Source organism: Novosphingobium tardum (assembly GCF_042652045.1).
GTDB classification, from domain to species: Bacteria; Pseudomonadota; Alphaproteobacteria; order Sphingomonadales; family Sphingomonadaceae; genus Novosphingobium; species Novosphingobium tardum.
Genome location: NZ_JBHSDR010000006.1, coordinates 1,121,619 through 1,179,289, shown reverse-complemented (window position 1 = coordinate 1,179,289; position 57,671 = coordinate 1,121,619). Strand labels below are relative to the sequence as shown.

The following is a 57,671-nucleotide window of genomic DNA, read 5'->3' as shown; positions in this document are numbered from 1 at the left end:
TCGTCGAACAGGGCCACCGAACAGGCCTCGGTCGCGGTGTCGATCACCAGCGTGCGCATGGCAGGCCGCTACCGGTCAGACGATCCGGTTGAATTTTTCGAAATCGGGCCGGGGGCTGCGGCCGAAGATCGTCGCCGGATCGCCATAGCCCAGTGTGGAAATGAAGTTGGAGCGCACGCGCGGCTGGTCGGCAAAGAAGGTCGCGTCGACGGCATCGTTGGAAAAGCCCGACATCGGCCCGGTATCGAGGCCAAGAGCGCGCGCCGCCATGATGAAATAGGCGCCCTGGAGCGAGGAATTGCGCATGGCGTGGACCTCGCGCGCGGCAGGGTCGGGAAACCAGCTCTTCGCATCGGCATGCGGGAACAGCCACGGCAGCTGTTCATGAAAATCGAGGTCCATGCCGATGATGACCGAGACCGGCGCCTGGCGGATCTTGTCGGGGTTGGTGCCGCCGGCCAGACCGGCCAGCTTTTCCTTCGCCTCGGGCGTCGTGCACCACACGAGCCGCGCGGGCAGCATATTGGCGCTGGTCGGGCCCATCTTCATCAGGTCCCAGATCGCGCGGAGCTGATCCTCGCTCACCGGCTTGTCGAGATAGCCGTTATATGTGCGGGCGGTGCGGAAAAGCTGGTCGAGCGCGGAATCGGGAAGCGGCTGGGACAACGGCAATATCCTTGAAACGGGCGAAATCAGGCAGCGCGCACTTCGCTCACTTCAGGGACATAGTGCTTGAGCAGCCCCTCGATCCCTTGCTTGAGCGTGGCGGTGGACGAGGGACAGCCCGAACAGGCGCCCTGCATCTTGAGATAGACTACGCCGTCGCGGAAGCCGCGATAGGTGATGTCCCCGCCGTCATTGGCGACCGCAGGGCGAACCCGCGTCTCGATCAACTCCTTGATCTGGTCCACCACGTCCTCGTCGGCCGGATCATGGCCGATGCCTTCGTCGTCGTCCTCGGCCGGGACCGAGATGCCCGAGGCGTCGGGGCCCGAGAACAGCGGCACCTGCGCTACGAAGTGGTCGAGCAGCGTCGCCACGACCTGCGGCTTGAGCGTTCCCCAGTCGACCCCCGGCGCGGCGGTGACCGCCACGAAATCGCGGCCATAGAGAACGCCGGTAACGTCCCCGAGATGGAACAGCGCTTCGGCCAGAGGCGACACCGCGGCCGCTTCGGGCGAGGTGAACTCGCGCGTGCCGGCTGCCATCACTTCCTCACCCGGAAGGAACTTGAGCGTTGCGGGATTGGGCGTGGTTTCGGTTTCGATGAACATGATGATTCCGCATGTAGGAGGGCGCGCGGGGCGGTCAAGGCCGCGTGCGATCTATCGCACTGCGGCCAGCCCATTCGCACCGGTTCGCCAGGGTTACACAAGTGACAGGTGTCACCTTCGGCGTCATGCGGCCCGGACCCGCGGAATTCCGGGCTAGAAAGCGGCCTTGGATGCCGCAACTCGCTGCGGAGGAAAAAGAAATTCCCTTTCACGCTTGCGTAATATTGTTACGCGAGGTGCGCCGGGCATGGGTTCGCTGACGGTCGTTGGCATGAGCCCGACCTGCCAGATCGATGCGCTTGTAGGAAAATCGAAAGTCGCGGGCGACGTTTCCGCGTCTTCGCCGACCACCTGCTGGCGCGCGGTATCCGCTTTGGCTATTCGCGGGCCATGTCCACGATCCACATCGCGCAGCGCGCGCTACTCGCCGGCCTTGCCCTGGCCCTCGCCATTCCCGCCACGGCGGCCGCCCCGGCCAAGCCGGTCAAGCCCGCGGCAACCATCATCCCGCTGCCGCTCAAGCAGATCATTCCCGCGGGCCAGCGTCTCTGCACCGGCAAGACCGCCAGCGGCCTCGGCACGATGGCGCTGCGGCCGGGCGCGGCCGGGCATCCGGGCGCGGACGACGCGGTGCAGGTCAACTACATCGGCTACCTTGCCGCGACGGGCGAGGTTTTCGACCAGGGCGCGGCCGCCGCTTTTCCGGTCGGCGGGGTGATCCCAGGCTTCGGCGAAGGGCTGCAGACGATGGGCAAGGGCGGGGTTACGCGCCTCTGCATTCCCGCGGCGCTGGCCTATGGCGCCAAGCAGACCGGGCCGATTCCGGCCAATTCGGACCTGGTCTTCCAGGTCGAGCTGCTGGACTACGTGGCCGACGAGGAAGCCGCCGCACCGGCGCCCGCCCCCGCTCCCGCGACAGGGGGCTGACCGGCGCCGGGTCACGGGCCGGCGCAGGCCTGTGCGGCTATTCACTGGCCCTTCAGCCGCACTGACCTTATACCCCGCGCCATGCATTCCTACGCGCGCGCCGCACGGCGCTTCGGCCTTCTCCTTCCCCTCCTGCTGCTCGGCACCGCGCCCGCCGCGGTCATCGGGCCGACCGCGGCACTTGCCAAGGACGCCCCCGCTGCCGCCCGCAGCTCCGTGCCGTGGCTCTACAAGGGCAGCGACGTGCCGGTGGATCCCGAATGGACCTTCGGCACCCTGCCGAGCGGTCTGCGCTATGCCGTGCGCCACAACGGCGTGCCGCCCGGACAGGTCTCGATCCGCATCCGCATCGATGCCGGTTCGCTGAACGAGACCGACAGCGAGCAGGGCTTCGCTCACCTGCTCGAGCATCTGAGTTTCCGCGAATCCAAGTATCTCAAGGAAGGCGAGGCGATCCCGACCTGGCAGCGCCTTGGCGCGACCTTCGGCAGCGACACCAACGCCGAAACGACGCCGACCGGCACGACCTACAAGCTCGACCTGCCCAACGCGACGCCGGCCACGCTGGACGAGACGTTCAAGCTGCTATCCGGGATGATCACCGCGCCGATCTTCACCGCCCACGGCGTGAAGACCGAAGTGCCGATCGTGCTCGCCGAAATGCGCGAGCGCGGGGGCCCCGCCCAGCGCGTCGCCGAGGCGACCCGCGCGCTCTACTTCCAGGGCCAGCCGCTCGCCAACCGCACCCCGATCGGCAAGGTCGAGACGCTCGAGGCGGCGACCGACGCTTCGGTCCGCGCATTCCACGATCGCTGGTATCGGCCCGAAAACACCGTGATCGTCGTCGCCGGCGACGTCGATGCGGCGGTCCTCGAAGCGCAGGTGAAGAAGTGGTTCGGCGACTGGCGCGGGGTGGGCAAGTTCGTGCCGACGCCGTCGTTCGGCGCGCCGGCCGCACCCAAGGGCAGCGATCCCGCCAACCCGGTGGGCGACGCCGCGGTGCTGGTCGAGCCCGATCTGCCGCGCATCGTCAACTACGCGATCCTGCGGCCCTGGCACCAGGTCAACGACACCATCGCCTACAACCGCGGGCTGATGCTGGACCAGATGGCGCAGGCGCTGATCAACCGCCGCCTCGAAGCGCGCGCCCGCGCCGGCGGCAGCTTCCTGTCGGCGCAGGTCAACCAGGAAGACGTCAGCCGCTCGGCCGACGCCACCTTCGTCTCGGTCACCCCGCTGGGCGAGGACTGGCAAGCCGCGCTGCGCGATACCCGCGCGGTGATCGCCGATGCGCTTGCCCGTCCGGCGACTCAGGAGGAGATCGACCGCGAGCTCGCCGAATTCGACGTCGCCTTCGCGGTGCCGGTGGAAACGCGCGACACGCTGGCGGGATCGAAGCTGGCAGACGACATCATCCGCGCGGTCGATATCCGCGAGACGGTCGCCTCGCCCGAGACGGTGCTCAAGGTGTTCCGCGACATGCGCGCCGAATTCACGCCCGCTGCGGTCCTCGCCCACACCCGGGCACTCTTTTCGGGCACGGTGACCCGCCCCGTCCTCGTCACGCCCAAGGCCAGCGACGCCACGCCGGCTTCGCTGCGCCAGGCGCTGCTGGCCCCGGTCAAGGCCGACGGGTCGAGCCGGCTTGCCGCCAAGGCGATCAGCTTCAAGGATCTACCGCCGATCGGACCCGCCGGGACGGTTACTGCCGCCGCCCCCACCGGGCTGCTCCAGATCGAGAGCGTGACCCTGTCGAACGGGGTCAAGGCGCTGCTGTGGAACAACGATGCCGAGCCGGGCCGGATCATGGTCAAGGTCCGCTTCGGCAACGGCTACGGCGCGATCCGGCCCGAGGATGCGACCTATGTTTCGCTCGGCAATGCGGCGCTGGTCAGCAGCGGGCTGGGGACCCTGGGCCAGGAGGAGCTCGACCGCATCTCGACCGGGCGCAAGCTCGGCTTCAACTTCGCGGTCGACGACGACGCCTTCGAGTTCACCGCCGATACCCGACCCGCCGACCTCGAGGACCAGCTCTACCTGTTCGCCGCCAAGCTGGCGATGCCGCGCTGGGACGCCAATCCGGTGGTCCGCGCCAAGGCAGCGGCGCGGCTCCAGTACGAAAGCTACGTGTCCTCGCCCCAGTCGGTGCTCCAGCGCGATCTGGACTACCTGATCCACGGGCAGGACCCGCGCTACAAGACGCCGACCCCCGCGGAACTGGAAAAGACCACGCCCGAGGGCTTCCGCCGCGTATGGGAGCCGATCCTGGCGAGCGGCCCGATCGAGGTGGACCTGTTCGGCGATTTCAAGCGCGAGGATGCAATCGCCGCGCTCGAAAAGACCTTCGGCGCACTGAAGCCGCGCCCGGCCGCCACGTCTGCCCGGTTCGCCCCGCCGTTCCCGGCGCCCGTGACGCGGCCGGTCGTGCTGGCGCACCACGGCGATTCCAACCAGGCCGCGGCGATGGTGGCCTGGCCCACCGGCGGCGGGCGCGCGGGCATTCGCGAATCGCGCCAACTCGAGATTCTCGCCCAGCTGTTCAACAACCGCCTGTTCGACCGGATGCGCGAGAAGCTGGGCGCAAGCTATGCGCCCCAGGTGCAGAGCGACTGGCCGCTCGATCGCGAGACCGGCGGCTATATCGCCGCCGCCGGCCAGCTTACCCCGCAGGCGGTGCCCGCGTTCTTCTCCGCCGCCGACGAGATCGCGGCCGACCTCGTTGCCAACCCGCCGACTGCGGACGAACTGTCGCGCATCACCGAGCCGCTCAAGCAGCTCATCAGCCGGGCGGCGACGGGCAACGGCTTCTGGCTCTATCAGCTTGAAGGCGCGGCGGTTCAGCCGAGCCGGCTGGGCGAGGTGCGCTCGATCCTCGACGATTACAGCCGGACCACGCCGGAGGCCATGCAGGCCCTGGCCGCGCGCTACCTCGTCGGCCAGCGCAGCTGGCGGCTGGAAGTCCTGCCCGAAAAGCTGGTGACCGCCCGCGCGGGCATTCCTGGGCAGCCGGCGGCGTCGAACTAGGCCGCCCGCCGCCCGGATAGCCCAGCTTGGCCGCGGCAAACCGCGCGCGGCTTTGCAATCGGGGCGCGGCAGGGGTATGGGCCGGCCCCTTCGCCCCCCACGCAGCGGGGCGCAACAAGGACGCGAAACGTGGCGAGTACCTGGACTTCCGATAGCTGGCGCGGATTCGAGGGCCGGCACCTGCCGTCCTATCCCGATCCGGCGGACCTCGCCCGGGTCGAGGCGACTCTCGCCCACTATCCGCCGCTCGTCTTTGCCGGAGAGGCGCGCGCGCTTCAGGCCGAGCTTGCCGAAGTGGCGGCGGGCCGTGGTTTCCTGCTTCAGGGCGGGGACTGCGCCGAAAGTTTTGCCGAGTTCCATCCGAACAACATCCGCGACACCTTCCGGGTGCTCCTGCAGATGGCCGTCGTGCTGACGTTCGCGGGCAAGTTGCCGGTGGTGAAGGTCGGGCGCATGGCCGGCCAGTTCGCCAAGCCGCGCTCTTCGCCGACCGAGACGATCGGCGGGGTCGAGCTGCCCAGCTACCTCGGCGACAACATCAACGGGATCGAGTTCGACGCCGATGCCCGCCGCCCGGATCCCGAGCGGATGGTCCGCGCCTACAGCCAGGCGGCGGCCACGCTCAACCTGCTGCGCGCCTTCGCCGGCGGCGGCTATGCCAACTTGCGCCAGGTCCATCAGTGGACGCTCGATCACATCGGCCGCAGCCCGTGGGCATCGAAGTTCGCCGAGACCGCCGACCGGATCAGCGAGGCGCTCGACTTCATGCAGGCCTGCGGGGTCAATCCCGAGACCGTGCCGCAGCTCCAGGCGACGCAGTTCTTCACCAGCCACGAGGCCCTGCTGCTGCCCTACGAGCAGGCGATGACGCGGCAGGATTCGCTGACCGGCGGCTGGTACGACACCAGCGCGCACATGCTGTGGATCGGCGACCGCACCCGGTTCGAGGGATCGGCGCACGTCGAGTTCATGCGCGGCATCGGCAACCCGCTGGGAATGAAGTGCGGCCCCAGCCTGACGCCCGATGCGCTGCTGCGGATGCTGGACACGCTCAACCCGGGGCGCATTCCCGGCCGGATCACGCTGATCGCGCGCTTCGGGCACGACAAGGTGGGCGAGGGGCTGCCACCGCTGCTCCGCGCGGTCACTCGCGAAGGGCACCCCGTGGTGTGGTCGTGCGATCCGATGCACGGCAACATCGTGAAGACGAATTCGGGCTTCAAGACCCGCCCCTTCGACCGCATCCTGGCCGAAGTGCGCAGCTTCTTCGCGGTCCACCGCGCGGAAGGCACGCATGCCGGCGGCATCCATATCGAGATGACCGGGCAGGACGTAACCGAATGCGTCGGCGGCGCGGTGGCGATCACCCACGAGACGCTGGGCGATCGCTATCACACCCATTGCGATCCCCGGCTCAACGCGGCGCAGTCGATCGAGCTGGCGTTCCTGCTGGCCGACATGCTCAACCTCGAGCGGCAGGAAAAGGGCAAAGCGCAAGCCGCCTGAACCCTCGCCCCCGGGCCTTTTTATGGCTCGGGGTGGAACTTGTCGGCCACATCTGCATCATGGAGTGATGCACAAGGGGGTGACAGCGGGCTTGGCGCAACCAGCCGACACGGCGCAAGGCGCTGGCGAGGTGGCGCACAGCTACCGGTCGGTTCGCGCGCTGAGCGAAGCGCTGGCCGCGCCGCTGTCCGATGCCGACGCCACGCTCCAGTCGATGGAAGACGCCTCGCCCGCCAAGTGGCACCTGGCGCACACGACGTGGTTCTTCGAAACCTTCCTGCTGCGCGAACGCGTGCCCGGATACGCGCGCTTCAGCGACGACTGGCCGTTCCTGTTCAACAGCTATTACGAAAGCGAAGGCGCGCGGATCGACCGTTTCGCGCGCGGGTTGCTGTCGCGCCCGACCCTGGCGGAGGTCATAGCCTATCGCGCCCACGTCGATGCCGCGATGGGGCCGCTGCTGGACGATCCCGAATGCGCCGGGCTGATCGCGCTGGGGCTGGCGCACGAACAACAGCACGAGGAACTGCTGCAGACCGACATCAAGCACGCCCTGTTCCAGAACCCGCTCGGCCCCGCGTTGTGGCCGCCGCAGCCCCGTGCCCGGCTTGCCATGGAAGGCGCGCCGGCGAAGTGGATCGAACATTCCGGCGGGACCGTTTCGATCGGCCATGACGGCAACGGATTCGCCTTCGATTGCGAAGGGCCGCGCCACGAGGTGCTGCTTCAGCCTTTCGCGATTTCGGCCGCGCTCGTCACGAACCGCGAATGGGACGCCTTCATCGCCGACGGCGGCTATGCCCAGCCGCTGCTGTGGCTGTCCGACGGCTGGGCCTGGGTCCGGCGCGAAGGGATCGGCGCGCCGCTCTATTGGGACGGCACGCGGCACTTCACCCTGGCGGGCTGGGAAGAGCGCGATCCCGATGTGCCGGTGACCCACATTTCGTATTTCGAGGCCGACGCATTCGCCCAGTGGGCGGGCGCGCGTCTGCCGATCGAGGCCGAATGGGAAGCGGTTGCCGCCGCCTCAGATCCGGCATCGGGGAACCAGCTCGACCGTGCCGGTCCGGTCCAGCCGGTCGCTGAGGCTGCGCCCTCCCTGTTCGGCAATTGCTGGCAATGGACCCGCTCGGCCTACCTGCCGCACCCGCGTTTTCGCGCCGCCGAAGGCGCGGTGGGCGAATACAACGGCAAGTTCATGTCGGGCCAGTTCGTGCTGAAGGGCGCGAGCTGCGCGACACCACGCGGCCATTCGCGCGCGTGCTACCGCAATTTCTTCTACCCGCACCAGCGCTGGCAGTTCACCGGACTGCGGCTTGCCAAGGACATGTGATGGCTTCCGACCACGGCTTGCGCGCAGGATTGCGGATCGTTGACGAGGATGCCGACGGCGTCGACCGGGCATTCCGGGAAGACGTGCTGCGCGGCCTTGCCCAGCGCCAGAAGGCGGTGCCTTCGCGCTGGTTCTACGACGAGGCGGGTTCGCGCCTGTTCGAGGACATCACCGCGCTCGCCGCCTATTACCCCACGCGCGCCGAGACCGAGATCCTGGCCCGGCGCGGCAGCGAGATCGCGGGGCTCACGGGCGAGGGGCGCGCGGTCGTGGAATTCGGTTCGGGCAGCAGCGCCAAGACCCCGCACCTGCTGCGCGCGATCGCACCGGCGGCCTATGTGCCCATCGACATATCGGGCGATTTCCTGCGCAAATCCTCGGCCGCGCTGGCCGCCGATTTTCCCGGCCTCGCGGTCTTTCCGGTCGAGGCGGACTTCACCAAGCCGGTCGAACTGCCGGGACTGGTCGCCGGCCTTCCCAAGCTCGGCTTCTTTCCCGGTTCGACCATCGGCAACCTGGTGCCGCCGACCGCAGTGGACCTCTTGCGCTCGATGCGGGCCACCCTCGGGGACGGATCGCAGCTTCTCATCGGGCTCGACCTGATCAAGGACCCGGCGATGCTGGTCGCAGCCTATGATGATGCCGAGGGCGTGACTGCCGCGTTCAATCTCAACCTGCTCGACCGGATCAATCGCGAGCTCGACGGCGATATCCCCGTCGCGGCCTTTCGGCACGAAGCGCGCTGGAACGATTCGCTCTCCCGGATCGAGATGCACTTGGTTGCCGGCAGCGACGTCGACTTCGAAGTGGCGGGCCAGCCGTTTGCGATTCGCGCCGGCGAATCGATCCACACCGAGAACAGTCACAAGTACGAACCGAGAGGCAGCACGATGCTTCTTTTGGCCGGAGGGTGGACCCCTTTGGCACGCTGGACCGATTCGCAAGAGCGCTTCAGCGTCGTCCTTGCCGAGGCGAGCGAGCCGCGTTCCGCACCCTGAGGGCTGTGGATAAATTTGCCTTTTCCCAACGTTAGTTGAGGGCTGATCTCCTCAGTCCGTCTCCGCTGAGTCTCGTTCTGGCGCGCGAGTCGCGCGCCCTCCGAAAGCGGCGGAAATCCGTGGCAATGACGAATGTCACATGTTTCGAAGTAATTGCTCTTGATGGTTAATCCCCTTGCAACCATTCCGCACCGGTGGTTTGGATAGGGCACGTGGCAGCCAGGTCATGCGACTCGCTCAGGCACTTTCGAGGCCAGCGGAAAAAGCATCCGGCACACGAAGGGCGCAGCGCAGGTTTGGAATCACTCCTCCCCATCCGGGGCAGCTGTTCGTCCTGCGTAAATGACTTCGCCCCGGGGCCACGCGGCCGCCGGCACCAGTTCGAGGCATATGACGCATGGACTACGAAAACGCCCCCCACGGGAAGCTCGACCAGGCCACTGACGGCCATGACGCTGCAGCAATGCGCGACATGCGCGATATGGCGGCGGCAGCGGCACCGGTGATCGCGGCGACGGCCGCAGCGGTCGCGCGCAGCGGCGGCGTACCCCTGCTTCCCGGCGCGGACGGCGTGGTCGTCCTGCCCACGGGTGCCAGCCTCGACGACATCACCGTCAGCGGGCGCGACCTCATCGTCACGATGCCCGACGGCACTGTCTACGTCATTCCCGAAGGCGCGGTGTTCGTGCCCGAGATCGTGGTCGACGGCGTGGCCGTGCCTCCGCTCAACCTCGCCGCGCTGCTGATCGGCGAGGAGCCGATCGAACCCGCAGCCGGCCTGGTCCGCAGCTCGGGCGGCAACTTCTTCGATCCCGCCGGTCCGATCCAGGATGCCTATAAGATCGGCGACCTGCTTCCGCCGACCGCGCTGCAGTTCCCCGCGCAGCAATCGCGGGAAGTCCTGCCGGCGCTGCCCGATCGCCCGTCGACCGCGATCATCGTCACGCCCGACCAGCCGGCCGGCACGACCGCCGCGACCGCCACCGTCAACGAGGCCGGGCTTCCGGCGCGTGGTGCCGAGCCCGCGGGCAGCAATCCCTCCGCGCCGAGCGAGGGCACGACCGGCACGATCGTGTTTGCGGCTCCCGATGGCCTTGCATCGCTGACCATCAACGGCATCGCGCTGACCGGCGTGGGCCAGACCTTCGTCAGTCCGCGCGGCACGCTGACGATCACCAGCTTCGACCTCACCGCCGGCACCGCCGGCTACAGCTACACGCTGACCGACAACCTCGTCGGCGCGACGCTGGCCGACGTGTTCACGGTCGTCGTCGTCGACACGGACGGCGATACCGCCACCGCCACCCTGACGGTCAACGCCATCGACGACGTGCCGACCGCGCGCGCCGATACCGATGCGGTCGCCGCGGGCAGCTATGCCGTGCAGACCGGCAACGTCATTACCGGAACGGGCACCACCAGCGGCGTGGCCGGCGCGGACACCCCCGGCGCCGACGGCATCACCGGCGCCGGCGCGGGCATCACCCGCATCGCGAGCGCGGCGATTGCCGCGAACGCCGACACCAGCTTCGACGCGTCCGGCAACCTCCAGGTCTCCGGCCAGTACGGCGTGCTGACCATCAAGGCCGACGGCAGCTACAGCTATGCCCGCAATCCCGGCACCGCCGGCGGCGTGAACGACGTCTTCAACTACACCCTGACCGATGGCGACGGCAGCACTTCCACCTCGACCCTGACGATTGCGATCGGCGACGCGATGCCTTCGCTCGACTCGCTTCCGGTCGTCGGTCCCTCGACCACCGTGTTCGAGGCGGGCCTGCCCGCGCGCGGGACCGAGGCTCCCGGCTCGCAGGCTGCCGCGCCGATCGAGAGCACCAGCGGCACCATCGGCTTCACCAGCGGCGACACGCCCGCCGGCGTCACCATCAACGGCACGACGGTCGCCGTCGGCGCGGTGATCACGGTTCCCTCGGGCATGCTCACGATCACGTCGTTCGACCTGATGGGCGGCACGATCGGCTACACCTTCACGCTCAACGACAACACCTCGGGCGACAACACGACGATTCCGTTCACGGTCGTCGTCACCGACGTCGATGGCGACACGGCCTCGGGCAACTTCGTCATCACCGTGGTCGATGACGTGCCCCTGGCGGTCAACGACACCGCGACGCAGTCGAGCGAGAACGCGCCGGTCACGATCAACGCCTTCGCCAACGACGTTCCGGGCGCCGACAGCGTCGCGCCGGGCGCGATCGCGGCGGTTCCGGGCACGCTCAGTGGCGCGGGCACGCTTGCCTACAACGGCGACGGCACCTTCACCTACACCCCCGCCCCGGGCGAAACAGGCGCGGTCACCTTCGACTACACGATCACCGACGGCGACGGCGACAACAGCCGCGCGACAGTCACCATCACGCTGCAGGCCGATTCCTTCCCGACCATCTCGGTCCTTGGCGGCAACAGCGTGGACGAGGCGGGCCTGCCCGCGCGCGCCGGTGAATCGGCCGGCTCGCAGGCCGCGGGCAACGGCGAGACGACGACGGGGAGCATCTCGTTCAACACCGGCGGCGACACGCTTGCCAGCCTGGTGATCAACGGGGTCGACGTGACCGCGGGCGGCTCGGTCACCTCCGCGAAGGGCGTCCTTACCGTCACTCTCGCCAACGGCGTCTATGGCTACAGCTACACGCTGAGCGACAACACCCTGGCCGATCCGGACAGCGACAGCTTCACCGTGACGCTGACCGACAGCGACGGCGACAAGGCCAGCACCACGCTGGTCATCGCGATCGCCGACGATGTCCCGGCCGCAGCGGACGACAGCAATTCGATCGCCGCGGGCAGCTATGGCCCGGCGACCGGCAACGTCCTCGCCAACGACACCCCCGGCGCCGACAGCGCGGTCGTGACCGGCTACGCCGGCAGCGGCTCGTCCGGTGTGGCGGGCGCGACCGTCGCGGGTACTTACGGCACCCTGACCATCGCCGCCGACGGCAGCTACAGCTATGCCCGCAATCCCGGCACGCCGGGCGGGGTGAGCGACAGCTTCACTTACACCATCACCGACGGCGACGGCGACAAGGCCACCGCCAACCTCACCATCGCGCTGGGCGACAGCACCACCACGCTGACCCTGCCCACCGCCGGGCAGGCGGGCGCGGTCGTTGCCGAGGCGGGCCTGTCGACCGGATCGGCCGCGGCCACCAACACCGAGTTCGCGAACGGCTCGTTCACCTACACCGCGCCTGACGGCCCGGCGACGATCGTCATCGGCGGCACCACGATCACCACGGTCGGCCAGGTCATCACCGGCACCTACGGCACCCTGACGATCACCAGCCTCGCGCCGGGAGCGGTAGGCTACACTTACGAGCTCACCACCAACACCTCGGGCGACAACACGTCCGACAACTTCGCCGTGTCGGTCACCGATCTCGACGGCGACAGCTCGGCGGGGACGCTCTCGATCGCGATCATCGACGACGTGCCGACTGCGCGTGCGGATGCAGACAGCGTGACCGAGGACGGTCCGCTGGTCGCCGACGGCAACGTCATCACCGGCAGCGGCGGCACCGACGCCAACGTCACCGACGGCGTCACCGACACGCAGGGCGCCGATGGCGCAGCCATCACCGGGTTCAGCTTCGGCGCGACCACCGGCACGGTCGGCAGCGCGCTTGCCGGCACTTACGGCAGCCTGACGCTCAATGCCGACGGCAGCTACAACTACGTCCTCGATAACAGCAACCCGCTGGTCCAGGGCCTCAACGGCACCCGCAGCCTGACCGAAACGTTCGGCTACACCCTGACCGATGGCGACGGCGACAGCCGGACGACCACGCTGACGATCACGATCAACGGCTCGAACGACCCGGTCACCATCACCGGCCTCGACCTCGCCGGGGGCGAGGAGACCGTCTACGAAGCCAACCTGCCCGACGGCACCGCACCCAACGCTGCCGCGCTGACCCAGACCGGCACGTTCAGCGTCGCGGGGATCGACGGAATCACCGCGATCACCGTCGGCGGGATGACCGTCTACACCGGCGGGGCCTTCGTGGCCGGCCGCACCGTGGTCAACGATCACGGCACGCTCACGATCACTTCGGTCACCCCGGTCAAGGACGCGACGGGCGCGACCGTTTCGGCCGTGGTCGGCTACAGCTACACGCTCAACGACAGCACGGTGGCGCACACCGGCGCGGCCAATGCGCAGCTTATCGACACCTTCGTGGTCACCGCGACCGACAGCGACGGCTCGGTCGCGACCGACCGCCTCGAAGTGGTCGTGGTCGACGATGCCCCGATCGCGCGCGACGACGGCCCGATCGCGGTGCCCGAGCAGGGCTCTGTCCTGATCAACGCCTTCGCCAACGACAGCGCCGGCGCCGACGGCGTCGTGCTGGCGATCGGCGTCGCGGTTTCGGCCAGCCCGACCAAGGGCACGGTCGTCTACAACGGCGACGGCACCTTCTCCTACACCGCCCTCCCTGGCGCTGAAGGCACCGACAGCTTCACCTACCGGATCACCGATGCCGACGGCGACGTCTCGCTCGCGACCGTCACGCTGAACCTCCTGGCCGACTCGGTCCCGATGGTGAAGTCGACCACCAACCTGACGGTCGACGAGGACGGGCTGCCCGGTGCGAACACCGACGCCAATCCGCTTCAGGCCAATCCCGCGGAAACCGCCGGCTCGGGCAGCACCTCGGCAACGGGCACTGCCACGGTCAACTTCGGCAAGGACGTTCCCGCCGATCTGCTGGCCGCGATCGTCCTGGTCGACAATCCGGCCTACGACACCCAGCTCAAGACGCTGTCGGGCCAGCAAGTCGTCTTCGCGCTCGAAGGCGGCGTCCTGATCGGCCGCGCCGGTTCCTCCGCCGGCGCCGAAGTCATCCGCGTGACCATCACCGGCGCGGCGCTCGGGCCCAACCCTGGCGACGTGGTCTACACGTACACCACGCTCCTTTCGCAGCCGGTCCAGCACGTCGTCGCGGGCAGCGAGGACACCGTCACGCTGAGCGGCGTGACCTTCCAGGTCACCGACAGCGACACCGATACCACGACCGGCGCGTTCAACGTCTCGGTGCTCGACGACGTGCCGACCGCGCTCGCCGATACCGATGCGCTGGCCGCGGGGACCTTCGGGCCTGAGGGCGGCAACGTCTTCACCGGCGTGGGCACCACCAGCGGCGCGGCCGGGGCCGATGTCGCGGGCGCCGACGGCGCGCGCGTCACCCTTGTCGGGCTGATCGTCAACGGCGCGTTCGTTACCGGCAGCCAGCATTTCATCACGCCGGGCGGATCGACGACGATTCAGGGCCAGTACGGCGTCCTGACGCTGAGCGACGACGGCACCTACAGCTACACCCGCGACGCGGGCAGCCCGGGCGGCGTCAACGAGACCTTCTTCTATCGCCTGACCGATGGTGACGGCGACTCGTCGGGCACCACGCTGACCATCGCGATCGGCGACTCGACCCCGACCCTGACCGTTCCCGACGCGGGCGGCGCGACGACCACGGTCTATGAAGCGGGCCTTCCCGCCCGGCCGGGCGAGTCCGCCGGTTCGAACCAGGCGGCGCCGAGCGAGACCGTCAGCGGCACCGCCACCTTCCATTCGCTGGACGGCGCGAGCGCGCTGATCATCAACGGCGTGACCATCAATGGGTCGACGACCTTCCCGATCACCGTCACCGATCCGGCGAACCCCACCGGCACGCTGGTGATCACGTCGGCGACGTTCGACGAAACGACCGGCGACGGGTCGTTCAACTACACCTACACCCTCACGGACAACACCAGCGGCGACGCCACCAGCGTCAGCTTCCCGGTGACCTTCCTCGATGCCGACGGCGATCCCGCGAACGCGACGCTGACGATCAACATCGTCGACGATACGCCGACCGCGGCCGACGACGTCGCGACGCAGACGACCGAGAACCAGCCGATCACGATCGCCGCGCTGACCAACGACACCTTTGGTGCCGACAGCGTCGCGACGACCGATGCGACCAAGGTCTTCGTCTCGACCCAGGGCCAGTACGGCACCGTCACCTACGATCCGGCCACCGGGCTGTTCACCTATACCCCGGCCTCGGGCGCGGGCAGCGACGGCCACACGACCGACACCTTCCAGTACACCATCATTGACGGCGACGGCGATCCGTCCACCGCGACGGTCACCGTCACGCTCCAGCCGGATTCGGTGCCCGTGGCGCTCGACGTCCTGGCCAAGGTCGATGACGACGGCCTGGCCGGCGGCAACCCGACCGGCGACGCGACCAACGGCGACGACAACCAGAACGCGGGCGAATCCGGCACCGGAACGTCCAGCGAGGCAGTGTGGACCGGCACGCTCGGCGTTTCCGCCGGCACCGCCGACGCGCCGCTGACCTACACCCTGGCCTCGGCCGCCGGCACCACGCTGGTGGGCACCGAGCAGGCCACGCTGACCTATAATGCGGCCACCAACACGCTGACCGCGACGGTTGCGGCGCTGGATGGCGGCGGCGTTGCCCAGGCCCGCGCGGGGACCGTCCTGTTCACGGTGCAGATCACCGACACCCACAGCGGCGCCTACACGGTCACGCTGGTCAACCCGATCCACCAGCCGACGCTTGACGGGCTCGCGGGCGACAACACCGAGAACAACTCGACCGTCGCGCTCACCTATACCGTCAGCGACAGCGACACGAACCCGGTCGGCGGCGACACCGACACCGGGACGATCACCATCAATTTCGACGACGACGTGCCGACCGCGGATTCGTTCTCGGTAATCCAGCCGAACGAGAACCAGGCGTTCTCGATCAGCCTCGCCGGACACTTCGTCGCGGGCGCGGACGGCGTGAACCTGGCCACCGGGGTGAGCTTCACCACCGCCAGCCAGGGCACCGTCACCTACAATGGCAACGGCACCTTCACCTACACCCCGGCCTCGGGCGCGGGCAGCCCGCCTGCGGGGACGAGCGACAGCTTCACCTACACGGTGACCGACGCCGACGGCGACAGCGTGACGAAGACCGTTTCGATCACCCTGCAGCCCGACTCGACGCCCAGCGTCAAGACGACCACCAACCTGTCGGTCGATGAAGACGGCTTCGCCAATCACAACCCGGACGGCGGCGCGCTGATCCATCCGACCGAGACGGCGGGCAGCAACAGCCTGACCGACACCAGCGGCCAGGCCGTGGTCAACTTCGGCAACGACGTCCCGGTCAATCTCGCCAGCTCGATCGTCCTGGTCGACGACGCAGCCTACGACACGCAGTTCGTAACGCTGTCCGGCGCGCCGGTCGTCTTCGCCGTCGAAGGCGGCGCGCTGGTCGGCCGCGAGGGTTCGGCCGCGGGCGCCGAGGTGATCCGCATCACGCTGACCGGCGCGACCGCGGGACCGGGCACGGGCGACGTGACCTACACGTACTCGACCGTTCTTTCGCAGCCGATCCAGCATGCGACCCCGGGAATTGAGGACACCGACACCCTGAGCGGCGTGACCTTCCAGGTCACCGATCGCGACGGCGACACGACCACCGGTTCGTTCAACGTTTCGGTTCTCGACGACGTGCCTTCGATCAATGTGACGCAGGGCACCGAGGCGAACGTGGTCCTCACCACGCAGGACGCCGACACCGCCGGCCCGCTCACCGACAGCGACTCGTCGACGGCGCGGTTCAGCAGCATCTTCGCGCTCTCCTCTAACGCGGGAGCCGATGGCACGACGACCACCCCGTCGCTGTCCTATGATCTCGCCGTGACCGGCGGGGCCTCGGGGCTGTCCAGCCACGGCGTGGCGATCACCCTCTACGAGCTGGCCGACGGATCGATCGTCGGCTCGACCTCGGGCACCGCGCCGACCACGATCGACGGATCTGTCGTGTTCCGCGTCTCGGTGGCGAGCGACGGCACCGTCACGCTCAACCAGTACCAGCAGGTCGATCACGCGCCCGAAACATCGCCGGTTCCCGGAACCGACGCGCCGTTCGCGGACCAGTTCGCGACCCTGGCCAACGGGCACATCACGCTCACCGCCAGCGCCACGATCACCGACCGCGACGGCGACACCGCGACCGACAGCGAGACGATCGACCTGGGCGGCAACATCTGCTTCGCCGATGACGGCCCGTCGCTCACCAACGTGGCGGCCGGAGCTGCCGTCAGCGTTGACGAGACCACTGCCGGCGCGAACTTCGCCGGCGGGCCGATCAGCGCCACCTCGCTGACTTCCGCGATCACCGCCACGACGGCCTTCGGGGCCGACGGCCAGGCGCTGACGGGGGCCACCACTTACGGCCTCACCATCAACGGCGGCGGTACGACCCTGCTCAAGACCGCGATCGGCGATTTCCCGATCACGCTTGTCCAGACCAGCGCCACCACCATCACCGGCCAGTACAACGGCACCACCACCGCGTTCACCGTCTCCATCGGCAGCGACGGCAAGGTCACCCTGACTCAGAACGTCGCGCTCGAGCACAACACCGACGGCAACACGCCTGCGGCGTATGACGACACGCTCGACCTGACCGGCCTCGTCAACGCGACGATCACGATCAAGGACTTTGACGGCGACACCGCGACCGCCAGCCAGGCGATCGGCAACAACATCGTATTCCGCGACGACGGCGTCGATGCGGTGCTCGATACCAACGGCATCTCGGGCGGCGGCACTGGCCCGGCGACGGGCAACGTGCTGACCAACGACTATCGCGGCGCCGACGGTTCCTCGATCACCCTGGTGACCAATACCGCGGCTGGCACGAGCGACAGCACGGTCGATGGCAGCGGCAACTATGTCATCGCCGGGCAGTACGGCACCCTGACACTCAACGCGACGACCGGCGCCTACAGCTACACCCGCACTGCGGGCGCGGGCGGCGGGGCCAGCGACGTGTTCAACTACACGCTGACCGACAACGACGGCGACTTCGACACGACGACGCTGACGATCCAGATCGGCGACCTGATGCCGGTGGCGACCACCGCCAGCGCGGCTGTCGACGACGAGGGCCTCTCGGGCGGGATCCTGGGCGGGACGGGCGACATCGACGCCAACACCTTCACCAACCCCGACGATCTCGACAGCACCAGCGAGGCGATCTTCAAGGGTCTGCTTGGCGGCACTCCGGGCGACGGCACGAACACCTTCGCGCTGACCGCGCTGACCAACGACACCCAGGTGATGGGCCAGGAAACCGTGACCTACACCGTCTCGGCCGATGGCTCGCTGCTCACCGCCAGGATCACGTCCTCGCCCGATACCGGACGGCTCGGACTGACGCTGTTCACGGTCCAGATCACCAATGCCAACACCGGCGCCTATACGGTGACGCTGGTCGACAACGTGCTGCACACCGCGGCGGGCGCGGAAAACGACGTCGACATCACGCTCGGCTACAAGCTGACCGACCAGGATCTCGACGTTTCGACCGCCGGCGTCCTGTCGATCAAGTTCGACGACGATACGCCGACGGCCAGCCCGGTCAGCGCCATGCAGGCGACCGAGAACCTCGCGTTCACCATCCCGCTTGCCGGCAGCTTCGCGGCCGGCGCCGATGGCCTCGCGCTGACGGGTGCGATCACCTTCACCCAGCCGACGCAGGGCGTGGTGACGCTGAACGGCACGACGCTGACCTATACGCCCAACCCGGGCGCGGGCAGCACCAGCGTGCTGGACTCGTTCACCTACACCATCACCGACGGTGACGGCGACACCGCGACCCAGACGGTCTCGGTCACGCTCCAGCCGGACTCGGCCCCGATCGTGGCCAATGTGACCGCGACCGTGGACGATGACGGCCTGGCCAACGGCAATCCGCTCAGCACCGCGGGCGACATCAACGCCAACGTCGGCGATCTCGACGGCGCGCTGTCGAGCGAGGCGAGCTTCCGCGGCCAGCTGACGGCCAACTTCGGCAACGACACCGGCACGGTCAGCTTCGCCAACCTGAACGGCACCACCGGCCAGGTCGGAACCGAGACGGTTACCTACACCTGGAACGGCACCACCAACGTCCTGACCGCCACCGGTCCGCGCGGCATCCTGTTCACGGTCAGCCTGACGCCCTCGGGTTCGTACACTGTCACGCTGGTCGACAACGTGCTTCACGCAGCGGGCGGAAACGACGAGACGAGCGCTCCGGTGGTCGATCTCTTCTACCGCGCGGCGGATAGCGACGGCGATGTCGACACCACCGGCAAGCTGTCGATCACGTTCAACGACGATGCTCCGACCGCGGTCGCGGCCAAGCCGGTCGCGCTCAACAACGCGATCGGAGGCTCGAACTCGGCCTACCTCGATGCCGACAACGACGTCGACAACAACATGGGCGCCGATGGCGGCAAAGTCATCTTCACCGCGGCCACCATCACCGCGCTGCAGGGCCAGAACCTCACCTCGGGCCTGACCTCGCTGACCTACCAGCTCAACAGCGACGGCACGGTGCTCACCGCCTACAAGTCGACCGACGCATCGCTGGTGTTCACCATCGCGCTCCAGCCGAACAACTTCTCCGACCAGTACGTCGTGACGATGGCGCAGCCGCTCGACTCCAAGTCGTCGATCGACTTCAACGCCGGTGGCTACAACTTCGTCGGCGGCAACGGCTCGTGGGCAGGGTTCACCAGCCCGACCGTCGGCAGCCAGGACCTGCTCCTGACGCCGATCCTCAACAACACCGGCAACAGCACGGTCAATACGAACGCCAACGAGGGCGGCATCGGGTCGGGCAACTCGGTCGGCACGGGTGAAGCGATGAGGGTCGATTTCGTGATCGACCTCACCGGCAGCCCGGTGTCGGGCGGCGACTTCTCGACCAACATGACCCAGTCGTTCACCGGCCACTACGTCGCGAACGGCGCCAACGCCCTGATCACCGCGATCACGAGTTCGAGCACCGTGACCATCGTCGCGAAGGACGACGACGACTCGGGTGTCCTCAAGACGGTCGGCGACGGCACGATCGATCCGCTGACCGGCGTCGGGATCAGCTACAACGGCGCCAGCCTGCTGGTCACCACCAACGGCAGCTACAGCGTCGGCGGGCACGTCTTCACCGTCACCTTCAGCGGCGGGGGCGCCAGCGTCTCGGGCGTCGTCGATAACACGCGCCTCGCGGGCTACACGGCCGATGGCTACAACAGCATCGAGTTCGGCTACGGCGGCGGCAACACCTTCAAGATCGGTGATTTCGGCGCCACGACCGTGACCAACGACCCGGTGAACTTCACCGCGCCGATCTCGGTGATCGATGGTGACGGCGACCTGGCCAGCTCGGGCAACCTGGCGATCACGCTGAACCCGACGACGCCGCCAATCGCGCTCGATCTCAACGGCGACGGCGTGACTTTCGCCTCGCTCGCCGCGGGTACGACCTTCGACTACGGCTCGGGCCAGGTGCACACCGCCTGGGTCGGCCACGGCGACGGGCTGCTGGCGTTCGACGCCAACGGCAACGGCAGCGTCGACAGCGGCCGCGAGATCGCCTTCTCGACCGGTGGCTCCGATCTTGCCGGCCTTGCCGCGCGGTTCGACACCAACCACGACGGGCTGCTCGATGCCGGCGACGCCGACTTCGCGAAGTTCGGCGCGTGGCAGGATGCCAACGGCAACGGCGTGTCGGATCCGGGCGAATTCCATACCCTGACCGAACTGGGGATCGCATCGATCACGTTGACTTCGGACGGCAAGGCCTACACTGCCGCCGACGGCGACGTGACCGTGGCCGGAAGCGCGACCTTCACCCGGACCGACGGTTCGACGGGCACCGTGGCCGATGCGGCCTTCGCCATCGCGGCGCTGGCCAAGAACGAGGCGAAGGTGGCCGAACTGGCGGCGGGCAACGCAGCGCTGGCGGGCGTCCTCGCCACTGCCGCCGCCGCGGTCGTCCCGGCGCTGCCGGCAGCTGCCGCGGATACCGCGCACGACACCGCAGTTGTGACCCTGGATACGGTTCACGAAGCGCTGCAGTCGCTGCCGACCACCGCCACCACGCTCAAGCCGGCGGGCGATCTCTTCGCCCCGGCGGCCGAGCAGGCTCCCCACGATCCGCAGTCGCATCTCGGTTCCGCCGACAACGACAACGGCGCGGGCCGGGCCGCCCTCGAAGCGCTGGCTTCGCATGCCGACGGCGGTGCGGCCGATCACGGCGATGCCGGGCTTCAGGTGGCGGCCTCGGCCGGCGCCAGCCCGGTGGTGACCTTCAACGCCGAAGGCACGCAGATGATGGACGCTCTGCTGGTGATGGGCGGCGGCCAGGCCGCCACCGCGGGGCAGCAGCATGTCGCCGACGCGGGCACGAACCAGGAAGCGGTCAAGGCGGCGTTCGCCGACACCGCCGGGGCCCATTTCGTCGATAGTGTCGTCAATCACTTCGCCGGCGATGCCGGGGCGGTAGTCCACACCGGCGGCGCCGATCTTGTCGCCGCGCTGTTCGCCAGCGTGGGAGGAGATGCCGCGAATACACCGGTCTTCTTCCAGAACCAGATCGCGGACGACCTGAACGCCATCGCTGCGGCGCACGGGTAATAATGGCGGGCCCGCGTGGGCTCGCCGGTAGAAAATGGCTGTAACCGACAAGGGGGCTTGGATGATGACGAAGACCGACAATCGCGCAAGGGTGCTGCGGGGCCTAGGCTTCGCCGTCGCCGCCGCGGGTGTGGCGTGGCCGGCCCTGGCCGCCGCGCAGGACACCGCGCCGGTGGCGCCGTCCGATCCGCTGATGGAAATGAGCGTCAGCCAGCTCAAGGGCGAGATTCGCACGCGTTACGACGCGGCGCTCGCGATGACCCGCGATACCGCGGTGATCGCGGCCAACGACACCCGCTACATCTGGGCATCGGAAGCCAAGGCCCAGTGCGGCATCGCCCTCGGGTTCCTCAAGAGCGGAACCAAGGACGCGGTCAGCATCGGCCGCTGCGCTGACGCGGCCCTGCGCATGCAGCGGCAGGCCCCGGCCATGCCGATGGCGCAAACCTCGTCGGTCACGCCGGAGATCTGCCGCCAGCCGATTGCGGGCACGGTCTTCTTCGACTTCGACAGTGCGACGCCGCCGGCCGATGCCAACCAGACGATCGCCTTCGTCGCGCAGAACATGCAGCCGTGCGGCTGGACCGGACTGACCGTGACCGGCCACACCGACCGGTCGGGCAGCGACGCCTACAACGAAGGCCTGTCTGTGCGCCGCGCCAACGCGATCGCCGGGTTGCTGACGGGGGCCGGCGTTCCCGGTTCCGCACTGACCGTCTCGGGGCGTGGAGAGAGCGAGCCGCGGGTGCCGACACCCGATGGTGAGCGCAATCCGACCAATCGCCGCGTCGAAATAACCGTCAAGTAATCGAGCCGGGGGCCGACATGATGACCATTCGCAACACCACGATCGCCGGGATCGCAGCGCTGCTGCTCGCCGGCACGGCACCGATCGCGCTCGCGCAGACGAGCGATATTCAGGGCGAGGCTTACTCGATGCGCGACGCGATCGCGGTCGCCATGCAGTCGAACCCTGAGATCAACCAGGCGCAGATGAACAAGGAAGCCATCCAGTTCGAGCGCAAGCAGGCCCAGGGGCTCTACGCCCCGCGGGTGGACATCGAGGCTTCGGCCGGGGTGCGCCGCCTGGAAAACAATACCCGGCGCACGCTGGGGATCGCAGACCAGCGGCTCTACCCCCTGGAGTTCCAGGGCACCGGCTCGTGGACGCTGATCGACTTCGGCCGCCGGCGGGGTGAACTGACCCGCCAGGCCTCGCGCGTCGACGGCGCGTCGCTGCGCGTGCTTGAACGGTCCGAGTTCATCGCGCTGCAGATCGCGCGCCAGTACCTCGACGTGCTGCTGCAGCAGCGGATCTATGCCGCGAGCGTCGACAACACGGCGTTCCACCAGGGCCTGGTCCGCGACCTCGGCACTGGCGTCCAGCAGGGCTCGATCTCGATCGCCGACCAGCAACAGGCTCAGGAACGGCTTCAGGCCGCGATCGTCCGCCAGACCGAATCCGAGGAATCGCTGGAGAACGCGAAGATCACGCTGCGCCGGCTGACCGGCCTCGACATCAGCCAGGTCCAGCTTCCGCCCGATCTCTCGGCCCAGATGCCGCCTTCGCTCGACGAAGCGGTTGGGCTGGCGCGCACCAACAACCCGCGCGTCAAGGAAGCCGAGGCCGACGTCGACGCCGCCAATGCGCTTGCGAAGAGCGCGAAGGGCGATCTCTTCCCGACCATCGGCGTCGACATGAACGGCCGTATCGGCGACGACATCGACGGCTTCCGCGGCGAGACGAAGGACGTCCAGGCGCGGGTGTTCATGAAGTGGAACATCTTCGACGGCAAGATCAACCAGGCCAAGTACCAGGAGATGATCCGCCGGGCGAGCGAGAGCCGCTTCCGTCTGCACCAGGTGAGCCGCGAGGCTGAAGAGGACGTTCGCACGGCATGGAACGGCCTGCGTTCGCAGAGCCGGATCACCGACGAACTGGCAACCCAGAGCAAGGTCAGCGACGACCTGCTGCTGTCGTACCGCAGCCAGTTCAACGTCGGCCGCCGCTCGCTGCTCGACGTGCTCGATGCGCAGAACTCGCGCTACAGCGTGCAGACCCGCCTCGAGACCGCCCGGTTCTCCAAGCTGTTCGCGCAGTATCAGACGCTCGCCGCGACCAACCGCTTCCTTTCCTCGTTGCAGGTGGCGCCCGGCGCCGGTGCCGACGCGGCGGAACGCGCGCGGTTCGACTACGGCCCGTCGAAGCCTGCCGAGCTTCAGTACCGCTCGACCCCCAAGTAATCGGGTGAGCGGACGGGTCCACGGGGGTAACATCAATGGATAGCGAAAGCTCGGCCCCCGCGCGGTTCGGGGCGGATCCGCTCGTCGCCTGCATCGGCGAACTGGCGAGCCGCCACGGCGTGGCCTTCGTGCCCGGCATGCTGGCCGCGCTGGCGCTGCGCACCGACGGGCGGCTGCCGGCACACCAGGCCGGTCCAGCGCTCGAACTGCTCGGCCTGAACCACGAGCCGGCGCCAGGCATGCGCCTGCCCAAGCGTGCCGAATCCTATCCCGGCATCGCCGCGGTCGAACCGGACGGCTTCGTCGTGGTCCACGACATCAAGGGCGGCGACGCCCTCGTCTGGCGGCCCGAGACCGAGGTCGCCCGATGGGAGCCGATGGCCTCGCTGGGCGAGCAGTTCGGCGGCTGGTTCATGAGCGTGTACGGCGATCCCACCGCGATGCGCGACGCCAGCCAGCCGTGGCACCTGCGCGGACGCGATCACTGGTTCTGGAGCGAGATCCGCAAGGACCGGCGCCGGTTCTCGCCGGTTCTGCTGGCCACCTTGCTCATCAACGTGCTCGCGCTGGCGCTGCCGCTGTTCTCGATGAACGTGTACGATCGCGTCATCCCCAACCGCGCGCAATCGAGCCTGTGGGTGCTGGCGATCGGCGTGCTGCTTGCCTTCACGCTGGAATATGCGCTGCGCCGCGCACGGACCAACGTTCTCGACCAGATCGGCCGCGACCTCGACCTACGGCTGTCGCAGAAGATCTATTCCAAGATTCTTTCGGCGCCGCTGGCCGAACGCAAGGGCCACACCGGCAACATGGTCGCCCGTGTCTCCGAATACGCGATCGTGCGCGATTTCTTTGCCTCGACCACGATCGTGCTGATCGTCGACATGGCATTTCTGGTCCTGTTCGTGGCGATGATCGCGATCATCGCGGGCTGGCTGGCGGTGGTGCCGCTCGCCGCGATCCTCATCATGGCGGCGGCTGGCTGGCACCTCCAGCGCAAGGTCGTCGACGCAGCGCGCGAGGCGCAGGCCGACCACGGGCTTCAGCAAACGCTGCTGGTGGAATCGATCGCCGGGATCGAGACGCTCAAGAGCGTGGCGGGCGAGGGGGCGATGCTGGGCCGCTGGCGCCGGCTGGCCGAACTCGGCGCACAGTCGCAGCAGCGCCTGCGCGACATCAGCTCTTCGGCCGTGAGCCTGGCCTCCACCTTCCAGCAGGTGTCGAACATCGCTCTGATCGTGGGCGGCTATTACCTGTTCGACGCGGGCAAGATCACGATGGGCGCAATCATCGCGATCGTGATGCTGTCCTCGCGCAGCCTCTCGCCGGCCGGACAATTCGCGTTCCTCCTCACGCGCGGCCAGCAGGCGCGCCAGACGCTCGATTCGATCCAGCGGCTGTGGGATGCGGGCGACGAGCGGCGGATGGGCGCGGCCACGATCGTGCCGCAGATCCGCACCGCCGCGATCCGGTTCGAAGGACTGGGCTTCACTTATCCCGAAGCGTCGACGGAATCGCTCGCCGACATCGACCTGGTCATCAATCCGGGCGACCGGATCGCGGTGATCGGGCGGGTCGCCTCGGGCAAGTCCACCCTCGGCCGGGTGCTGTGCGGGCTCTACCAGCCCACCGCCGGGTCGATGCTGATCGACGGAGTCGACAGCCGCCAGTTCCGCCCGCACGAGATCCGCGAGGCGTTCCGTTTTGTCGCGCAGGATTCGAACCTGTTCAGCGGGACGATCAAGGACAACATGATGCTCGGCTCGGCCCGGGCCGGCGACGACGACCTGATCGCCGCGCTGCGTACCGTGGGCGCGGACCAGTTCCTGTCGCGCGACGCGAGCGGTTTCGATCGTCCGGTCGGCGAGCAGGGCAGCCGCCTTTCGGGTGGCCAGCGGGCCTTCCTCACCCTTGCCCGGGCGTTCGTTTCGCCTGCCCGGCTGCTGTTCCTCGATGAGCCCACCGGAGCGATGGACAGCCAGACCGAGAAATATTTCGTCGAGCAGTTGTCCCGATCACTGACACCTGACCAGACACTTGTAATTTCGACCCATAGACCGGCCCTTTTTAGCCTCTGCAACCGCTTGATCGTCCTCGACAAGGGGCGCATTGTCGCCGACGGGCCGCGTGACGAGATCATTGCAACCGCCGGAGTCGGCTTGAAGCCCTGATATGACCCACGCAATTTCCCTCGACCCCGCCGTGCTCGACCTGGCACAGGATTCGCGCTCCTCCCCCGAGGGAGAACGACGTCGGGTACAGGTGGGTCCGCGGCTGGCGTGGGCCCTTGCGATCGCGCTTGTCGCGCTGCTGCTTGCCGCGCAGTTCGCCACCGGGACGAGTCTTGGCAGGCTGGGCGAGATGCTGGGCCTGTCCGGCCCCGCGCAGGCCGAGGCGACGATCCGCGTTTCGCTCGACCAGCGGCGCGATGTTGCCAGCCTGACCAGCGACGAGCCGTCGCAGATCGTGGTCCTGGGTCAGGCGGCCCAGGAACGCAATGCGCTGATCCCCGTCTCCAGCGCGCCGCTTGAACACGCGCGCTCGTTCCTGTTCGCCAAGGCCGCCCCGGCCGCAGAGGGCGCTTATGGCAATGCCCTGACCTGCCTGACCCAGGCGGTCTATTACGAAGCCGGGTTCGAACCCGAAGCGGGCAAGCGCGCGGTCGCGCAGGTCATCCTCAACCGGATGCGCCACCCGGCCTATCCAAAGTCCGTGTGCGGCGTCGTGTACCAGGGATCGGAACGCCGGACCGGCTGCCAGTTCAGCTTCACCTGCGACGGTTCGCTGCTGCGTCCGGCATCGCCGGGCGCATGGCGCGACGCGCAGGGCGTGGCCAAGGCCGCGCTGGCCGGCCATGTCGAGAGCGAGGTCGGCACCGCGACGCACTATCACGCCGATTACGTGCTTCCGAAGTGGGCCTTCCAACTCGCCAAGATCGAACAGATCGGTGCGCACATATTCTACCGCTTCCCTGGTGGCTGGGGCCGCTCGGCCGCCTTCACCGGCGCGTACAGCGGGTCTGAACGGATCCCGATGATCGATTATGCCGCGCTGCGCGCCCGCCAGCAGCAGGGCGACATCATCGACGGTTCCGACGGATCGGCCGACCAGCTGACCCCCGGCCTGACCGTCGCCCCGGCGGTGACAGACCGCCATGCCGAGAACGACGTGGGCGGCCGGATCAACGTGACCAAGCTGTGGCGGATGTCGATCCCCGACCCGCACGAGGCCAGCAGCAGCTACCGCGCAACGCTCGAGGAACAGGGCGTTTCGGACGGACCCATCCCCGTATCCAACGGACCTGCATCCGCCCAATGACGCCCTCAATGACGCCATCGCGCCGTTTCGATTTTTCCGACTGGGATCCCAACCGCAAGCTGATCGCCATTTGCGCGGTCGGAATGCTTGCACTGATCCTGTGGGCCGCCGTCGCCCGGGTCGACGAGGTGACGCGCGGGATGGGCAAGGTGGTGCCGTCGAGCAAGGTGCAGCTCGTCCAGGCCGCCGAACCCGCGACTGTCGCCGCCATCCTCGTCCGCCCGGGGCAAACCGTGCGCCGGGGCGAACTGCTCGTCCGGCTGGACGACTCGCAGAGCTCTTCGGCCTTGGGCCAACTCGAGACCGAGAACCAGCTTCTCGCCGCCCGCGCCGCCCGCCTCGAAAGCGAGGGCACCGGGGGCGCCGCGCAATGTGCCGAGGGCACGGTTTGCGGCGACGAGGCGCGCCTGCAGCAAGTGCGCCAGGCTACGGCGCGCAGCAAGCAGGGCGCGCTCGCCGCGGCGATCGAACAGCGCCGCCGCGATCTCCAGGAAGGCGAGGCGACCGCCAGCGCGCTGGAGAACAGCGTTCGCCTGTCGCAGGATCAGGTCAACATGCTGGCGCCGCTCGCGGCCAAGGGGATCGTCCCGCAGACCGAACTGATCACCGCGCAGCGCGATCTCGTCGACGTCCAGGGCCGCCTTTCAGCCGCACGCCAGGGCGTTGCCCGCGCCGCCGCGGCGATCCGCGAGGCCGAGGCCCAGTATAACGAGGCGCGGCTAGATTTCCGCCAGCAGGCGTTGAGCGAGCGCAGCGAGATATCGACCAAGATCGCGGTCAACGAACAGACGATCAAGGGCGCTTCCGCGCGCCTCCAGCGCAACGAACTGCGCGCGCCGACCGCGGGGATCGTCAACGACGTGCAGGTGACGACCGTCGGCGGTTTCGTGAACGCCGGCGAGAAGATCATGCAGATCGTGCCGATTGGCGACCAGCTTCTGGTCGAAGCACGCGTCGCACCCAAGGACATCGCGTTCATCAAGGTCGGCGACCGCGCGAACGTGAAAGTCACCGCCTACGATTTCTCGATCTATGGCGGGCTGGCCGGGCGGGTCCAGCAGATCAGCGCCGACAGCATCTACGACGAGGCCGAGCGCCAGGCCTATTACACCGTGCTCGTCCAGACCGACCGGGCCTATATCCTCAAGAACGGGCAGCGGCTGCCGATCGTGCCGGGCATGATCTGCGATGTCGAGATCATTACCGGCCGCAAGAGCGTGCTGACCTACCTGATGAAGCCGGTCCTCAAAGCCTTCGACGAGGCGATGACCGAGCGTTGATATCGCCCGGCCGGCAGACTGCTCAGTAGCCGTGCAGCCACTTGTGGGTGGTGCTGAACGACATGATCGGCCGGTAATCCATGCTCTCGCTGGCGTCGAGCAGGCGGTCGGTGTTGTTGTCCAGCAGCCAGTGACGGCCATCGAGCTTGACCACGAGCAGCGCGTGATCGGCATTGCGGACGAGGTCGCGCGCGATCGTGAGGTACATCGCCTCGCGCGGCACGCCCATCGCCGCGAGGAGCTGGAGTTTGGCGATCGCGATGTCCTCGCAATCGCCCGCGCCGCGGCGCAGCGACGTGCGCGCCGAGGCCCAGTAATCGGCGCGGCCGTATAGCTGCTGATCCTCGACATAGTGGATGCGGCTGTTGGCGAACGCGTTGACCGCGGCGAGCGTTGCCGTTCCCGGGCGTCCCGGCGCGATGCGGGCGAGGGCGCTCACCATGTTGGCGGGAAGGCTCTCGCGGCGAACCCGGTTCCATTCCCCGTCGAACGTCGTGTGGCTGACGGGCAGGCGCCGGCTGGCGAGGAAATCGTCCGCGCCGCCGATCTGGCGGCCCAGGCCGGGACGCATCGCGGCGAACGAGGGCTGCGGCATCACGAAGCGAGCGCAAGCGACGCTGCCCGACCGGGGGACGATGCCTTGTCCGGGAATCTGCGCGCTGGCGAGCTGTACGGCAGGCGCTTCACCCGCCTGCTGCAGCCGCATCGCCTCGAGCGCGCTTACCTGGCCGCCGAGGGTGGCCGAGGCCTTGCTGGTGGCAAGACCGGCCGGGGCGAGGGCAAGCGGGGCGGTGCCCGTCGCGGGCATGGCGCCGGCCTGGCAGTCGGTGTCGGCGGCAGGCTGGCCGTTGAGGGCCATCGCGGCCACGGCGAGCGGCAGGCCGCCCAGGCTCATGTTCGCGCCGATACCGGTGCCGGTGCTGGCTTGCGCCGTTCCGGGTACGCCAAGGGCCAGCCCGGCGAGGGCGAGGGTCACGGCAAGGGAGTTGCGCTTTACCATGCCCCGACTGTGCGCCCGGTCCGGTCAAGGCACGGTGCACCGACACGGTTAACGCGGCGGCGCTCGATTTTAACGATTGGCTGCGGTCGCCACGCTGGACCCGGGTCGAGATTTCGCTCAGCTTCGCGAAAGCAGACAGGATATATCGCGCCGAACCGATGGACATTTCCCTTTCCGATCTGCCCTCGTGGGCCGGCACGCTGCTCCAGTCGCAGCTCCTGGCCGCGGCGCTCGCGGCGATGGCTCTCAGCACGCTGGGCGGCCTCATCCGGCGACCGCTGCCGCATCTCGGCCGCGTGCTTCGCTTCGGCGGGAACCTCGCGCTGCTGGGCGTGCTGGGCCTGACCGCGCTCCAGGTGATGCGGATCAGCAACCCGTCGTTCGAGCTGGCGTTACCCGGCCTGGGCATGCCGCGGCAGAGCGTGGAAGGGCAGGAAACGCACATTCCCATGGGGCCGGACGGGCACTTCTGGGTCGAGGCGCTGGTCAATGGCGAACCGCGCCGCTTCCTCGTCGATACGGGGGCGACGCTCACCGCGGTCTCGCAGGATTGGGCACGGCAGGGCGGGATCAACCCCGCCGAGGGCCGGATGCCGGTGCAACTGCGCACCGCCAACGGATCGCTTCCCGCGCAGCTTGGCACGATCCGCGAACTGGCGTTCGGCAATATCGTCGCGCGGGATCTCGATGCGGTCATTGCGCCGGGAATGGAGGGCGTGAACGTGCTGGGAATGAACTTCCTCTCGCGGCTCAAGGGCTGGCGGGTGGAGGAAGGGGTGCTGATCCTGGAACCGCGCGTGCCGCAGGAGGGCTAGGGTAAATCGGGCCCGGTCACGGTCGGTTAGCGACGCATCAGCCGCGACTCGGAGCCAAACCCGGATAAATATCCGCTCACCGGCGCGGGAACGCGCGATTTATTCGTTTGCTAGCGGCGGACAGACTGACATATGAGGGGCTCCCGACTTGGTCTGTCACGGGAATAAGGGGATTTCTTCATGCGTATGATCACTAAGATTGCAATGATGGCCGCGCTTCCGCTTCTGGTTGCCGGCTGCAAGAGCGAGCCCGCTCCCGAAGCTATGGCGACCGACAGCACCATGGAAGCGCCTGCCGACACGATGGCGACGCCTGATGCCATGGCGACCCCGGACGCGATGGCAACTCCTGATGCCATGGCGACTCCTGCCGCTGAAGCCACCCCTGAGTAATCTGGGTTAAGCTACGCACTGGACGATAGCGTCCAGGATATACGGCGCAGACCTGGCGGAAAAACGTTCCGCCAGGTCTGCTGCCAGCCGGTCCCGGGCCGGCATCGCCGAAACCGGCGACCTCGCGCCAAAGCGCAACCTTCACATTCTGCTGATCGAGCAGCGTTGGCTCAACCAAGCGTGCGCGCGAACAGCCATGCGCTTGCGACGATCCCGATCGCATAGGCGCCACCTGTCGTCGCGAGGCGCGGCGCTGGTTCGCGCAGGCGGCGGACGAGGGCGAGGATCGCCAGCGTCACCGCCACGATCGCGAGTTGCCCAGCCTCCACGCCCAGGTTGAACGAAAGCAGCGCCATGGGAACCTCGCCCTGCGGCAAGCCCAGCTCGCGCAATGCGCCCGCAAGGCCGAAGCCGTGAAGCAGGCCGAAGACGAAGGCCACCGCCCAGGGAATCCGTTCCGACAGGCGCGGCGCGGCAGGATCGCGCTTCACGACCTCGACCGCCAGGAAGACGATCGACAGCGCGATCACCGCTTCGACCGGGCGCTGGGGCAGCGAGAACGCGCCCAGCGTGGTGCCGGCAAGGGTGATCGAATGAGCGAGGGTGAAGGCTGTCACCGCCTGCGCCACGCGCCACCCGCCGCCCAGCAGCAGGACCAGCGCCACCACGAACAGGACATGATCGTAACCGGCAAGGATGTGCGCGGTGCCGGCACCGAGGTAAGTCAGTGCCACCTGCCATCGTCCGGGCCGGGCGGGAATCTCGACGCTGGGTGCCGCGGCGGTCAGGCGCAAGGCCTCGACCGGGCGGCCCAGCGCGGAAATCCGGACCAGCACATCGGTCCGGCTCGTCTCGAATCCCGCCAGCCCGATCCGGCCTCCGGCAACCCCGCGGGGGCAGGCGGCGGACCAGGTCGAGACGACGCTGCCCGCGTCCTGCGCGCCGCGGTCGAACGTGCGCGCAACGGGCCCTTGCGCGGTGCAGCCGGCGGGCAGCTCCACCCGCGTTGCGGGGGTCATCCCGCCCATCACCGGGGCGCGGAAGACGACGTCCCATTGGCCCGGCGCGCGCTCGGCCAACTGGATGTAGCCGGGGCGAAGGGTGTCGGCCCGTGCCGCTCCCGCGAAGATCCCAAGAAACAGCGCGGCGGCAACCAGCGCCCACCGGCGGGCCGGGGTCACGGTCTAGCGATCCTGATCGTATAGCCGCTCAACAGCGCGCCGTAGGCAGCGTCCTCACGCGCCTTGCGGGTGGCGGCCCGCCAATCATTCTCGACGTCCTGGCGAACCTCGGCGAGGCGCGGGGCGCCGGTGGTGGAACTTGCCCGCAGCCGCACCAGATGCAGACCGAAGCCGGACTCGATCGGCCCGATCCAGCGGCCCTGCGGCGCGTCGGCAAGCGCGGCGGCAAAGCCCGCGCCGAACTGTTCGGCAATCGCATTGCGATCCGCGCCGTCCTCTGCGGGGGGCAGCGCGGCCGGATCGCCCAGCGCGTGCCAGTCCGCACCCTTTCGCAGGCGGTCCAGCACTTGCGCGGCACGGGAGCGGCCACCATCGTCGCCGTCGCTGCGAACGAAGACCTGATCGAACGACAGCCGCGCATCCGCGGCATAGCGGGCACGGTGCGCCGCATACCACGCCTCGAGCGTGGCGTTCTCGGGGATGGCGTTGTCGACGGCGTCGTCGGCCAGCGATTCCATCTTGGCGCGCAAGCGCCTGCGCACCACCGCGTCGTCCTCGTCCAGACCCATCCGCCGTGCCTCGCGGTTGTAGATCTCCTCCTTGACGTAGTCGCGGATGATCCCGTCCATCTCGGCGGGCGAGGGCGGGCGCTGCCAGGTCTGGATCCAGTTTTCGGCCAGCGCGGTAACCTGACCGGCATCGATGGTGATGACCCGGCTCGCGGGATCGACCGGCTCGCCGCGTGCGGCGACGAAGGCGAAAAGAGCAGCGCCGCCGATCAGGAAATGAGCCAGCGGCTCACGCAGCGTGGCCCGCGCCTGCCTCCGCCAGTCCATCCGCATTCCTCCCCGTTCTCCCCCGTCGAGAGTGCCCGCTGGCAGATTGCCAGACAAGCCGGGAATGCGCGGCCTTATCGTGCGCTTCGAGCAGGCGAGCGGCCAGCGACGGGAGGCATGTGAGCATCGCCGCGCGCACCGGGACCGGGCGAGATGGTGACCTCGCGCGCGTCGACCTGGCCGCCGCAGTGCGAGCAGGTCAGGAGCGGATCGAAGTCGTGGCCGCAGGTCGTGTGGTGATGGAGCAGCGGGCGCCCCTCTGACCCGGCGATGTGGCGGTCACCCCAGTGTACGATCCCCATGATTATCGGATGGAGGTCGATGCCCTTCTGCGTCAGCCGGTATTCGTATCGCAGGGGGCTTTGCTGGTAAGGCACCCTGGCCAGCACCTCATTGTCGACCAGCTTGTTCAGCCGGTCGGTCAGGATCGAGCGGCCGATCCCGAGCCGTTCATGGAATTCCTCGAACCGCCGCACCTTCATGAAGCAGTCGCGCAGGATCATCAGGGTCCAGCGATCGCCGATGACCGACATTGTCCGGGAAAACGAGCACGGCTGGTCCGCCAGATCGCCCCACTGCATAGGCTGCTCCCATCACTTCAGCGTCGGGTTCCTGTAATCGATTTCCTTTGGTGGCTGGAAAACGGGCCGGGCTGCGCCACCGCCCGCTTTCCTGACGCCACTAGTGGCGGTTCAGTTCCGCGCGCCCCACGACCATGTGGTGCACTTCGTCCGGACCGTCGGCAAAGCGCAAGTGGCGGACATCGGCGTAAAGCTCCGCGAGCGGAAACCACTTCGAAAGGCCGGCAGCGCCGTGGATCTGGATCGCTTCGTCAAGGATTCGGCAGGTCTTCTCGGGCACCATCGCCTTGACCATGCTGACCCAGACCCGCGCCTCGCGGTTGCCCAGCACGTCCATCGCCTTTGCCGCCTTGAGCACCATGAGGCGCATCGCCTCGATCTCGATCCGCGCGCGCGAAACCAGTTCCAGGTTCTTGCCCAGCATGATCAGTTCGCGCCCGAACGCCTCGCGTGAGCGGCCGCGCTTGACCATCAGGTCCAGCGCGATCTCGGCCTTGCCGATTGTGCGCATGCAGTGATGGATGCGGCCGGGCCCGAGGCGGACCTGCGAAATCTCGAAGCCGCGGCCTTCGCCCAGCAGGATGTTCTCGCGGGGTACGCGCGCGTTCTCGAACTTGATGTGCATGTGCCCGGCGGGGGCATGATCGGCGCCGAAGATGTGCATCGGCCCCAGGATCTTCAGGCCCGGCGTGTCCATCGGCACGAGGATCTGCGACTGCTGCCCGTGCGGCGGCGCATCGGGGTTGGTGCGGACCATGCAGATCATGATCTTGCAGCGCGGGTCGCCCGCTCCCGAGATGTAGAACTTTTCGCCGTTGATGACCCACTCGTTGCCCTCGAGCACTGCGGTGGTGCTGATGTTCTTGGCGTCGGAAGAGGCGACGTTGGGCTCGGTCATCGCATAGGCGGAGCGGATTTCGCCCGCCAGCAGCGGCTCGAGCCATTGCTTCTTCTGCTCGGGCGTTCCCACCCGCTCGAGAACTTCCATGTTGCCGGTGTCGGGCGCCGAGCAGTTGAGCGATTCCGAGGCGAGCGGGGATTTGCCCAGTTCGGTCGCGATATAGGCGTAGTCGAGATTGCTCAGGCCTTCGCCGGTTTCGGCATCGGGCAGGAAGAAGTTCCACAGGCCCGCCGCCTTGGCTTTGTCCTTTGCCGTCTGGAGCAGGGCAAGCTGTTCGGGCGCCCACGACCACCGATCCTCGCGCGCCTCGCCCAGGCGGAAGAATTCCTCGGTAATGGGGACGACGTTCTCGGCGATGTGGCGCTTGACCGCTTCGTATAGCGGGCGCGCCTTGTCGGACATCCTGAGGTCGTTGAGTGCCGATTGCGTGTCGTCGTCCATGTCCATTTCCATCCCACTCCTTTTTTCGTGTCTGCCGCTTCCGGTCCGCGAGGCCTTACGCGTTATGTTCGATGAATGCTTCCTCGACCTGGGCCAAGCGGTCCTTTCCGAAGAACATCTCGTCTACGACGAAAAAGGTCGGAATGCCGAAACCCCCGCGCTCGACGAAGTTGCTTGTCTCGTCAACGAGCGACTGCTTCACGTCCGGCTCCTGGCTCAGGCGCAGGAGATCGGCGGCGGGCAGTCCGGCTTCGTTCAATACCTGCGCGAGCACTTCGGGATCGCCCATGCCCAGTTGCCGCTCCCACATGCCCGCCATCACGGCTTCGACATACTGGTCAAAAATGCCAAGTCGCCTTGCCGCGTGGGCGCCGCGCATCTGGGCGAGCGTGTTGATCGGAAAGTACGGGTTCATGCGGAACCGGGCCAATGCATGCCGGGTGATGAACCGCTCCATCTCCTTGCGCTCGTAGGCCAGCTTGGCAGGTATGCCGGCAAAGGCCTCCATGGGTGAGCGGTTGTTCGTCGCCTTGAACACTCCGCCCAGCAGCACCGGTTTGAGCACGAAAACCTTGCCGATCCGCGCCTCGATCTCGGGGAGAACCCGGTAGCTCAGGTAGGCGTTCGGGCTGCCGAAATCGAAATAGAAGTCGATCGTGCGCGTCATTGGGGTGGCCTCCGCGGGTTTGCTGGCGTAGTTCTAAAACAGAACTTATACCTTTGGCCACCCACGGGACCTTGCCATGACCGGGACCGTTATTGCCAACCCGCCCCGGAATGCCAGCGTGGCCATCGTGGGAGCGGGCGATTACATCGGCGCGGCGATTGCCCGGCGTTTCGCCGCGGAAGGCTATCTCGTCTTCATGGGGCGGCGGAACGGCGACAAGCTGCTGCCGCTGAAGCAGGAGATCGAGGCGGCCGGCGGGCGGGCCGAGGCGCGCACGCTCGATGCGCGCGAGGAAGCGCAGGTCGCCGCGTTCATCGACGAGGCCGAGGCCGCCGCGCCGCTGGAGGTGGCGATCTTCAACGTCGGCGCCAACGTGAACTTCCCGTTCCTCGAAACCACGGCGCGGGTGTTCCGCAAGGTCTGGGAACTGGCCTGCTTCGCGGGTTTCCTGACCGGGCGCGAGGCGGCGCGCGTGATGCTGCCGCGGCGCAAGGGCTCGATCTTCTTCACGGGCGCCACCGCGGGGCTTCGCGGCGGCTCGGGCTATGCCGCCTTCGCCAGCGCCAAGTTCGGTATCCGCGCGGTCGCCCAATCGGCGGCGCGCGAACTGGGCCCGCAGGGCATCCATGTCGCCCATCTCGTGATCGACGCGGGGGTGGACACCGAATGGGTCAGGGAGCGGCTGCGCGCGTCGGGTGCCGACGAGGAGCGGGCGCTACTGCAGCCATCGTCGGTCGCCGAAACGTACTGGGCGCTCCACCGGCAATCGAGCGACGCCTGGACCTTCGAGACCGAAATCCGGCCTTCGACCGAGACCTGGTAGAGCCCATCGACAGCGCCGCACGCGCGGCCGGACGGACAGGTCTGGCTGGGGCGGCAGGATTCGAACCTGCGAATGCCGGTACCAAAAACCGGTGCCTTACCACTTGGCGACGCCCCAACGACGCGCGCGCTTATACCGTGCGCGCGGGCTAAGGGAAGGGCGCTGAGACAATCAGCTTGCCGGTTCGGCGGGCTCCAGCTTGTCTTGGGTGCGCAGCTCGAAATCGCTCGCGTCGTGGCGTTCGCGCAGTTGTCCCTCGAGCGGGCCCTGCGCGCGGTTGACCATGCGTCCCCGCCGCACCGCGGGGCGCTCGCCGACCTCGGCAACCCAGCGGCCGACGTTCTTGTATTCGCTCATCCCCAGGAACGTGGCCGCATCGTTGTAGGCATCGCCGCGATAGAGCGCGGCGAACCAGGCCCAGGTCGCCATGTCGGCGATGGAGTATTCGTCGCCCGCCAGGAACCGGGCCTCGGCCAGCCGCTTGTCGGCCACGTCGAACAGGCGCTTGGTTTCCATCGAGTAGCGGTCGATCGCATATTCGATCTTGGTCGGCGCGTAGGCGTAGAAGTGGCCGAAGCCGCCGCCGATGAACGGGGCGCTGCCCATCTGCCACATCAGCCAGCTCAGGCACTCGGCCCGGCCCTTGGCATCGGCGGGAATGAACGCGCCGAACTTTTCGGCCAGGTGGAGCAGGATCGCGCCGCTTTCGAACACGCGGATCGGCTCGGCCCCACTGCGATCCAGGAGCGCGGGGATCTTGGAGTTGGGATTGATCGCGACAAAGCCCGACGAGAACTGGTCGCCCTCGCCGATGTTGACCAGCCAGGCATCGTATTCGGCGCCGGAGTGTCCGGCGGCGAGGAGCTCCTCGAACATGATCGTCGCCTTCTGCCCGTTAGGCGTGGCGAGCGAGTAGAGCTGGAAGGGATGCTTGCCGACCGGCAGCTCCTTGTCGTGGGTCGCGCCGGATACGGGGCGGTTGATGTTGGCGAACCTGCCGCCGTTGGCCTTGTCCCAGGTCCAGACGCTGGGCGGGACGTATCCCTGATCCTGGCCATTCTCGTTGGCGGCATCGGTCATCTTCGGCTCTCCCTGGGGCTCGTTGCGGCGGCTTGCGCTAAATGAGCGCGGGGCGGCGGAACCGCAAGGGCGGGCCAGTCGTTCGAGCGGGGACTGCACCTGCCGCGCGTCCGGAGAGCATTGAATGGGCACGAAAAAAAATCCGCTCGCGGGCCAGCCGACGATCCGTGCAGGTGCTACCCGGCTGATCTTCTGCGACGACAGCCTGCCCGGGATCACCCGCACCAAAGCGGGAAGAGGGTGGGCCTATCACGATGCCCATGGCGAGCGGATCACCGACCGTGACGAGATCGACCGGCTCAACCGCATCGCGCTGCCCCCCGCCTATTCCGATGCGTGGTACTGTCCCGCCGACAACGGCCACATCCTTGCCACCGGGATCGACGCCCGGGGCCGCAAGCAATACCGCTATCATCCCGATTTCCGCAGCTTCCGCGAAGGCGAGAAGTTCGACGGCTGCGCGCAGTTCGGGCGTCTCCTGCCGCTGGTGCGCAAGCGCGTGGCGGACGACCTGCGTTCCCCGCGCCTCACCCGCGAACGCGCGATAGCCTCGATCGTCCGCCTGCTCGACACCGGCGGCATCCGCATCGGCAACGAGAGCTATGCCAAGGCGAACAAGAGTTTCGGCGCGACCACGCTGCAGATGCGCCACGCCGCAGTGAAGGGCAGCGTCCTGAAGCTGCGGTTCAAGGCCAAGTCGGGCAAGCTGCGCGAGATGAGGATTACCGACGGCTCGCTGTCGCGCTTCGTGAAGAAGATGCAGGACCTGCCCGGCCAGCACTTGTTCCAGTACCTCGACGATAACGGCGAAGCCTGCCCGGTCGGCTCGGGCGACGTGAACGAGTACTTGTGCGAAACGATGGGCGAGCGGTTCACCGCCAAGAACTTCCGCACCTGGCACGCCAGCGCGCTGGCGCTGCAACTGCTGGCCGAAGCTGAAGGGAAGCTTCCGCTCAAGGCGCTGCTGGGTGAAGTCTCAGACCGGCTCGGCAACACGCCCGCGATGGCGCGCAAGAGCTACATCCATCCCGCCGTGCTGGCGCTGGTCGACAGCCAGATCAAATGGCGGGCGAAGCTGAAGCTGCCGCGGGCGACCCGCTGGCTCACCGCGCATGAGCGCGCGCTGCTGGCGCTGCTGGACAAGGCGCCTTCCGCGGCGAGGATCATGACCGCCGCGTAAAGCGCCGGATCAGTCCAGCTTCATCACCCAGCCGTGCGGATCGGGAGCGCTGCCGCGCTGGATCGCGACGAGGCGGTCACGCAGCTTCGTGGTGAGCTGCCCCGGACCGCCGCTGCCGATCGTGAACGAACCATGCGCGCCCGCCACGGTGCCGACCGCGGTGACGACCGCCGCCGTGCCGCAAGCGAACGTCTCGACCAGCCGCCCGCTTTGCGCATCGTCGCGCCACTGGTCGAGGCTGTAGCGTTCCTCGCGCACTGTCAGCCCCTCGTCGCGGGCAAGGTCGATCAGGCTGTCGCGGGTGATGCCGGGAAGGATCGTGCCGCCCAGCGGCGGGGTAACCATCGAGCCGTCGGCGAAGACGAAGAACAGGTTCATCCCGCCCAACTCTTCGATCCACTTGCGCTCGGCGGCATCGAGAAACACCACCTGGTCATGGCCGCGCGCCATCGCCTCGGCCATCGGAACGAGGCTGGCGGCGTAGTTGCCGCCGCACTTGGCAGCGCCGGTGCCGCCCGGCGCGGCGCGGGTGTAGTCCTCGCTCACCCAGATCGACACCGCCGGAGCGCCCGATTTGAAATAGTTGCCCGCCGGGCTGGCGATGACGATGAACTTGTAGTTCCTGGCCGGGCGCACGCCGAGGAAGACCTCGGACGCGAACATGAAGGGGCGCAGGTAAAGCGAGCCCCCGGCAACCGGCGGGAACCAGTCGCGGTCCGCGGCGACGATCTGGCGGATCGCCTCGATAAACGCGTCTTCGGGCAGCTCGGGCATGGCAAGCCGGCGGGCCGAGGCATTGAAACGTTCGGCGTTCGCGCGCGGGCGAAACAGCGCGATCGTGCCATCGTCGTGGCGATAGGCCTTCAGCCCTTCGAAGATCTCCTGCGCGTAGTGGAGCACCGCCGTCGCCGGATCGAGCGCTATGGGGCCGCGCGGGCCCAACGTGGCATCGTGCCAGCCGCGTCCCTCGGTGTAGTCGATCATGACCATGTGATCGGAAAACAGCTTGCCGAAACCGGGATCGGCCAGCGCCTCGGCCCGCGTGGCGCCCGGTACGGGGCCGGGATGGGGCAGGCGGGTGAATTCGATGCGGGAATCGGCGCTCGTGGTCATGCGCGAAGGTCCTCTTGCTAGAGGGCGCGGGTAAGGCGGGTCCGCGCGTTTCGCAAGTCCCGGGCGCAGCATGGTCCGGCGAGGCGCAGACGGCGCAAATGAGAAGGGCCGCTCCGCCTTGCGGAACGGCCCTTCGCATGGTCAGCGGCCGGAAGTGCCGCCGCAGAAGCCTTTATCGCGACATGCGACTCAGCGATAATGCCTCCATACGGACTTCACCGACCTCTTAGCTGAACCATGAGACATCGGATCACCTCCTTTCGCGCTGTTAGAGCCAGGGCGCCGACCCCCGCGTGAGGTCCGGCTGGACCGGTTCGGAAAGCTCGCCTTCCAGCCCCGGCCTTGCGCAATATGTGAATCATGAGAGGCTTCACAACAAGTCTTGCATTGAAATATTTTGGCGTCAGAATCAGGCGTTCCGCCAACTCCGATTTGCGCCCGGGTCGACCCCCCTGCCAAACCGCTCAGCGGCAATCCTCGATCACCCTCCCGACTTCCGGCCAGGCCGGCAGGTAGAGCGTGGGCAATCCGCTGACTTCGACCGCGAAACGACCACGGCTGAAGGCCATGGCGTCGAGCATAGGATCGCGCGGCGTGAACGATACTGCCAGCGTGGGAGCGGCGGCGGCCACCGGCATCGCGCTGAACTGGCGAGTGAGCGTGGTCGTCACGATGGTCATCGGCAGCGATCCGGCCGCGGCACCGGCGCGATTGAGGACGATCGCGCCGCCCGCCCGGTCGCAGGTCAGCGAAAGCAGCGGGCTTGTGCCCATCGTCCCGAACCGCGCCATCGTCACCGGACCGGACTGGTAGGTCCAGTCGCCCGGCGTGGCCGGCGCATCGCGCCAGTCGGCGGGCGCGCGAACCGGGGCCGGCGGAGGTACGGGGCGAGGGGCCGCGGTCGGCACGGGGCGCGGCGGCGGCTTGCGCTCGGTGGCGCAGCCCGCGACGAACAGCAGCGCCAGGCCCGGGGCGGTCAGGCGAGCGAGGGAAGCGAGGTTTGCCATCATCGTCTCCCTATGGGATCAAGAGCTTGCGACCTCAACCCCGCCGGACCCGACCCGGCCCCCACGAAAGTCGACATGTCCGCCAAGCCGAGCAAGATCCGCGCCGACCAGTTGCTCGTGGCGCGCGGCCTCGCTGAAAGCCGGGCACGCGCCCAGGCATTGCTGCTTGCAGGCTTGGTCTTCAGCGGAGAGACGAAGCTGGCGAAGGCCGGGCAGCTACTGAGCGAGGACGCTCACCTCGACGTGCGCGGGCGGGATCATCCGTGGGTGTCGCGCGGCGGGATCAAGCTTGCCCATGCGCTCGACCATTTCGGGCTCGATCCTGCGGGCGTTACCGCGATGGACATCGGCAGTTCGACCGGCGGCTTCACCGACGTCCTGCTCCAGCGCGGAGCCGCGCACGTCTTTGCGGTGGACAGCGGGACCAACCAGCTTGCCTGGAAGCTGCGCCAGGATCCGCGCGTTACGGTGCTCGAGCAGACCAGCGCCCGCACGCTGACCCCGGCGCAGATCGACCGGCCGTGCGACTGGATCGTGTGCGATGCCAGTTTCATCGGACTGGCCAAGGTGCTCGAGGTGCCGCTGGCGCTCGCCGCTCCGAAGGCCACGCTGGTCGCGCTGATCAAGCCCCAGTTCGAGGTCGGCAGGGGCGAGGTGGGCAAGGGCGGCGTGGTCCGCGATCCCGCGCTCCATGCGCGGGTGTGCGACGACGTGCGCGCCTGGCTGGAACAGTCGGGCTGGTGGGTGGAAGGCATCGTGCCCAGCCCGATCACCGGACCGGAAGGAAACATCGAGTTCCTGGTCTGCGCTCGCCGTGGCTGATCGGGCTCGCGATTGTCCCGCACGGGGACAGCGGCTCCGGTTGCCTCGCAGCCGTGCGCGCGCCATGATCGCCGCCGAATCGCGAGGGATTTTGAACGGATGAGCCAACTGGCCTCGCGCGGGCAACTTCGCGCTAGCTTCCTGCGCTGGGCATTGCTGATCGTTCCCGTGGTCATGCTGGCCGGATTTCTTTCGGGCCAGGTTGCCGGCAGCACCGCGCAGAACCCGTGGTTCGCCGGCCTCGTCAAGCCATCGATCTATCCGCCGCCTGCTGCCTTCGGCATCGTCTGGTCAATTCTCTACCTAATGATGGGCGTGGCGCTGACTCTGGTGGTCACCGCGCGGGGCGCGCGCGGGCGCGGCGCGGCGGTAGCGATGTTCATCGTCCAGCTTCTTCTCAACCTCGCCTGGTCGCCGCTGTTCTTCGCCGCGCACCGGATCACCGCCGCGCTTTATCTTCTCGTCGCGCTCGACATTGCGGTGCTGCTGACGGTCGTCATGTTCTGGCGGGTCCGGCGCAATGCCGCGCTGCTGCTGTTGCCCTACTTCGGCTGGGTGCTGTTCGCTACCGTGCTCAACTGGCAGTTCCTGGTGGCCAATCCTGATGCCGACGGCGTCGGCGCACCTGCCGCGGCAACCACGCGCATCCGCCTCTAAGTCTTGCGCCGGGGCCATGCTGCGCCCATCTTTGCCGCTCTCACGCGCCCCCAAAAGGTTCCTGCCATGCAATCCGACAACCCGATGATCTCCGATTTCGTCAAGCTGCTGAACAGCGCCGCCGGCACTTTTGCCGGAATGGGTCGCGAAGCGCGCGACGGCGCCCGCGAGCGGATCAAGGAGACGCTGGGCGGGTTCGACTTCGTCAGCCGCGACGAGTTCGAGGCGGTCAAGACCATGGCCGCCAAGGCGCGCGAGGAAGTCGACAGCCTCAAGCTGCGAATCGCCGCGCTCGAAGGCGCTGCGGGTAATGGCGCCTCTGGCCAGAAGGCGCGCGCAAAGCCCGCTGGGCCGACTCCCGGAGCCGGCGTAACCGATTGATCGGGAAGACCAATCGACCTGATCGGGTATTCCCCGCCCGCTTTGCCGGAGGCAGGCGGAACTAGGCTCGTGCCAGCGGGTTAAGGATACATCGCCGCACTCGCGCGGCGTTTTCCTCTCCGCACGAGCCAGCGATGTTCACGCAACTCAATCCGCCAATTCCCGTCCACGTCATCGGCAAGGGCGACGGCCTTGCCGTGGGCATGATCGATTACGGGCTGGAGCATAACCTGATCTGGGTGACCGCGCTCGACGCGAACGGCGAGTTGTGGTGTGCGCCCAATCCTACCGTTCGGATGCAGAAGAACTGGACCGCCGGCCGCGCACAGAGCCCGGCGGTGTCCGCGTCGAAGGCGGATCTCGCGCGGGTTGCGGAGGTGAAGTCCGGCGCGGTGCCTGAGCCGTGCACCGCCTGTGCCAGTCACGGCGAGATGGTTTCCGCCTGATCGTTCTGACGTCCCCCTGTTACTTTTTTCCCCGCACCTAAGGAAAACCCATGGCCAAGTCCCCCTCGCGCAATTCGTCCGCCGGCGCTCGCCCGACCGCGACCGGCAATGGTGGCGAAACCCATCAGCAGGCGCCGATGGAACGCGGAGCCAAGCGGGGCGAACCTCAGGATACCGCGCATCTCACGACCAACCACGGCGTGCGCATTTCCGACAACCAGAACAGCCTCAGGGCCGGCTCGCGCGGGCCGACGCTGCTTGAAGACTTCGTGCTGCGCGAGAAGATCTTCCATTTCGACCACGAGCGCATCCCCGAGCGGATCGTCCACGCCCGCGGCTCGGGCGCGCACGGCGTATTCGAATGCACGCGCGCGATTCCCGAACTGACCAAGGCGGCGCCGTTCCAGGCCAAGGGCAAGCAGACCGAGGTCTTCGCCCGCTTCTCCACCGTCGCCGGCGGTGCCGGGTCGGTCGACACGCCGCGCGACGTGCGCGGTTTCGCGGTCAAGTTCTACACCGACGAAGGCAACTGGGATCTCGTCGGCAACAACATCCCAGTGTTCTTCATCCAGGACGCGATCAAGTTCCCCGACCTCATCCACAGCGTGAAGATGGAGGCCGACAGGGGCTATCCCCAGGCCGCTTCGGCGCACGACACGTTCTGGGACTTCATCAGCCTGATGCCCGAATCGATGCACATGATCATGTGGGCTATGTCGGACCGGGCGATCCCCCGCAGCCTGCGGATGATGGAAGGCTTCGGCGTCCACACTTTCCGGATGGTGAACGCCAAGGGCGAGGGAAAGTTCGTCAAGTTCCACTGGAAGCCCGTTCTGGGCATGCAGTCGACCTGTTGGGACGAGGCGGTGAAGATCGCTGGCGCCGATCCCGATTTCCATCGCCGCGACCTGTTCGAGGCGATCGACAGCGGCAACTTCCCCGCCTGGGACCTGGGCCTACAGGTGTTCGACGAGGAATTCGCGGCGGCACAGCCCTATGACGTGCTGGACGCAACCAAGCTCATTCCCGAAGAAGTGCTGCCGATCCAGATCGTCGGCCGGATGACGCTGAACCGCAACGTCGACAATTTCTTCGCCGAGACCGAGCAGGCCGCATTTTTGCCGAGCAATGTTGTCCCGGGAATCGATTTCACCAACGACCCCCTGCTTCAGGGTCGGCTGTTCTCGTACCTCGACACGCAGAAGTCGCGGCTGGGGACGACCAACTTCCACCAGATCCCGGTCAACGCGCCGCGCTGCCCCATGCACAACTTCCAGCGCGACGGCATGATGCAGACCATGGTTCCGACCGGGCGCGCCAACTACGAACCCAACAGCCTTGCCGACAATGGCGAGAACGGGGGGCCGCGCGAATGCCCGGAAACCGGCTTCACCACCTTCACCGCCAATGACGAGCGCAACGACGGCTCGGAAAAGCTGCGCGTGCGGGCCGAACTGTTCGCCGATCACTACAGCCAGGCGCGGCTGTTCTTCCGCTCGCAAACCGCGCCCGAACAGGCGCATCTGGCCAGCGCGATCACGTTCGAGCTGTCGAAGGTCGCGCTCGAACCGGTGCGGACGCGCCTGCTTTCCAGGCTGCGCAATGTCGACGAGGAACTCGCCGCACGAGTCGCCGCGGGGCTTGCGATGGAACTGCCCGCAGCCGCGCCGGCAGCGGCAAAGACGGTCGACATGGACGCCTCGCCCGCGCTCTCGATCATCGCCAATGCCAAGCACACGCTCGATGGCCGCAAGGTCGCGATCCTGTTCGACGAAGGATCCGATGCGGGTGAAATCTCGGCCGTCAGGAGTGCAGTGGAGAAGGCTGGCGGAACTTGCTTCACGGTCGCGCCAAAGGTCGGCGGCATCGCGTTGTCGAAGGGCACGCTGAAGGCCGACGGCCAGCTTGCCGGCAGTCCATCGGTCCTGTTCGACGCGGTGGCCCTCGTGTTGACCGCCGAGGCTGCCGGCAAGCTCACCCGCGAAGGAGCCGCGGTGCAGTTCGTGATGGACGCGTTCGGACACCTCAAGGCCATCGGCGCGAGTGACGGGGCCAAAGCCTTGCTCGACAAGGCCGGTGTAGAGAAGGACGAGGGTGTGACCGGCCTCGGCGCCGATTTCGCCAAGGCGGCGGCAATGCGGTTCTACGACCGCGAGCCCAAGGTCCGCATGCTGGCCTGACGCCGCCACAATACGCTAGGGGCGCGTGATGCACTTGCGCGCCCCCGCCATCCTCTGCGCCGCCCGCGCGCATGGCGAACACGCCGCAGTGCTGCGCCTGATGACGGCCGACCACGGGTTGATCGCAGCGTATTGCGCTGGCGCGCGCGGGCGGCGGCTGCGCCCGGTGGTCATTCCGGGAAATCTGCTCGACGTCGAACTGTCCGCCCGTTCGGCCAGCCAGCTGCCGTTCGCGCGCGTCGAATTGGTGACGAGCCGCGGACCGTGGCTGGGCGAGCCGCTCGCCAGTGCGGCGATTGGCTGGGCGACCGCGCTCACTGCCGCGACGCTGCCCGAAAGCCAGCCATATCCGGTGCTTTATGACGCGCTCGGCGCCGTGCTCGAGGCGATCTGCCACGCGCCCTCCGCGCGGGGCTGGGTCGGGGCGCTGGCGGCTTATCAGGAGCTGCTCCTGCGCGAACTGGGCTACGGCAGCTCCGGCACACGCGATGCCCCAAGTGACGACTGGCCCACGCTGCTGGCGCGGCTCGAACGCCAGGGCAAGGCGATCGGTGCCCGCCTGCTTGCCGAGCGGCGCGGCGATGCTATGGGGGCGCACGCGATTCTGCTCGACCGTCTGAAGCGCATCGCAGGGGATTTATGATGCGCATTGCGGTTCTTGCCGGGGACGGCATCGGGCCCGAAGTAACTGCCGAGGCGCTGCGCGTGCTTGACGCGCTGGCGTTGCCGCAGGTCGAACTCGTCCACGCCGACGTCGGCGGCGTCGCATACCATCGCCACGGCCACCCGCTGCCTGCCGCCACGCTGGCCGCGGCGCGCGATAGCGACGCGGTGCTGTTCGGTGCGGTCGGCGACCCCACATGTGACGCGCTGGAGCGGCACCTGCGCCCCGAACAGGCGATCCTGGGCCTGCGCAGCGAGCTGGGCCTGTTCGCCAACCTGCGTCCGGCCAAGGTCTTCGCCGGACTGGAGCACACCAGCGCGCTGAAGCCCGAGATCGCCGGCGCGATCGACCTGCTGATCGTGCGCGAGCTCAATGGCGACGTTTATTTCGGCGAAAAGGGCACGCGCAAGCTGGCTGACGGCCGCCGCCAGGGCTGGGACATGATGTCCTATGCCGAGGACGAGGTTGAGCGCATCGCCCACGTTGCGTTCCGCGCGGCACAGGGGCGACAGGGGCGGCTCTGCTCGGTCGACAAGGCCAACGTGCTGGAAACCTCTCAGCTTTGGCGCGACGTGGTTATCGAGGTGGCGGCGCAGTATCCCGACGTTGCCCTCAGCCACATGTATGTCGACAATGCCGCGATGCAGCTCGTTCGCCAGCCCGGCCAGTTCGACGTGATCGTGACCGGCAACCTGTTCGGCGACATCCTTTCGGACCAGGCATCGATGTGCGTGGGCTCGATCGGGCTGCTCGCCTCCGCCTCGCTCGGCGCTCGCACCACTGCGCATGGCACCTTCGGCCTGTACGAGCCGATCCACGGCAGCGCGCCCGACATCGCGGGCAAGGGGCTGGCCAATCCGATGGCGACGATCCTCAGCCTTGCAATGCTGCTGCGCCACTCGCTTGGGCTGGAAGATCACGCTCGACGTGTCGAGCGGGCCGTGGCGGCGGCGCTCGCCGACTGCATCCTCGGCGGCGACCTGGGCGGCACGCACGGAACCCGCGCGATCGGCGACGCGGTACTCGAACGACTTTCATGACCCGGCCGCTGCAACTCGCCGTCGTCCTGCCCACGCTCAACGAGCGGGGCAACCTGCGCGCGCTGGTCGAACGCCTCGGCGCCGCGCTGGAGGGCATCGCCTGGGAAGCGATCATCGTCGACGACAACAGCCCCGACGGGACGGCTGACGAGGCGCGCACGATCAGCCTCGAGGACCCGCGCATCCGCGTGATCCAGCGGATCGGCAGGCGCGGTCTGGCCTCGGCCGCGATCGAGGGAATGTGCTCGACCGCCGCGCCATGCGTCGCGGTGATGGATGCCGATCACCAGCACGATCCGGCGCTGCTTCCCGCGATGCTTAAGGCGGTGGCCGAAGAGGGCTACGACCTTGCCTATGCCAGCCGCTTCGCCGAGGGGGCCAGCACCGAGGCATGGGGACGGCCCGACCGGGTCAAGGCCTCGGGCTTTGCCAACAGCCTGGCGCGCAAGGTCACCGGGGTGACCCTGTCCGATCCGATGAGCGGCTACTTCCTGTTGCGGACCGAAGTGTTGCGCAAGGACGCGCACCGTCTCTCGGGCGTCGGCTTCAAGATCCTGCTCGACATTCTCGCCACCGTCGATGCCCCGCTGAAGGTCAAGGAACTGCCGCTGGCCTTCGCAGCGCGCGCCGAAGGCGAATCGAAACTCGACCGGACGGTCGTGTTCGAATTCCTGATCGGGCTCTACGACAAGTGGCTGGGCCGCATCATCCCGACGCGCTTTGCCCTGTTCGGCACGATCGGAGCCTTGGGCGTCGTCGTCCACATGGCGATCCTGGCCAGCTTCATGGAGATGTTCGGCGGCACCCTGATGGGGACAATCGTCACCCCGTTCGAGATCGGCCAGACTGTCGCCGCGGTGGTCGCGATGACCGTCAATTTCGTCCTCAACAACGCGCTGACTTATGCCGACAAGCGCCTGCGCGGCTTCACCGCGCTGGCCCGCGGCTGGGCCAAGTTCGCGCTGACCTGCTCGGTCGGCCTGCTCGCCAATGTCGGCGTCGCCGCCGTGCTGGTGCGCTTCGGCATGCACGAATATCCCGCCGCGCTGTCGGGCATCGTGGTCGGGTCGGTGTGGAATTTCGCGCTGAGCAGCAAGTTCGTCTGGGGCAAGTACTAGCCAGGCGACACTGCAGCCGTCCAGCAGCCAACGACGTCGTTCACAGGCCGGCGTCGCACGCTCGTCGATCGAGTGCTTGCCCCCGCGCGCACGCGCGCTAGGCTGCTGGCAACCTTATGTTTCCTGAAGGACCTTCATGCGCCCGATCCTTGCCGCGCTGCTTGCCAGCGCCGTTGCCGTTCCCTTGACCGCAAATGCCCAGACCACCGCGAGCGCTGACGCGACCGATCCCTACATCTGGCTGGAGGAGTTCACCTCGCCCCGGGCGATGGCCTGGGTGGAGGAACACAATGCCGTCACGGTGAAGCGGCTGGAGGCCGACGCTCGCTATCATACGCTGTACAACGAGGCGCTGGCCATCGCCGGGGCCAAGGACCGCATCCCCACGCCCAGCTTCCTCAACGGGGCAATCTACAACTTCTGGCAGGACCCCGAGCACCTGCGCGGGGTTTGGCGCAAGACCACGCTGGCCGACTACGGCACCGCGGCGCCCAACTGGACGACGGTCCTCGACATCGATGCGCTCGGCAAGGCCGAGGGCAAGTCGTGGGTGTACAAGGGCGCCCAGTGCCTCGAACCCGAGCAGCGGCTGTGCCTCATCAGCCTGTCCGACGGGGGCGAGGATGCGGTCGAGGTGCGCGAGTTCGACCTGGCCACCGGCAAGTTCGTGCCCGGCGGCTTCCACCTTCCCCGCGGCAAGCATGACTTCACCTGGGAGGACAAGGATCACCTCCTCGTTTCGACCGATTGGACGCCGGAGGACGTCACCACCTCGGGCTATGCCTACATCGTGAAGCGGGTCACGCGCGGCCAGCCGCTCGCCCAAGCAAAGGAGCTGTTTCGGGGCGAGAAGTCGGACGTCGCTGCCGGGCCGACCGTCCTGCGCGACAGCCAGGGCCACACCCTGCCGCTCATCGTGCGGTCGACGGACTTCTTCCATTCGCTGACCTATCTGGTCACGCCGACGGGCGTGAAGCAGATCGCTATCCCGCAGAAGGCGCAAGTCGCCGAACTCGTCGGCGGGCGCGCGATTGTTCGCCTCGACGAGGACTGGACCGCGGCCGGGCCGGCCTTTCGCCAGGGCAGCGTCGCCGATCTCGACCTCGCCGCGCTCAAGGCCGATCCGGCCAAGCTGAAGCCATCGCTGGTGTGGGCGCCCGGGCCGCGCGATTCGCTGGAATCGATCACTTCGACGCGCAACCGGCTGCTGCTGGCCACGCTCGACAACGTGCGGGGGCGCGCGCTCGCGTTTGCGCCCAAGAAGGGCGGTGGCTGGACCCAGACGCGCATGGCGCTGCCCGACAACCTGACGGTCGGCTTCGGCTCGACCGACGAGAAGTCCGACCTCGCGTTCGTGAACACCGCGGGCTTCCTCAGCCCCAACGCGCTGTACCTCGCCGACGCGGGCACCGGCACGCTGAAGCAGGTAAAGACCCTGCCGGCGAAGTTCGAGGCGGCGAACCACGTGGTCGAGCAGCTCGAGGCGACATCAACCGACGGGACGAAAATCCCGTACTTCGTCGTCCACCGCAAGGACATCGCCTACGACGGCACGACCCCGACGATCCTCAACGCCTATGGCGGCTTCCAGGCGAGCTCGACCCCCAGCTATGCCGCGACCACCGGCAAGCTGTGGCTCGAACGCGGAGGTGCGTTCGTGCTGGCCAACATCCGTGGCGGCGGCGAGTTCGGGCCGGCGTGGCACGAGGCTGGCCTCGGTGTGAAACGTCAGATCATCTACGACGATTTCGCCGCGGTCGCGAAGGACCTGATCGCGCGCAGGATCACCTCCCCGCGCCGTCTGGGCATCCAGGGCGGGTCGAACGGCGGGCTCCTGATGGGGGTCGAGTTCATCCAGCATCCCGAACTGTGGAACGCGGTCAACATCCAGGTGCCGCTGCTCGACATGATCCGCATCTCGAAGATCGCGGCCGGTGCCTCGTGGCAGGGTGAATACGGAGACGTGAACGCCGATCCGGCGGTGAGGGCGTTCTGGCAGAAGCTGTCGCCATACCAGAACCTCAAGCGCGGGGTGAAATACCCCGAACCGTTCATCTTCACCACGACCAAGGACGACCGCGTGGGCCCGCAGCACGCGCGCAAGTTCGCCGCGCGGATGGAGGAATACGGCCTGCCGTTCTATTACTACGAGAATACCGAGGGTGGCCACGGCGCCGGAGCGGACCTGAAGCAGGCCGCGCGAACCAACGCGCTGACGATGACCTACTTCATCAAGAAGTTGATGGACTAGGCTGCGACCGAACTTCCCGCCGGTCCGGCATCGTGCCGCGCGGCGGGGAGCCGGGCGAACAGCGCCGCGGCGAGCAGCAGCAGGACTGACGCGCCGACCAGTGGCCCGCTGTAGCTGGCCGTCAGGTCGTAGACCCGCGCGAAGCCGATCAGGCCCACGGCACTGCCGAACAGAGACAGCATCAGCAGCCGGCCATAGACTTCGCTGTAATGCGAGCGGGGGAACATCCGCGAGGCAAAATAGGGCAGAAGGTCGTGCTCCGCGCCGCCCATCAGCCCCGCCGCGAACACCGCCACGAGGGCCAGGGCGAAGCCGCCTTCGCCCGACACCAGCACAGCAAATCCGCCCGCCGAGACGAGCGCGAACAGTGCCGCCATCAGGTTTGCGGCAAAGCGGTCGACCAGTAGTCCGATCGCGAGCCGGCCGAGCAGTTGCGACAGTCCAAACGCCGACAGCAACAGCCCCGCCGACGCGAGACTCAGCCCCCGCTCGCGACCGATCAGGGCGAGTTGCGTGACCATTCCGACCGTTCCGGCATTGATCATCATCGCCGCGACGGCGAGCCGCCAGAAGTTGCCGTCGCGCCAGCTCGGTCTCGGTTCGTCGTCGTCCGCGGCATGCGCCGGACCGTGGGCGTGCGCCGCCGCGCCGGACCGTTCGCCGGCGCTGCGAATGGCGATCAGCGCGGGGGGCAGCCCGATGAGCACGGGCAGGACGGCGAGGAGGAGATACGCCGGGCGCCAGCCGTATCCTTCTATCACCCACCCGATCAACGGGGGCAGCAGGAGCGTCGAAACCGACGAGATGGTGAGGGCAAGCCCGAGCGCGGCACCGCGATGTTGGTCGAACCGCCTCGCGATCAGGCGCCCGAACACGAGGCTGCCAAGCCCCGGCGCCGACAGTGCCAGCAGCGCGATGCCGAGCTGGAATTGCCACGCAGGGCCGGCCATCAGCGCGAACACGAGGTGGCCGCAGACGACGAGCGCGAGCGAGGCCAGTAGCACCGGGCGGACGCCGATCCGGTCGGCCTGCCGCCCGATCGCCGGGGCGGCGAGCGCGCCAAGCAGCCCCAGCGCGGCCGAAGTTGCGATCGCGCCGCGCGTAATCCCCAGCGTGCGTTCTAGATCGGGGACGAACAGGCTCGACAGGTTCTGGTAGAGCCCGGGGCCGGTGGCGAACATCGCCGCCGCGCCAAGCACAACCGGCCAGCCGCGGCGCCATTCGCCGTGGCCGTGTTCGTGCGCCTTGTCGTGCGGCGTCGCCAACGTCATTCCCGCTCCCGTATCAGTAATTTGCGACGGGCGTAGCGGGGCGTGACGATCAACGCCAGCTTGGCAGCCAGGCGTAGAGCAGGAAGGACTGATCGCCTGCCAGCGGAGCGGCGGTCAGGATCGGATAGAACCAGGCGAACATGGCAAGTCCGACACCGATCACCGCAACCGCGGGCCATCGCCGGCCGGGCTTCCAGGCCTCGGCCAGGGCAAGCGCGAGGGCGGCCAGCAGGAACGTGCCGGGCAGCATGTAATGATAGTAGAACTGAACCGGCTTGTCGGCGAACAGCCACATCCCGAGGCTGGCGAGGAACAGAATGACCGCCGCCGCCATGTCGGCCCGGCGCGCACGCACCCCATGGACCGCGCACCAGCCAAGCGCGGGCAGTCCCGCGATCATCGTCACCGGGTTTCCGATGAACAACACGCCCCGCTGCGCTCCGTCGGCGACTTCGTAGAGATACCAGATCGGGCGCAAGTCGAGCAGCCATTGCCACCAAACGCTCTGGTAAGGGTGCGACTGGACCACGCTTTCCTGAAGGTGCGCCATGTCGAACTGGTAGGGCACCAGGCGCGCGAGGCTGAGTGGATTGTTCGCGTAGAAGAACGCCGGGGCGAAGCTGGCGCAATAGACGGCCAGCGGCACGACGCCGAGCCACATCGCCGCCTCGACCAGCGCCATTCCGCGGACCGGAGCGGCGTCCCTCGCGGTAACAAAGGCGGCGCGGCGGCCGGCAAGGTCCTTCCAGCGCACCGCCGCGAAAGCCAGTCCCGGAGCCGCCGCGACGGGCGCGGCGGTCCACTTGCTCGCCAGCGCGAGGCCCATCGCCACCCCCGCCAGCGCGAGGTCGCGTCGCGCGCTTTCGGGGCGGCGAACAGCTCGCGCGACGAGCCACAGGCCGGCCATCGAGAACGCGAACATGTAGATGTCCAGCATCGCGATCCGTGCGGCGACGAGCAGCATGAAATTGCTTGCGAGCAACACGCCGAACATGATCGTCGCGACGCGCGAGAGGCTAGCCCACCACATCGCTCGCATCGCGACGAACAACGCCAGCGTTCCCGCAAGCGCCGAGGGCAGTCGCCATCCCCAGGGATCGTCCCCCAGCAGCCGCATCGACCCCGCGATGATCTCCTTGCCGAGCATCGGGTGCTCGCGGTTGAGCGTCCCGGTCAGTGCCAGCAGATCGCGCGCGGCGGGAAGGTAGTGAACCTCGTCGAAAAACGGCTTGGTCGGGATGTCCAGCCGGTTGAGTGCAAGCAACGCGAAGGCGCCCGCGATCGCCAGGCACAGGTTCAGCGGATCGCGCGATTCGGCGGGTTGGTCGGATCGCGCGGTCATCGCGGGTGCCGATACTGGCGCGCGGGCCGCCCCGCAACAAGATCGGACACGCTTGCGCGGCCTTCGGCGGCTTCGTAAGGCGCGGTCCATGAAACGCGATACCGGCCGCAACCGCAAAATCACCTCTCGCTGGCGCCCTGCCACCCAGGCGGTGCGGGGCGGCACCTGGCGTTCCGAGCAGGGTGAAACGTCCGAGGCGCTGTTCCTGACCTCTGGTTATTCATACGACGATGCCGCCTCCGTCGCCGCGCGTTTTGCGGGCGAGGCCGAAGGCATGACTTACTCGCGCCTCCAGAATCCTACCGTCCAGATGCTGGAAGAACGCATCGCACTGCTCGAAGGGGCAGAAGCCTGCCGGGCGCAGGCCAGCGGCATGGCGGCGATGACCGCGGCGCTTCTTTGCCAGCTTTCGGCCGGGGACCACATCGTCTCGGCGCGCGCGGCGTTCGGCTCGTGCCGCTGGCTGGTCGATTCGCTTTGCCCGCGCTTCGGGATCGAGACGACCGTCGTGGACGGCCGCGACAATGCCGCATGGCAAGCCGCGATCCGGCCAAACACCAAGGTCTTCTTTTTCGAGACTCCGGCGAACCCGACGATGGACATCGTAGACCTCGCCTTCGTTTGCGGGCTGGCGCGTGCGCACGGGATCACCAGCGTGGTCGATAATGCTTTCGCGACGAGCGCGCTCCAGCGCCCCCTCGAATTCGGCGCCGATGTCGTCGCCTATTCCGCGACCAAGATGATGGACGGGCAGGGCCGCGTGCTTGCCGGCGCGGTCTGCGGCACGCAGCAGTTCATCGACGAAAAGCTCCTGCCGTTCCAGCGCAACACCGGGCCGAACTGCTCGCCCTTCAATGCCTGGGTCGTCCTCAAGGGGCTCGAGACGCTGTCGCTGCGCATAAATCGGCAGAGCGAGAACGCGATGGAAGTGGGCCGCTTCCTGGAACGGCGCGTGCCGCGCATGCTTCACCCCTTCCTGCCCAGCCATCCCCAGCACGATCTTGCCGTACGCCAGATGGACGCTTCTGGGCCGATCTTCAGCTTCGAGGTCGATGGCGAGCGGGCGCAGGCGCACGCCTTGCTCGATGCGCTGGAAGTGATCGATATCTCGAACAACATCGGCGATGCGCGTTCGCTGATGTGCCACCCGGCGTCGACCACGCACCACGGGGTCGGTGCCGAGGCTCGCGCAGAAATGGGCGTGGGCGAAGGTATGCTGCGCCTCAATGTCGGGCTCGAGGATCCGCGCGACCTTATCGAGGACCTCGATCGCGCCCTGACTGCAGCGGGACTGTAGCTTCTTCCTTTTCGGATGAGGTTGCGGAGGCCCTGCGCGGCACCGGATTGAAAGAGCCCGTTGCGCCGGACCGGCACGGCGCGGCGCCTCCGCATCGACACGGGTAACCGGCCCTTATGACAAGTCTAGGACGGCGACGACATTATGCGCGCGTCGCAAAAGGCGGGGCAGGTGACGCAGGTCATTGTCCCAAAGGGCGATCCGCGTTAACCTTGTCGTCGATGAAGGAGCTCTTCCAGCACGCCGCGGTTACCGACGGCATCATCGTGCGGGTCGCGGTGAATTTCCTCCCCGAACAGTCGCGGGTGGAGGCGGGGAAGTGGTTCTGGGTCTATCACATCCGGATCGAGAACGAGGGACCGCAGGCGGTCCAGCTCGTGACCCGCCACTGGCGCATTACCGACGGACGCGGGCTCGTGAGTTTCGTCGATGGCGAAGGGGTGGTGGGCGAGCAGCCGATGCTCAAACCCGGGGACAGCCACGACTATGTCTCGGGCTGCCCGCTTGCAACGCCTCATGGCAGCATGGAAGGCCACTACACCATGCGCCGCGCCGACGGTGCGCTGGTCGAGGTTGCGATCCCGTTCTTCCCGCTCGCTGCCCCCGCCACCGCGGGCTGAACCCCGGCGGCGAACCTGCCGCGCGGCAGCGTTTGTCGTCCTCGCTCTTGCCGCGCCGCGCTTCGCGCCATACTGACGCGCCATGAAGCGCACCCACCTCCCGCTCAACGCCCTGCGCGTGTTCGATGCGGCCGCGCGGCATCTTTCCTTCACGCGCGCGGCCGATGAGCTGGCGGTGACCCCGGCCGCAGTCGGCCAGCAGATCCGCGCTCTCGAGGACCTGCTCGGCGTCGTTCTTTTTCGCCGGACTCCCAAGGGCCTCGAACTTACTGAAGAGGCGCAGGCGGGCCTCGATCCCCTGCGCCACGGCTTCCTGCAATTCGAGGAAGCGGTGCGGGCGATGCAGGCCGGGCAATCGAGCCAGGTCTATACGATCGCGGTGCCGCGCGACTTCCTCAGCCTGTGGCTCGCCTCGCGGCTGGCGGCATTCCGCGGCGACAATTCCGATCTCCGCTTCGTTCTCGTCGCGGGCGAGGGCGATCCCGACTTTACCGAGGCGAATCTCGATCTTGCGGTCCGCTACGGCAACGGGTCCGGCGAGCTTGAGGGTGCGGCGCTCGCGCCCGGCGCGCTCGTCACTGTGACCGCGCCCGGCGGGGCCAATGGCGCCACGGGGTGGATCGGCTGGCCTGGCGACCCCGCTCCGCACGACGGCGATGGCGCTGACGCGGTGGCCATGACCGTCGCCGACGCGGGGCTGGCGCTCGCAGCGGTCGGGGCGGGACTGGGCCGCGCCCGCGTTCCGGCGATGCTGGCAGAGGCCGCGCTCGCTGCCGGAACGGTCGCCGCGGTGGGCGAGCCCGAGCCTAGCGCCAACACCTACTGGCTCGTCGCGCCGATGCCGCAATGGCGGCAGAAGAAGGTCCGCGCGCTCGTCGGCGCCCTCGTCCCGGTGCTCGGATAATACTTACCGGCGCGTAATCATAAGTTTACCGTCATGACCCATATCCACCTGCAATGGCGGGGGGACTTCAACGGGCTGGCGAGGATGTCGCGGATCGACCGGTAACGGCCGATGGGCACCTCCTGCGCGCGTCCACCGCACCCGGACAGTCCGGACTCGATGACGGCGTGGCGAGCGCGTTCGGCCTCAGCCTGTCGCACCGGCTGCCCATCCTTTACGCGGTAATCCTCTTCAATATCTTCGCTTTGGCGATCGGCTTCGCTCACACCGCTCCTCCTTCGCTGACCGTCTGGGCGCCGTTGGTCATGACGGCGGGGATCGGCTCGCGGATCTGGCACTGGGTACCGCACCGGGTCGCCAGGCGTAGCGCCGGGGACCGCGCGCGCGACGTTCACCGCCTCGGGCAGATCAGCCTGGTGCTGGTCGTCACAGTCGTCTGGTGGGCGATGGCGCTTTACACATATGGTAACCGCGACGAGCAGAGTCTCGTCCACTATTTCACCGCAATCAGCTGCTTCGTGGCGATCCTGGCATTCAGCCAGTCGCTCGCCGTGGCCTTGCGCGTCGGTCTTGGGGTCATGGTCCCGTCGAGCATCTGGTTCATGACTCACGGGCACCCCAACGCGCCGCTCGTCGTGTTCGTGCAATTCGCGGTCACCGGCCTGCTTCTCCTGATCTGCCGCGAGCATCAGAGCGACTTCCTTGCGCTAGAGCGTTCGCGCCAGGAGCTTCTTGCGCGCGAGCGCGAGGCCGCCGCGATGGCCGAGCGCAGGCGCATCGAGGCCGCGATCGATCCGCTGACGGGGGCGGCGAACCGGCGAACGATCCTGGCCCGCCTGGCCGATGCACTGGACGACCATGGCCGGCCGACACCGTGGCTCGCGCTCGTCGACCTCGACGGATTCAAGCATATCAACGACACGTACGGCCACGGCGCGGGCGATGCCGTCCTGTGCGCGGTTACCTCGCGCATTGCCGACGCGGCGCAGATCATGGCGTTCGGACGGCTCGGCGGCGACGAGTTCGCGCTGCTTCTCGACGGAGAGCTGGACAGCGAGGGCGCGTCCGCGGTGGTTGACGCGCTGGCTGCGCATATCCGCCGCCCGATCACGCACGGTCACGAAAGGCTGCGGGTCTCGTGCTCGATCGGATTGCGCAAGACCCGTTCGACCCACACCGTCCCCGAATGCCTGGAGCGCGCCGACGCGGCACTCTACAAGGCGAAGGACGCGCGCGGCGGCGTGCGTTTCGAGTTCACCGAAGCAGACGAGCGCGAGCTTCAGGAACGGCGCGCGATCACCCGCACGTTCCATTCGAGCGACCTTCAGAGCCAGATCGCGCTCGTCTATCAGGCCATCGTCGACGGCGACACCGGCCGCGTGATCGGCTTCGAAACGCTTGCCCGATGGACCCCTGACGGGCGCACCTGGTTGACCCCCGAACGGTTCGTCGGCGTGGCCGAGGCGACCGGCCGGATCGGCGAACTGACCCGCACGGTCCTGGCCAAGAGCCTGGCCGAATTCCGCGCCTGGGAGCATGGGTGCGGGCTCGCGATCAACCTTTCGGCGCGGGACATCCTGCGCGCCGGCGCGGCCGACTGGATTGGCGGGATCGTTGCCGCCGCCGGGGCGCCGCCGGCCAGCATCACGCTGGAGATCACCGAGACCGCGCTCCTTTCGGATTATCGCCGTGCCGCCGAGAATCTCAGCGCGCTGCGGTCGCAGGGCTTTCAGATCGCGCTCGACGACTTCGGCACCGGCCAGTCGAGCCTCAGCCACGTTCACCGCCTGCCGCTTGATCATATCAAGATCGATCGCAGTTTCGCGGCGGGGTTGACCACCGACGCCGGATCGCGCGCGATCACCGGGACAATCGTCGCGCTTGCCCGGCAGCTGCGCCTGGGCTGCACGATCGAGGGGATCGAGACCGCCGAGCAACGTGTCGCCGCCCGTTCGCTCGGCCTGCGGATGATGCAGGGCTTCCATTTCGGACAGCCGATGCCGGCCGATCTGGCCCTGGCCGAGATCGCCCGCGCCGCCTGACCAAGGGGCCACGCCACTAGTCGCTGGGCCGCAAACCTTGCAATTCCAGCAGTTCGGGCCCATGTAGGCGGGGCTATCAGTCGCAAACGACGGTCTTTGGCGCTTTGCGGCCCCTCATTCCCTCTCCCGCCTCTCCTAGCCAGGGCTGTGCGGCGTTCGGCCAAGCGGCCTTTCGTGAATCTCGAAGGAATGAGTTATGACTATCGGAACCGTCAAGT

At 67.8% G+C, this 57,671-nt stretch carries 42 protein-coding genes, 1 tRNA gene and 1 pseudogene (2 of these 44 cut by a window edge); 29 read left to right on the top strand and 15 right to left on the bottom strand.

What is annotated here, in order from left to right:
* The 3 genes in view from tsaB to ACFO0A_RS13675 are tightly spaced (at most 26 nt apart) and all read right to left on the bottom strand, a layout consistent with a single transcriptional unit that may run on beyond the window.
* Window positions 1–59: the 5' portion of a tRNA (adenosine(37)-N6)-threonylcarbamoyltransferase complex dimerization subunit type 1 TsaB gene (gene tsaB / locus ACFO0A_RS13685; RefSeq protein WP_379539556.1), read on the bottom strand. The gene continues 571 nt to the left of window position 1, outside the view; 59 of the gene's 630 nt are visible here — the first part of the coding sequence; it begins with the start codon at window positions 57–59; the stop codon falls past the left edge of the window.
* Window positions 60–75: 16 nt separating this feature from the next.
* Window positions 76–666, bottom strand: a complete 591-nt coding sequence (locus ACFO0A_RS13680) for a malonic semialdehyde reductase (RefSeq protein WP_379539555.1) — start codon at window positions 664–666, stop codon at window positions 76–78.
* Window positions 667–692: 26 nt separating this feature from the next.
* A complete protein-coding gene (locus tag ACFO0A_RS13675) occupies window positions 693–1,274 on the bottom strand; it encodes a NifU family protein (protein WP_379539554.1) in 582 nt (193 codons plus the stop codon).
* A gap of 390 nt (window positions 1,275–1,664) precedes the next feature.
* On the opposite strand from ACFO0A_RS13675, the gene ACFO0A_RS13670 reads away from it, so the two are divergent.
* From ACFO0A_RS13670 to ACFO0A_RS13620, 11 genes are all read left to right on the top strand, one after another.
* Entirely contained in the window at window positions 1,665–2,201 is a 537-nt protein-coding gene (locus tag ACFO0A_RS13670; RefSeq protein WP_379539553.1) for an FKBP-type peptidyl-prolyl cis-trans isomerase, read from the top strand.
* 81 nt (window positions 2,202–2,282) lie between these two features.
* Window positions 2,283–5,225, top strand: coding sequence for a M16 family metallopeptidase (locus ACFO0A_RS13665; protein ID WP_379539552.1), 2,943 nt, complete (start codon window positions 2,283–2,285; stop codon window positions 5,223–5,225).
* Between the two features lie 129 nt (window positions 5,226–5,354).
* Window positions 5,355–6,731, top strand: a complete 1,377-nt coding sequence (locus ACFO0A_RS13660; protein ID WP_379539551.1) for a class II 3-deoxy-7-phosphoheptulonate synthase — start codon at window positions 5,355–5,357, stop codon at window positions 6,729–6,731.
* A 67-nt stretch (window positions 6,732–6,798) separates the two neighbouring features.
* Window positions 6,799–8,064, top strand: a complete 1,266-nt coding sequence (egtB, locus tag ACFO0A_RS13655) for an ergothioneine biosynthesis protein EgtB (protein WP_379539550.1) — start codon at window positions 6,799–6,801, stop codon at window positions 8,062–8,064.
* Window positions 8,064–9,062: an L-histidine N(alpha)-methyltransferase gene (gene egtD / locus ACFO0A_RS13650; RefSeq protein WP_379539549.1), complete on the top strand. Its 999-nt coding sequence runs from the start codon at window positions 8,064–8,066 to the stop codon at window positions 9,060–9,062. Before egtB ends, egtD begins: the two co-directional genes overlap by 1 nt.
* Before the next feature lie 397 nt (window positions 9,063–9,459).
* Complete coding sequence (locus ACFO0A_RS13645; protein ID WP_379539548.1) at window positions 9,460–21,558, top strand: Ig-like domain-containing protein; 12,099 nt, start codon at window positions 9,460–9,462, stop codon at window positions 21,556–21,558.
* A gap of 61 nt (window positions 21,559–21,619) precedes the next feature.
* Window positions 21,620–22,366: an OmpA family protein gene (locus ACFO0A_RS13640; protein ID WP_379539547.1), complete on the top strand. Its 747-nt coding sequence runs from the start codon at window positions 21,620–21,622 to the stop codon at window positions 22,364–22,366.
* Window positions 22,367–22,383: 17 nt separating this feature from the next.
* The gene (locus ACFO0A_RS13635) at window positions 22,384–23,802 is read left to right on the top strand and encodes a TolC family protein (protein WP_379539546.1); all 1,419 of its coding nucleotides are present in this window, start codon (window positions 22,384–22,386) and stop codon (window positions 23,800–23,802) included.
* Window positions 23,803–23,837: 35 nt separating this feature from the next.
* Window positions 23,838–25,973, top strand: a complete 2,136-nt coding sequence (locus ACFO0A_RS13630) for an ATP-binding cassette domain-containing protein (RefSeq protein WP_379539545.1) — start codon at window positions 23,838–23,840, stop codon at window positions 25,971–25,973.
* 1 nt (window position 25,974) lies between these two features.
* The gene (locus tag ACFO0A_RS13625) at window positions 25,975–27,120 is read left to right on the top strand and encodes a cell wall hydrolase (protein WP_379539544.1); all 1,146 of its coding nucleotides are present in this window, start codon (window positions 25,975–25,977) and stop codon (window positions 27,118–27,120) included.
* Between the two features lie 8 nt (window positions 27,121–27,128).
* Window positions 27,129–28,400, top strand: coding sequence for an HlyD family type I secretion periplasmic adaptor subunit (locus ACFO0A_RS13620; protein WP_379539543.1), 1,272 nt, complete (start codon window positions 27,129–27,131; stop codon window positions 28,398–28,400).
* A gap of 22 nt (window positions 28,401–28,422) precedes the next feature.
* Here ACFO0A_RS13620 and ACFO0A_RS13615 read toward each other — a convergent pair whose 3' ends face one another.
* Window positions 28,423–29,400, bottom strand: coding sequence for a transglutaminase-like cysteine peptidase (locus ACFO0A_RS13615; protein ID WP_379539542.1), 978 nt, complete (start codon window positions 29,398–29,400; stop codon window positions 28,423–28,425).
* 158 nt (window positions 29,401–29,558) lie between these two features.
* On the opposite strand from ACFO0A_RS13615, the gene ACFO0A_RS13610 reads away from it, so the two are divergent.
* Together ACFO0A_RS13610 and ACFO0A_RS13605 are read left to right on the top strand one after the other, a co-directional pair.
* Window positions 29,559–30,215 (top strand): retropepsin-like aspartic protease family protein, encoded by a 657-nt coding sequence (locus tag ACFO0A_RS13610; RefSeq protein WP_379539541.1) that lies wholly within the window; start codon window positions 29,559–29,561, stop codon window positions 30,213–30,215.
* A gap of 180 nt (window positions 30,216–30,395) precedes the next feature.
* Window positions 30,396–30,608: a hypothetical protein gene (locus ACFO0A_RS13605; RefSeq protein ID WP_379539540.1), complete on the top strand. Its 213-nt coding sequence runs from the start codon at window positions 30,396–30,398 to the stop codon at window positions 30,606–30,608.
* Window positions 30,609–30,778: 170 nt separating this feature from the next.
* Here ACFO0A_RS13605 and ACFO0A_RS13600 read toward each other — a convergent pair whose 3' ends face one another.
* The 5 genes from ACFO0A_RS13600 to ACFO0A_RS13580 all read right to left on the bottom strand — a co-directional run bounded on the left by ACFO0A_RS13600 (window position 30,779) and on the right by ACFO0A_RS13580 (window position 35,215).
* Window positions 30,779–31,789, bottom strand: coding sequence for a HupE/UreJ family protein (locus ACFO0A_RS13600; protein ID WP_379539539.1), 1,011 nt, complete (start codon window positions 31,787–31,789; stop codon window positions 30,779–30,781).
* The gene (locus ACFO0A_RS13595) at window positions 31,786–32,625 is read right to left on the bottom strand and encodes a peptidyl-prolyl cis-trans isomerase (RefSeq protein ID WP_379539538.1); all 840 of its coding nucleotides are present in this window, start codon (window positions 32,623–32,625) and stop codon (window positions 31,786–31,788) included. Before ACFO0A_RS13595 ends, ACFO0A_RS13600 begins: the two co-directional genes overlap by 4 nt.
* 74 nt (window positions 32,626–32,699) lie before the next feature.
* A complete protein-coding gene (locus ACFO0A_RS13590; protein ID WP_379539537.1) occupies window positions 32,700–33,206 on the bottom strand; it encodes a winged helix-turn-helix transcriptional regulator in 507 nt (168 codons plus the stop codon).
* Between the two features lie 100 nt (window positions 33,207–33,306).
* Complete coding sequence (locus ACFO0A_RS13585) at window positions 33,307–34,548, bottom strand: acyl-CoA dehydrogenase family protein (protein WP_379539536.1); 1,242 nt, start codon at window positions 34,546–34,548, stop codon at window positions 33,307–33,309.
* Window positions 34,549–34,603: 55 nt separating this feature from the next.
* Window positions 34,604–35,215: a 2-hydroxychromene-2-carboxylate isomerase gene (locus ACFO0A_RS13580; protein ID WP_379539535.1), complete on the bottom strand. Its 612-nt coding sequence runs from the start codon at window positions 35,213–35,215 to the stop codon at window positions 34,604–34,606.
* Window positions 35,216–35,291: 76 nt separating this feature from the next.
* Here ACFO0A_RS13580 and ACFO0A_RS13575 point away from each other — a divergent pair, with 76 nt between their 5' ends.
* Complete coding sequence (locus ACFO0A_RS13575; protein ID WP_379539534.1) at window positions 35,292–36,038, top strand: SDR family NAD(P)-dependent oxidoreductase; 747 nt, start codon at window positions 35,292–35,294, stop codon at window positions 36,036–36,038.
* A 42-nt stretch (window positions 36,039–36,080) separates the two neighbouring features.
* Here ACFO0A_RS13575 and ACFO0A_RS13570 read toward each other — a convergent pair.
* Window positions 36,081–36,155, bottom strand: a tRNA-Gln gene (locus ACFO0A_RS13570).
* A 54-nt stretch (window positions 36,156–36,209) separates the two neighbouring features.
* A complete protein-coding gene (gene yghU / locus ACFO0A_RS13565) occupies window positions 36,210–37,118 on the bottom strand; it encodes a glutathione-dependent disulfide-bond oxidoreductase (protein WP_379539533.1) in 909 nt (302 codons plus the stop codon).
* A 124-nt stretch (window positions 37,119–37,242) separates the two neighbouring features.
* On the opposite strand from yghU, the gene ACFO0A_RS13560 reads away from it, so the two are divergent.
* Complete coding sequence (locus tag ACFO0A_RS13560; RefSeq protein WP_379539532.1) at window positions 37,243–38,298, top strand: DNA topoisomerase IB; 1,056 nt, start codon at window positions 37,243–37,245, stop codon at window positions 38,296–38,298.
* Between the two features lie 9 nt (window positions 38,299–38,307).
* On the opposite strand, the gene ACFO0A_RS13555 is transcribed toward ACFO0A_RS13560, so the two are convergent.
* Both ACFO0A_RS13555 and ACFO0A_RS13550 read right to left on the bottom strand, forming a co-directional pair.
* Window positions 38,308–39,411, bottom strand: a complete 1,104-nt coding sequence (locus ACFO0A_RS13555) for a branched-chain amino acid aminotransferase (protein WP_379539531.1) — start codon at window positions 39,409–39,411, stop codon at window positions 38,308–38,310.
* 464 nt (window positions 39,412–39,875) lie between these two features.
* Window positions 39,876–40,421, bottom strand: a complete 546-nt coding sequence (locus ACFO0A_RS13550; protein ID WP_379539530.1) for a hypothetical protein — start codon at window positions 40,419–40,421, stop codon at window positions 39,876–39,878.
* 72 nt (window positions 40,422–40,493) lie between these two features.
* On the opposite strand from ACFO0A_RS13550, the gene ACFO0A_RS13545 reads away from it, so the two are divergent.
* From ACFO0A_RS13545 to ACFO0A_RS13505, 9 genes and pseudogenes are all read left to right on the top strand, one after another.
* Entirely contained in the window at window positions 40,494–41,240 is a 747-nt protein-coding gene (locus ACFO0A_RS13545) for a TlyA family RNA methyltransferase (RefSeq protein WP_379539665.1), read from the top strand.
* 99 nt (window positions 41,241–41,339) lie between these two features.
* Entirely contained in the window at window positions 41,340–41,897 is a 558-nt protein-coding gene (locus tag ACFO0A_RS13540; RefSeq protein WP_379539529.1) for a TspO/MBR family protein, read from the top strand.
* A 66-nt stretch (window positions 41,898–41,963) separates the two neighbouring features.
* Window positions 41,964–42,194: pseudogene (locus ACFO0A_RS13535) on the top strand (accessory factor UbiK family protein); the annotation flags it as partial.
* 218 nt (window positions 42,195–42,412) lie between these two features.
* Window positions 42,413–42,724 (top strand): hypothetical protein, encoded by a 312-nt coding sequence (locus ACFO0A_RS13530; RefSeq protein WP_379539528.1) that lies wholly within the window; start codon window positions 42,413–42,415, stop codon window positions 42,722–42,724.
* Between the two features lie 50 nt (window positions 42,725–42,774).
* Window positions 42,775–44,904, top strand: a complete 2,130-nt coding sequence (locus ACFO0A_RS13525; protein ID WP_379539527.1) for a catalase — start codon at window positions 42,775–42,777, stop codon at window positions 44,902–44,904.
* 28 nt (window positions 44,905–44,932) lie between these two features.
* Complete coding sequence (gene recO / locus ACFO0A_RS13520) at window positions 44,933–45,547, top strand: DNA repair protein RecO (protein ID WP_379539526.1); 615 nt, start codon at window positions 44,933–44,935, stop codon at window positions 45,545–45,547.
* Window positions 45,547–46,608, top strand: coding sequence for a 3-isopropylmalate dehydrogenase (leuB, locus tag ACFO0A_RS13515; protein WP_379539664.1), 1,062 nt, complete (start codon window positions 45,547–45,549; stop codon window positions 46,606–46,608). Before recO ends, leuB begins: the two co-directional genes overlap by 1 nt.
* The gene (locus tag ACFO0A_RS13510) at window positions 46,605–47,726 is read left to right on the top strand and encodes a glycosyltransferase (RefSeq protein WP_379539525.1); all 1,122 of its coding nucleotides are present in this window, start codon (window positions 46,605–46,607) and stop codon (window positions 47,724–47,726) included. The genes leuB and ACFO0A_RS13510 overlap by 4 nt, the downstream gene beginning before the upstream one ends.
* A 136-nt stretch (window positions 47,727–47,862) precedes the next feature.
* Window positions 47,863–49,977 (top strand): prolyl oligopeptidase family serine peptidase, encoded by a 2,115-nt coding sequence (locus ACFO0A_RS13505; protein ID WP_379539524.1) that lies wholly within the window; start codon window positions 47,863–47,865, stop codon window positions 49,975–49,977.
* Here the strand turns inward: ACFO0A_RS13505 and ACFO0A_RS13500 are convergent.
* Complete coding sequence (locus ACFO0A_RS13500) at window positions 49,974–51,248, bottom strand: MFS transporter (protein ID WP_379539523.1); 1,275 nt, start codon at window positions 51,246–51,248, stop codon at window positions 49,974–49,976. The genes ACFO0A_RS13505 and ACFO0A_RS13500 overlap by 4 nt on opposite strands.
* Window positions 51,249–51,297: 49 nt before the next feature.
* Complete coding sequence (locus ACFO0A_RS13495) at window positions 51,298–52,590, bottom strand: phospholipid carrier-dependent glycosyltransferase (RefSeq protein ID WP_379539522.1); 1,293 nt, start codon at window positions 52,588–52,590, stop codon at window positions 51,298–51,300.
* Between the two features lie 88 nt (window positions 52,591–52,678).
* Between ACFO0A_RS13495 and ACFO0A_RS13490 the strand changes: the two genes are divergently transcribed.
* The 5 genes from ACFO0A_RS13490 to ACFO0A_RS13470 form a co-directional block, all read left to right on the top strand.
* Window positions 52,679–53,887, top strand: coding sequence for a trans-sulfuration enzyme family protein (locus ACFO0A_RS13490; RefSeq protein WP_379539521.1), 1,209 nt, complete (start codon window positions 52,679–52,681; stop codon window positions 53,885–53,887).
* Between the two features lie 221 nt (window positions 53,888–54,108).
* Window positions 54,109–54,507 carry a Co2+/Mg2+ efflux protein ApaG gene (gene apaG, locus ACFO0A_RS13485; RefSeq protein WP_379539520.1) on the top strand — a complete coding sequence of 133 codons (399 nt, stop codon included), beginning with the start codon at window positions 54,109–54,111 and terminating at the stop codon, window positions 54,505–54,507.
* An 82-nt stretch (window positions 54,508–54,589) separates the two neighbouring features.
* On the top strand, window positions 54,590–55,411 hold the full coding sequence (locus ACFO0A_RS13480) for a LysR family transcriptional regulator (RefSeq protein WP_379539519.1): 822 nt from the start codon (window positions 54,590–54,592) through the stop codon (window positions 55,409–55,411).
* Between the two features lie 53 nt (window positions 55,412–55,464).
* Window positions 55,465–57,453: a putative bifunctional diguanylate cyclase/phosphodiesterase gene (locus ACFO0A_RS13475; RefSeq protein ID WP_379539518.1), complete on the top strand. Its 1,989-nt coding sequence runs from the start codon at window positions 55,465–55,467 to the stop codon at window positions 57,451–57,453.
* Between the two features lie 196 nt (window positions 57,454–57,649).
* Window positions 57,650–57,671: the start of a cold-shock protein gene (locus ACFO0A_RS13470; RefSeq protein WP_379539517.1), read on the top strand. 185 nt of this gene lie beyond the right edge of the window; 22 of the gene's 207 nt are visible here — the first part of the coding sequence; it begins with the start codon at window positions 57,650–57,652; the stop codon falls past the right edge of the window.

Excerpts from the sequence above, each read along its gene's own strand:
- ACFO0A_RS13505 (WP_379539524.1), top strand. The coding sequence starts at position 47,863 with ATGCGCCCGATCCTTGCCGCGCTGCTTGCCAGCGCCGTTGCCGTTCCC.
- ACFO0A_RS13555 (WP_379539531.1), bottom strand. The coding sequence starts at position 39,411 with ATGACCACGAGCGCCGATTCCCGCATCGAATTCACCCGCCTGCCCCAT.
- ACFO0A_RS13580 (WP_379539535.1), bottom strand. The coding sequence starts at position 35,215 with ATGACGCGCACGATCGACTTCTATTTCGATTTCGGCAGCCCGAACGCC.
- yghU (WP_379539533.1), bottom strand. The coding sequence starts at position 37,118 with ATGACCGATGCCGCCAACGAGAATGGCCAGGATCAGGGATACGTCCCG.
- ACFO0A_RS13560 (WP_379539532.1), top strand. The coding sequence starts at position 37,243 with ATGGGCACGAAAAAAAATCCGCTCGCGGGCCAGCCGACGATCCGTGCA.
- egtD (WP_379539549.1), top strand. The coding sequence starts at position 8,064 with ATGGCTTCCGACCACGGCTTGCGCGCAGGATTGCGGATCGTTGACGAG.
- ACFO0A_RS13675 (WP_379539554.1), bottom strand. The coding sequence starts at position 1,274 with ATGTTCATCGAAACCGAAACCACGCCCAATCCCGCAACGCTCAAGTTC.
- ACFO0A_RS13635 (WP_379539546.1), top strand. The coding sequence starts at position 22,384 with ATGATGACCATTCGCAACACCACGATCGCCGGGATCGCAGCGCTGCTG.
- ACFO0A_RS13665 (WP_379539552.1), top strand. The coding sequence starts at position 2,283 with ATGCATTCCTACGCGCGCGCCGCACGGCGCTTCGGCCTTCTCCTTCCC.
- apaG (WP_379539520.1), top strand. The coding sequence starts at position 54,109 with ATGAAGGAGCTCTTCCAGCACGCCGCGGTTACCGACGGCATCATCGTG.
- ACFO0A_RS13545 (WP_379539665.1), top strand. The coding sequence starts at position 40,494 with ATGTCCGCCAAGCCGAGCAAGATCCGCGCCGACCAGTTGCTCGTGGCG.
- ACFO0A_RS13530 (WP_379539528.1), top strand. The coding sequence starts at position 42,413 with ATGTTCACGCAACTCAATCCGCCAATTCCCGTCCACGTCATCGGCAAG.
- ACFO0A_RS13630 (WP_379539545.1), top strand. The coding sequence starts at position 23,838 with ATGGATAGCGAAAGCTCGGCCCCCGCGCGGTTCGGGGCGGATCCGCTC.
- ACFO0A_RS13475 (WP_379539518.1), top strand. The coding sequence starts at position 55,465 with ATGGCGGGGGGACTTCAACGGGCTGGCGAGGATGTCGCGGATCGACCG.
- ACFO0A_RS13590 (WP_379539537.1), bottom strand. The coding sequence starts at position 33,206 with ATGCAGTGGGGCGATCTGGCGGACCAGCCGTGCTCGTTTTCCCGGACA.
- leuB (WP_379539664.1), top strand. The coding sequence starts at position 45,547 with ATGCGCATTGCGGTTCTTGCCGGGGACGGCATCGGGCCCGAAGTAACT.
- ACFO0A_RS13500 (WP_379539523.1), bottom strand. The coding sequence starts at position 51,248 with ATGACGTTGGCGACGCCGCACGACAAGGCGCACGAACACGGCCACGGC.
- recO (WP_379539526.1), top strand. The coding sequence starts at position 44,933 with ATGCACTTGCGCGCCCCCGCCATCCTCTGCGCCGCCCGCGCGCATGGC.
- ACFO0A_RS13525 (WP_379539527.1), top strand. The coding sequence starts at position 42,775 with ATGGCCAAGTCCCCCTCGCGCAATTCGTCCGCCGGCGCTCGCCCGACC.
- ACFO0A_RS13670 (WP_379539553.1), top strand. The coding sequence starts at position 1,665 with ATGTCCACGATCCACATCGCGCAGCGCGCGCTACTCGCCGGCCTTGCC.
- ACFO0A_RS13640 (WP_379539547.1), top strand. The coding sequence starts at position 21,620 with ATGATGACGAAGACCGACAATCGCGCAAGGGTGCTGCGGGGCCTAGGC.
- ACFO0A_RS13540 (WP_379539529.1), top strand. The coding sequence starts at position 41,340 with ATGAGCCAACTGGCCTCGCGCGGGCAACTTCGCGCTAGCTTCCTGCGC.
- ACFO0A_RS13495 (WP_379539522.1), bottom strand. The coding sequence starts at position 52,590 with ATGACCGCGCGATCCGACCAACCCGCCGAATCGCGCGATCCGCTGAAC.
- ACFO0A_RS13620 (WP_379539543.1), top strand. The coding sequence starts at position 27,129 with ATGACGCCATCGCGCCGTTTCGATTTTTCCGACTGGGATCCCAACCGC.
- ACFO0A_RS13615 (WP_379539542.1), bottom strand. The coding sequence starts at position 29,400 with ATGGTAAAGCGCAACTCCCTTGCCGTGACCCTCGCCCTCGCCGGGCTG.
- ACFO0A_RS13480 (WP_379539519.1), top strand. The coding sequence starts at position 54,590 with ATGAAGCGCACCCACCTCCCGCTCAACGCCCTGCGCGTGTTCGATGCG.
- ACFO0A_RS13595 (WP_379539538.1), bottom strand. The coding sequence starts at position 32,625 with ATGGACTGGCGGAGGCAGGCGCGGGCCACGCTGCGTGAGCCGCTGGCT.
- ACFO0A_RS13575 (WP_379539534.1), top strand. The coding sequence starts at position 35,292 with ATGACCGGGACCGTTATTGCCAACCCGCCCCGGAATGCCAGCGTGGCC.
- ACFO0A_RS13585 (WP_379539536.1), bottom strand. The coding sequence starts at position 34,548 with ATGGACGACGACACGCAATCGGCACTCAACGACCTCAGGATGTCCGAC.
- ACFO0A_RS13550 (WP_379539530.1), bottom strand. The coding sequence starts at position 40,421 with ATGATGGCAAACCTCGCTTCCCTCGCTCGCCTGACCGCCCCGGGCCTG.
- ACFO0A_RS13510 (WP_379539525.1), top strand. The coding sequence starts at position 46,605 with ATGACCCGGCCGCTGCAACTCGCCGTCGTCCTGCCCACGCTCAACGAG.
- ACFO0A_RS13645 (WP_379539548.1), top strand. The coding sequence starts at position 9,460 with ATGGACTACGAAAACGCCCCCCACGGGAAGCTCGACCAGGCCACTGAC.
- egtB (WP_379539550.1), top strand. The coding sequence starts at position 6,799 with ATGCACAAGGGGGTGACAGCGGGCTTGGCGCAACCAGCCGACACGGCG.
- ACFO0A_RS13610 (WP_379539541.1), top strand. The coding sequence starts at position 29,559 with ATGGACATTTCCCTTTCCGATCTGCCCTCGTGGGCCGGCACGCTGCTC.
- ACFO0A_RS13605 (WP_379539540.1), top strand. The coding sequence starts at position 30,396 with ATGCGTATGATCACTAAGATTGCAATGATGGCCGCGCTTCCGCTTCTG.
- ACFO0A_RS13625 (WP_379539544.1), top strand. The coding sequence starts at position 25,975 with ATGACCCACGCAATTTCCCTCGACCCCGCCGTGCTCGACCTGGCACAG.
- ACFO0A_RS13490 (WP_379539521.1), top strand. The coding sequence starts at position 52,679 with ATGAAACGCGATACCGGCCGCAACCGCAAAATCACCTCTCGCTGGCGC.